Consider the following 48,796-nt stretch of genomic DNA (forward strand, 5'->3'; position numbering starts at 1 on the left):
TCATGCGCCATTCTGGTTTCGGTTCTGGTGGCGGTAAAAGATTTGCTTCTAAAATAGCGCTAGCATAGAGATCAAAGGTTTCTACCGCTACAGCCGGTAAACCCAGTTTAAAGCGAATCATTTCGCCTTGTTCTGTCACACGTAAACCATTTTTTAGTGAACGAGGCGGTTGAGAAAGTAATGCCGCATGTGCTGGCGCACCGCCTCGACCAATCGTGCCACCACGTCCGTGGAATAAAGTGAGTTCAATGCCAAGTTTTTCCGTTAAATTCACTAAGGCTTCTTGTGCACGGTATTGCGCCCAAGAGGCCGCCATCATTCCCGCATCTTTTGCCGAATCTGAATAGCCAATCATCACCATTTGACGATTATTGATAACGCCACGATACCAACCCACATTGAAAAGTTGAGTCATCACTTTTTCGGCTGCATCTAAATCGTCTAAGGTTTCAAATAGCGGCACAACAGGAATATGATATGGCACGCCAGCTTCTTTTAAGAGTAAATGAACGGCTAAAACATCAGAGGCACTGCGCGCCATTGAAATAACATAACACGCAATGACACCTTGTTTTTGTTGAGCAATGACTTTACAAGTATCTAAAATTTCTTTGGTTTCAGGCGATGGTGTCCAGTTTTGCGGAATCAATGGACGACGTGAGCTTAATTCACGAATTAAGAAAGCCTGTTTATCGTCTTCTGTCCATTGAGAGTAATCGCCTAAACCAATATAGCGCGTGATTTCAGCAATGGCATCGGTATGACGTGTGCTTTCTTGGCGAATATCCATTTGAGAAAGTGTCACGCCAAAACAACTAATACGGTGCAAAATATTCAACAATGAACCATTTGCAATAATGCGCATACCGCATTGAATTAAAGATTGATAACAATCATAAAGCGGCTCCCAAAGTTGATTATCTTCTAAAATAATCTCGCTTTCGGATACGCGAGGTGTGCGATCTGATAGGCGATCATCAAAATAAGCTAATGTTGCCGTAAGCTGATTGCGTAAATTTTTCACCACAAAGCGATAGGGTTCTAAATGCTCGCCGTATTTAGCACGAAATTCATCGCTACATTTCACCATTGAAAGTTCATCGGCTAATTTGCTAATGTCTTGTAAGAATAAATCCGCCGCTTTCCAACGGGCAAAATAAAGTACTTTTCTGGTGATTTGTGCGGTGACAAATGGGTTTCCATCACGGTCGCCGCCCATCCAAGAGGAAATGTGTACGGGTTTTAATCCTACTGGCAAATTGTAACCTAAAAATTCACGGGCAGTTTCGTTGAGTTGGCGTAAAAATTCTGGCACAGCTTGCCATAAGCTGTTTTCCAACATCGCAAAGCCCCATTTGGCTTCATCGAATGGTGTTGGGCGAACAGTACGAATTTCGTTGGTATGCCATGCTTCAGCGATTAAGCGAAGTAATAGACGCTCAATAATATTGCGTTCTTTTTCCGTTAAATCATGATGCTCTAATTTGCTTAAACATTTATTGATTTCAATATGTTTATGAATGAGTGAGCGACGGGTTGTTTCTGTTGGATGTGCGGTCAGAACAAGCTCAATTAATAATTTTTCAACGGTTTTATGCACCTCTTCCACTGAGGCCTTTTGTTCTTTTAAGCGTTTGAAAAGTTCGCTTAAGGATTGAGAAGAACTTTGTGCAAGAGAATGTTCACGCGAAATTGTTTGATATTGTTCAGCTATGTTAGTGAGGTTTAAAAATTGGCTGAAAGCACGCGCGACAGGAATAATATTTTCATTAGAAATACTACCGAGCGTGTCGAGCAATTCTTGTCTTGCTTTATCATCACCAGCACGAGAATTACGAGAAAGTTTACGAATATTTTCGATTAATTCGAGAATATCGGCACCTTGGGCATCGTTGATGGTTTCTCCGAGAAAACGCCCTAACATACTAATGTTATTGCGTAGAGTGCGGTACTCTTGTGTCATAGGAACTCCTAAAAGTAAAAAATAAAATTCGTAAGTTGGCGATAGATATAGCTAAAAACGGAAGATTGGGCAAATGCTATTCATAGAAACATTGAAGATAATCAAGAAAAGCTAAAAAATAGATAAAAAAGAACCGCACTTTTTATAGATTATTTAAAAAGTGCGGTTTATTTTTAATAAGTTTTATAAAATTGATTTAACAGATTTTCGAATAATAAGTTCGGGGCCAATGTCAATACGGCTATATTGCTGAACGCCTTGATCTTTTTGACTGATTCGTTCTAATAAAATATTCACCGCCTGTCTGCCTAATCGCAGCTTCGATTGGTGAATGGTGGTTAATGGTGGCGCATAGAAACGTGAAGCATGGATATCATCATAGCCGATAATTGACATATCATCTGGCACGTGTAACCCTTTTTCTGTTAGTGCAGAAATTGCACCTAACGCCATCACATCGTTACAACAGAATAGGGCGGTTGGTAATTCCTCTTGAGCCAGTAAACGATTCATACATTCATAACCGTCTTCAGGCTCAAATGCACCTTCGAAAATCCAAGGTTTATGCACTTCAAGATTCGCATCTGCCATCGCTTTTAAAAAGCCTTCATAACGAGTTTTTGCAGTGGTTTTATTGAGTTCACCGCAGATAATCCCGATTTTTTTATGACCGCACTCAATGAGGTGTTTGGTTGCTAAATATCCGCCATCAAAACTATGATCATCAATCACATCGGTATTAGCATTTGGGCCCCAATCCATTACAACCATTGGAATACTGGAAAATGACGAAAGCAAATCCAATGAATCTTGAGTATATTCAGAACACATCACCAGCAAACCATCTACCCGTTTTTTCGCTAACATTTCTAAATGGTTTTTGACTTTTTCTGGTTCATTTTGTGTATTACATAAGAACAAAGAATAACCTTGTCGATAGCAATGTTCTTCAACAGAATGAATGATTTCGGCAAAATACGGCGCTTCACTGGTCGTCACAATCATCCCAATGGATTTTGTGGTATTGACTTTTAAACTGCGCGCCACGGCACTGGGTGAATAGTTAAGTTGCTTAATCGCTAATAACACCGCTTCTTCCGTATCTTTTGCAACAAAGCGGGTTTTATTAATAACATGAGATACGGTTGTGGTGGACACGCCAGCCATTTTTGCGACATCTTTAATTGTTGCCATATTTCGATCCCCAAAAAATTTTGCCTATTATAAAGGTTTGTAAAAAATTTCGTTACTTTTATTGAAATTTTTTTGTAAAAGAGATGATTTTCTTAAAACAATCTTGTTACAATGTGGCCTCATTTTTAGTGAGGAGAAAAACATGAGTGATTTTGGTTATGCAATGATTGCAGTTGTATTGAGTATGTCAGTCGTTTGTGGTTTAGCGCTTTCAATTTTTTAATCAATTATGTTTTAGGATCACCGCAGTTTGTTTTAATACAAAGTGCGGTGATTTTTTTAGGCGTTTTTGCGCAGCAAGCGAAAATATGATAAAACAGATTCCATCTTATTCACACAAAACATAGGAAATACAATGTCAAACTTACAAGCAATTATTGAAGCTGCATTTGAGAAACGTGCAGAAATTACACCGAAAACCGTTGATGCAGAAACGCGTGCAGCGATTGAAGAAGTGATCGAAGGATTAGATTCTGGTAAATACCGTGTTGCAGAAAAAATTGATGGCGAATGGGTAACACATCAATGGTTAAAAAAAGCGGTTTTACTTTCATTCCGTATTAATGACAACCAAATCATTGACGGTGCAGAAACAAAATATTACGACAAAGTAGCATTAAAATTTGCGGATTACACCGAAGAACGTTTTGCTCAAGAAGGTTTCCGTGTTGTGCCTTCTGCAACGGTGCGTAAAGGTGCATACATTTCTAAAAACTGCGTATTAATGCCATCTTATGTAAATATTGGTGCTTACGTTGGCGAAGGCACCATGGTAGATACTTGGGCAACGGTAGGTTCATGTGCACAAATTGGTAAAAACGTTCACTTATCTGGTGGTGTAGGCATCGGCGGCGTATTAGAACCATTACAAGCTAACCCAACTATTATCGGCGATAACTGCTTTATCGGTGCACGTTCAGAAGTGGTAGAAGGCGTTATTGTAGAAGATGGCTGTGTTATTTCAATGGGCGTATTCATCGGTCAATCAACCAAAATTTATGATCGTGAAACCGGTGAAATTCACTACGGCCGTGTACCAGCAGGTTCTGTAGTGGTATCTGGTAGCCTTCCGTCAAAATGTGGAAAATACAGCCTATATTGCGCCGTAATCGTGAAAAAAGTGGATGCAAAAACTTTAGGTAAAGTCGGCATCAACGAATTATTACGTTCTATTGAAGAATAGTAAAAAAATCATAAAAAAGACCGCACTTTTAAAGTGCGGTCTGAAAATCAAAAGAAATTAAGCTGCGAGCGGATCACGTAAAATCATGGTTTCTACACGATCAGGACCTGTTGAAAGAATATCAATTGGTACGCCAGTTACTTCTTCAATACGTTTAATATAGTTAATGCAGTTTTGTGGCAATTTATTTACATCTGTGACGCGGAAAGTATTTTCTTTCCAACCCGGTAATGTTTCATAAATTGGTTCTACCCCTTCCCAATCTTTCGCTGCTAATGGTGCATATTCAACGATTTCACCATTTCGCATTTTGTATGCAACACAGATTTTTACTTCATCAAAACCATCTAATACGTCCAGTTTGGTCATGCAGAAGCCAGAAATAGAGTTAAGTTGGATTGCACGACGAATGGCGACGGCATCGAACCAACCACAACGACGTGGACGGCCTGTTACTGCGCCAAATTCGTTACCTTTTCTCGCAATTTCAGCACCCACATCATCAAATAATTCAGTTGTGAATGGACCTCCACCTACACGAGTACAGTAAGCTTTGATGATACCAAGTACATAGTCTAAGTTACGCGGGCCAAAACCAGAACCTGTTGCAACACCACCAGCTGTTGTGTTTGAGCTGGTTACATACGGATAAGTACCGTGGTCGATATCCAACATGGTACCTTGCGCACCTTCAAATAAAATGTGCTCACCATTTTTGCGTGCTGTATCAAGAATTGTAGTGATGTCTGCCACCATACCAGTGATTACATCGGCAATTGCCATTACATCATCTAAGGTTTTTTGATAATCGACAGGTTCAACTTTGTAGTAGTTCACCAATTGGAAATTATAGTATTCAAGGATGTTTTTGAGTTTTTCGGCAAAGGCTTCTTTATCAAATAAATCGCCTACGCGTAAACCACGACGAGCCACTTTATCTTCATAAGCTGGGCCAATACCACGACCCGTTGTGCCGATAGCGTTTTTGCCGAGTGCTGCTTCACGAGCGTGATCCATAGCCACATGATAAGGCAAGATTAAAGGGCAAGCTTCAGAAATTAACAAACGTTCACGAACTTTAATACCACGGCTTTCAAGTTCGCCCATTTCTTTCATTAATGCTTCAGGTGAAACCACAACGCCATTACCAATTAAGCAAGTTACATTTGGATGTAACATACCAGATGGAATTAAACGTAATACGGTTTTTTCTCCATTGATGATAAGTGTGTGCCCTGCGTTGTGACCGCCTTGGTAACGAACTACATATTTTACGCGATCCGTCAGAAGATCGACGATTTTCCCTTTACCTTCATCGCCCCATTGAGCGCCTAAGATAACAACACTTTTTCCCATAATTTCCGCCTTTTATTCGGTTAAATTAGTCAAATGAACATCGGTTTACTTTACTCTTTTTCGGCTTTAATCTCAATGATATAAAAGAAAAAGTGCGGTGATTTTTCACCGCACTTTAGGCTTTCTACTTTATTCAAATAAAGATTTGTGTAATGAACGAACGACTTCGTCAGCATGTTCACTTTGCACGAGCATACAAATATTGTTGGTGCTTGCGCCATAACTAATCATGCGCACGTTGTAAGATTGAAGCGTATCAAAAATACGTTTTGCGACACCAGAAGCGATATGTAAGTCGTTACCGATTAATGCAACTAATGACAATCCAGTATCGACTTTTACTGAACAATATTGACGGAGTTCATCTAATAATTCAGCTGAAAGTAATTCCGCCCCTGAAGATGCAGAGCCAGTTTTATCTAATGTCAATGCAACGCTCACTTCTGATGTGGTGATAGTATCTACTGAAATTTTGTGTTTAGCCAAAATGTTAAATACATTCGCTAAGAAGCCTTGCGCATGCAGCATACTTAAGCTTGAAAGAGTGAGTAAAGTTTGATCTCGGCGTAGTGCGATAGCACGGAAAGTTGGACGAGGCTGAGGATCGCGAGTAACCCAAGTTCCGCCTGCTTCTGGAGCTTTACTTGAGCCCACATAAACAGGGATATTGCTGCGTACCGCAGGGAGTAATGTGGCTGGGTGTAGCACTTTTGCGCCAAAGGTTGCCATTTCAGCTGCTTCAGCAAAGCTCATTGTGTCAATGCGTTGGGCTGTTGGAACAATGCGTGGATCGGTTGTGTAAATACCCGCGACATCAGTCCAAATTAAAACATCTTTTGCATTTAATACTTCGGCTAACAAAGCAGCAGAGTAGTCGCTACCGCCACGGCCTAATGTGGTTGTTTTACCGCTTGGTTCACGTCCAATAAAACCCTGAGTAATGACTAATTCGCCACGGTCTATTAATGGTTTTAAAATGCTATCGCTGTTTGATTGAGTTTGTTCATCATTCGGTGCGGCTTTACCAAAATGGTTATTGGTTGCAACAATTGTACGTACATCAACCCAAGTACCCGATGCGTTTTGTTCACGTAAAATCTCAATAAAGATTTGAGTTGACATCATTTCACCGTGGCTGATGAGTTCATCGGTTAATGCGGGAGAGGTTGCAAGACTAGCTGCTTCAGAAAGTGCGGTAATATTTTCCAGATATTTTTCAATAATTGGACGGACACGGCTGTCGTCTTTTAATTCATCCAAAATATTCTCTTGAATTTGACGGATTTCACCAATTAATTTTTTACGTTCTGTCGTTTCTACACCATTTGCTAACGCGACTAATAAATTCGTCACACCAGCTGATGCAGAAAGCACGACTACGCGCGTATTGGGATCAGCAATCACAATTTTTGCACAAGCAGTCATTGCTGCATGGTTTGCTACAGATGTTCCGCCAAATTTGGCGACTGAGAGATGGGACATAAGATACTCCATTGATGTTGTGTGTTTTTTATATAATTAGCTATACAAATAACGAGTTAGCTTTTTATTGTCAAATATATTTTTGTTTAAAATTTAAAGAGTGTTTATTTTTTAAACGTAACTATATCTAGCCATGATATTTGTCATAAATCTGATGTATGACAAGAGAGAAAAATTAAAGCGTAAAACTAATAATCTCGTTGGGAATTCAGACTATAAATGCGTAAAAAATAATTGATGTGTTTTATTAATAATCAAATGAAAGGGAAAATCCAAATATTTTAAAAAAAGTATTTGACGAGTATCACCAAAATCAGCATAATACGCCCCGCAAAGCCGATATGGTTAGGCAAATTAAGGTAATGGCTACATAGCTCAGTTGGTTAGAGCACAACACTCATAATGTTGGGGTCGCAAGTTCGAATCTCGCTGTAGCCACCAAATTTGCGGGACTGGCGAAATTGGTAGACGCACCAGATTTAGGTTCTGGCGCCGAGAGGTGTGTGGGTTCAAGTCCCTCGTCCCGCACCATTTATCGCTTTGTAAGTCAAATAGTAGTTGGGGTATCGCCAAGCGGTAAGGCACCGGGTTTTGATCTCGGCATCCCTAGGTTCGAATCCTAGTACCCCAGCCATACTATCAAATAAAATCTTCTTTATATCTAATCAAAGATTTCTCTGTTGGGGTATCGCCAAGCGGTAAGGCACCGGGTTTTGATCTCGGCATCCCTAGGTTCGAATCCTAGTACCCCAGCCATATTTTTTAAATTCTCATAGTTCTAACAAAAGCTAGTTTTTTGCCTTATCTAAGATTGTTTTTGCGATCCAGATCTCAAATACGTTTATTTGTAATATAAAGTAATATTCTATTAATGCTATCTTGTTTTCCTGTTCATTTAGGAGAGCAATATGGAATTTTCTTTACAATATATCATTATTTTCATTTTTGTTATTTTATTTCTAATTGGCTTATTTTCATCTAAATCGAGATCAACTCGTCGTAATGTGAAGAAGAGTCGTCTTTATCTTTCGACAGAAAACAAAATTAATATTGTGAATAAAAATGATTATCTTGATGTCGTTATATTGAGTAAGTATAAAAGAAAAGCCTTGATGAATAAGAGTGAATATCAACTTTTTCTTCGTTTAGAAAAATTGTTATCTAAAGGTTATCAAGAGTTCCGTTTATTTACTCAGGTTTCAATGGGAGAGTTTTTAGAATCAATAGATAAAGAGGCCCATTTTGCGATAAATAGTAAACGAGTAGATTTTTTGATTGTAGATAAGAAAGGTTATGCCGTAATAGTAATTGAATATCAAGGGCAGGGACATTATCAGGATAATGCGGCGAAGCGTGATGCAGTAAAACGGGAGGCTTGTCGAAAGGCTGGGGTGATTTTTTTAGAATTTCAGCCAAACTATGGAAAAGCAGAATTAGAATTTGTTGGTGAAAACTTAAAACGTTATTTGATAAAAAATTAAAGTTTAGGTATTTATTGAGAAATAATTAAAATACTCAGAACAAAAAAGCTAAGACTGATATCTTAGCTTTTTTACTTTGTTCAAACTTGTGAATTATGCGCGTTTGAAGTCAATGTGAACCAATTTTGGTTTGAATGGGTGACGTTGCATCGCTTGTACTTTAACTGCAACTTCTTTACCATCGATCACTAAAGTGATCACTTCAGAATAGAAAGATTCATGTGCTTGCGCGTTGTTTAATTCATCGTGGTTTAAGATGATTGAAACTGGCTCTTCGCTGCCACCATAAACGATTGCAGGGATTTGACCATTGTGACGCAGGCGGCGGCTCGCACCCTTACCTTGCGCTGTACGAACTTCAGCGTTAAATTTAAATGCCATTTTAATGTTCTCTTTAAATTAATGTTAAAAGAAAGAAAATTGCAGGCGACCCAGCAATTTTCCAAATATTGCTCTCAAAGACAAGCACAGAGCGATGCTTTGAGACGGCGAATTATAGAATATCCCTCTTTTCAAAGCAAACTTTTTCTAGGTTTTTTACCCTGAAAAGATTAGAATGTTTAGCAATTTTTTACGATATTCATTAAAAAATAAAGTAGGAAGATTATGGAATTTCTAATTGGATTTTTTACTGAGTACGGCTATTGGGCTGTTCTTTTTGTTTTAATTATTTGTGGATTTGGTGTGCCGATTCCGGAAGATATCACGTTAGTTTCTGGTGGTGTGATTGCGGGGCTTTATCCAGAAAGCGTTAATTCACATTTAATGTTGCTCGTCAGTATGATTGGTGTACTTGCTGGCGACTCCACCATGTATTGGCTTGGTCGTATTTATGGCACAAAAATTTTACGTTTTCGCCCAATGCGTAAAATCGTGACATTACAACGTTTAAGAATGGTGCGTGAAAAATTCAGCCAATATGGCAACCGTGTGTTATTTGTCGCACGTTTTTTACCCGGCTTGCGTGCCCCAATTTATATGGTCTCTGGCATTACTCGCCGTGTAAGTTACATACGTTTTGTCTTGATTGATTTCTGTGCTGCTATTATTTCTGTGCCAATTTGGGTTTATTTAGGCGAACTTGGGGCAAAAAATTTAGACTGGTTACATGCGCAAATCCAAAAAGGTCAAATGGTGATTTATGTGCTTATCGCTTTACTTGCCCTATTCCTGTTCTGGAAATGGAAAAAATCGAAAAAATAAGCGAAGTCATCAAACAAAAGAGCGGTTAAAAAATCCTGTGTTTTTTAGCCGCTCTTTTATTTCAATAGACTATAAATTTCTCGCTTTTAGATAATTTTCCACGGTATCCACAATGGCTTGGGTCTGTGGATCAATTTCTATATTCACAATATCGCCCACTTTACGTTGTCCCATTAAGGTTCGTTGCAAAGTTTCTGGAATTAAATTTACGCAGAATTGCGTGCCTTTTACTTCGCCAATAGTCAGACTGATGCCATCTACGGCAACAAATCCTTTCGTTAAAATATATTTCATTACATCTGCGCTTGGCAGCTCAAACCAAATTTGTCGATTATTTTCACTGGCGATAATATTTGAAATGCTTGCGGTGCAATACACATGACCAGATAACAAATGCCCGCCAATTTCTGTTCCCATTTGCATGGCTCGTTCAATATTCACATGATCGCCTACTTTCAACAAACCAAGATTTGTAATTCTTAAGGTTTCTTGCATGAGATCAAAGCTAACGAGATCGCCGTTAATTTCAGTCACAGTTAAACATACACCGTTATTTGCCACCGATGCGCCAATTTCTAGGTCTTTACGCATTTCAGGTGGTAATTTTACCACTTGTGTTCTAAAATTAGCCTTTTCTGTTATTGAATGAATAGGCGCAGTGCCTTGTACAATTCCGGTAAACATATTTTCTCCTTTTCTAAAAATTTTTCTTAGTATATCAAATTTATGAATTTTCGTCTTTTATCCCAATATCACGCTGATATTAAAAAATTAATTAAAATCTCTTTACCCATTTTGTTAGCTCAAATCGCACAAAACTCAATGGGATTAGCGGATACCATTATGGCTGGTCGAGTGAGTTCCACCGATATGGCGGCAATTTCTGTTGGCGCGTCTATTTGGATGCCGTTGGTGCTTTTCGGTCAAGGATTATTATTGGCGCTTCCTCCGACAATTTCTTACCTAAACGGTTCAGGCCAACGCCATCGCATTGCTCATCAAGTTCGCCAAGGCATTTGGCTTGTGTTAGGCGTGAGTCTTCCTTTAGGCTTGCTGATTTATTTCTGTGAAATTCCGCTGCAATATATGCAAATGGAAAGCAAAATGTCAGATTTAGCACGCGATTATTTACATGCTATGTTGTGGGGATTACCTGCTTATTTGATGCTGATTAATTTTCGTTGTTTAAATGATGGGATTGCCAAAACCAAGCCAGCAATGGTTATTACCTTTTTAGGTTTACTGCTGAATATTCCGCTTAATTACATTTTTATTTATGGAAAATTTGGTATGCCTGCTTTTGGTGCGGTGGGCTGTGGTATTGCGACAGCTATTGTGAACTGGGCAATGTGCTTAATGATGATGTTCTATTCCTACACGAATGCTCAAGAACGTTCGCTAAAAGTATTTAGCCAATTAATTGAAATACCGAATCCCAAAACGCTTAAAAAGCTACTACGTTTAGGCTTGCCCATTGCGATTGCACTTTGTTGTGAAGTGGCGTTATTTGCTCTCACTTCGTTAATGCTTTCTCCGCTAGGCTCAACCATTGTAGCGAGCCATCAAATTACATTGAATACCAGCTCTTTCATTTTTATGTTCCCTCTGTCAATTGGTATGGCAACAACGATTTTAGTCGGACAAGCATTGGGGGCAGGTTCTCCACAAAATGCGAAAAAAATGAGCTATGCCGCATTATTATTAGGGCTGACTATCACAATCATTACCTCATTAATTACGATTTTCTTCCGTTATGAAATTGCCTCTATTTTCGTAACTGATGAAATTGTCATCGCCATGGCGGCAAATTTATTATTATTTGCCGCACTTTATCAATTTTCAGATACCGTCCAAATGGTGGTTGGCGGCATTTTACGGGGCTATAAAGATACTAAAGTCATTTTATATATTACCCTTTTCTCTTATTGGGTAATTGGTGTGCCACTGGGTTATACGCTCGGTCGTACAGATTGGCTTGTGCCACACATTGATGCGAAAGGTTTCTGGATTGCCTTTGTGGTCTCACTCACTTTCGCGGCGATCTTACTTTCTTTGAGAATGAAAAAAATGCAAGCCATGAGCGATAACGCCATTTTACAACGTTTAGAAAAACTCAAATAAGGAACTTTATGCAACTTCCAGCTTTACAATCGGCGACATTAATTCGTCGTTATAAACGCTTTCTTGCGGATATTGAATTACCAACAGGTGATGTTATGACAATTCATTGCGCCAATACAGGTGCAATGACTGGCTGCGGTGAAAAAGGCGACACAATTTGGTATTCACATTCCGATAGTCAAACCCGCAAATATCCTCATTCTTGGGAGCTTACTCAACTCGCAAATGGACAGCTTTGCTGTATCAATACGCATCGTTCTAATCAATTAGTCTTTGAAGCAGTACAAAATAAGCAAATCAAAGAATTGGCAATGTATAACGAAATTTATCCAGAAGTGAAATACGGCGAAGAAAATAGCCGAATTGATTTCCTACTGAAAGGTGAAGGCTTACCCGATTGTTATGTGGAAGTGAAATCCATCACCTTAGTGAAAGGAAATTTAGGTATGTTCCCCGATGCAGTGACTACGCGTGGACAAAAACATGTCCGTGAATTACTCGCAATGAAAAAACAAGGTCATCGTGCAGTAGTATTATTTGCTGGCTTACATAATGGTTTTGATCGTTTCAAGATCGCAGAATATATCGATCCCGAATACGATCGCTTATTAAAAGAAGCAATGGAACAAGGTGTTGAAGCCTATGCTTATGCGGGACAATTTGAAATTTCTAATGGAATTCCTACCGCACTTTCCTTAACAGAATCGGTGCCTTATATAAAATAATATTTTTTTGAGAATTATTTTCATTTACCTATTGACAAGGTTATTGATAACAATTATCATCTAACCATTCCAACAACAATATTAGATAATCACTCCAACATTCCCGCCTATTTCCCCACAAATAGGCGTTTTTTTTATTCACAAATCGCCAAGAATCCCTATAATAAAACCTTTCAAAAAACATAATTAGGAAATAATAATGACTGACATTAATACCGTTCTCGCGGAACTAAAGCGCGGTACTGATGAAATCCTTTCAGAAGCGGATTTAATCGAAAAACTGAAAGAAAATCGCCCATTAAAAGTAAAATTAGGCGCCGATCCAACCGCACCAGATATTCATTTAGGACATACCGTTGTATTAAACAAACTACGTCAATTTCAACAACTCGGTCATGAAGTCTATTTCTTAATTGGTGATTTCACTGGAATGGTGGGGGATCCATCGGGCAAAAACGCCACGCGTCCTCCACTCAGCCGTGAAGACGTATTGCGTAATGCTGAAACCTATAAAGAGCAAATTTATAAAATTCTCGATCCACAAAAAACCAAAATCGTCTTCAACTCTGAATGGTTAAGTAAACTTGGTACAGAAGGTATGATTCGTCTTGCAAGCAACTACACGGTTGCGCGTATGCTTGAACGTGACGACTTCAAAAAACGCTTTGGCAACAATCAACCCATTGCCATCCATGAATTTATTTATCCATTACTGCAAGGCTACGATTCTGTTGCATTAGATGCAGATGTAGAACTAGGCGGTACAGACCAAAAATTCAACTTACTTGTTGGTCGTGAATTACAAAAATCAGCAGGCAAAAAACCACAGGTTGCGATTACACTCCCATTACTCGTTGGCTTAGACGGCGAGAAAAAAATGTCCAAATCACTTGGTAACTATATCGGTGTAACAGAAGCACCAAGCGATATGTTCGGTAAAGTGATGTCAATTTCTGATGAACTCATGTGGGATTGGTATAACCTTCTTTCATTCCGTCCATTAAGCGAAATTGCACAATTAAAATCGGAAGTAGAAAACGGCAAAAATCCACGTGATGTAAAAATCTTATTAGCAAAAGAATTAATAGCCCGTTTCCACAACGAAGAGGCAGCAAACGCCGCAGAACAAGAATTCATTAATCGCTTCCAAAAAGGCGCAATGCCTGATGAAATGCCTGAATTTACGTTCTCTGGCGAAATGGGTTTAGCCACTTTATTAAAAGAAGCAGGTCTTGTTCCTTCCACTTCTGAAGCGATTCGCTCTGCTCAACAAGGCGGCGTGAAAATCAACGGCGAAAAAGTCGATAACGTAAAAGACAATGCACCGAAAGGTACAAATGTTTACCAAGTGGGTAAACGAAAATTTGCGCGTGTAACGGTTGAATAAAGTAGATACAGCTAAATAAAGTAAATAAAAAAATACCGCACTTTGGCAATAAAAGTGCGGTATTTTTTATCGAAGTTTTAATTTAGTTAAACATCGCAGAAATAGATTCTTCGTTGCTAATGCGACGAATAGCTTCTGCCAGCATGGAAGAAAGTGTTAATACACAAACTACCCAGAGCATCTTAAAATTCATTAAATATCAATATTTTAACTTCTTATCTTTACCTCCCATCTTTAGTGCAAATTTTAAACGGTCGCGAGGGAGTATACTCCCTCTTGTTCTCTCTTTACAGAGAGAACAAAACACCTTGGAGAAGAAATTTTTTCTCCAAAGTGCCTATATCTGGGATACTAAAGTTTATGTATTCATTAGAGGTAGGAAATAGTTGGTCGTAAGCCACAAAATATATTGTAGCTTGTGAAGTTTATTTTTAACTTAGAGGAGGATATTCTCATGAATAAACAATATACGTGTAGATACTTATTGGCAAAAGTGATACGGAGTAACGCTTATGAAAAGAAAAGCAAAAAATCGTTCTACACGTAAAGTAGAAAAATCAAAAACTGCATTTTCTAAAGAAAATGGTTCATTCGTTCTATGTGGCTTTAATGGTTTCTTCTTCTACCACAGAAAAGGAAAATCATTCCCTCTAGTTCTTTATTATGTCATTAAATATGCAGTCGGTTTTATAGGTTTTATTGGTGCAGCGAAAATTCTAGATTTATATCAAGTTTTCAGCTTATGCCCAATATAGCAAGAGAACCTAAGGAGTAAATAATCATATATTGCAATTATTTTAATTTTATCAAAAATGCAAAACGATCCTTGAGCCTGTATTTAGACACCTTTTCTAACTATTTAAGCCTGCGTTTTGTATCTAACGAAGCTGAAATTACTCACACTTAGACTAATTCTTTAACAAATTAGGAATGGTCTTAGCGACCGTAATTTCAGCTTTTTTACACTTAAATATCTTTATTAAATTAATCCAACATTACGCAGGCAACCTAAATGAACAAAATTTTTAAAACTAGATACAATTATCTCACTAAAAATTCTGTCGTGACATCAGAATTAGCGAAAAACAGAGGCAAATCTGGTTTGGTGAAAACCGCCTTAGCGATTGCAGCGTTGTCAACTTCCCATCTGGCAACCGCTGTAGACGATGATCAAATCAGTGGCGATTTGCATAAAAATGCAGATGGTACATTAATTTATTCAAAAAAAGGTGAAGAGATGTACACTTCTTATCATTTTGAAAAATTAGCTATTACAGCAGTTAATCCAAATACTACAGCATTGGCATTAGATTTAGATACAATTGGATTCACGGGTTCTTTTGGTTCAGTTATCTATACGGGTGATACTGCCGAACTTATTCCGATATATGGTTTTCGTCTTATATTAGACGAAGACAGTTCCATTAAAGCCACAGGTGAAAATGGCACAGCAATAAAAGTGTTGGATGAATTTAGAAATGATAGACATGACCCCGCATTTTTAGCCTTGTCCGATGAAGAGAAAGCCGAAAAAATTAAGGAACTTTATCAAAAGCTCTATGCCTTTATTAAGGTAACCAATTACGGTGCAATATCTTCCGAAAACGGCGATGCTATTGATTTCTCTGCCTTTAATCGTAAAGATTTATTTGGTAAAGCGATTGAAAATCTTAAACGCAACTCCACTACTGGAGTAAGCTCATATCTAGATATTTACGGTGTGATTTCTGCTCCAGAATATAAGGCAGCATTTATTGGTTCAGATCATTCAGATGGTTTTTTTTTGAATCCAGGTAGTAAAATTGAAGGCAATATTTACTTAGGTAAAGGTGATGATCAACTTTATTTATCGGGTAGTGATATATCTAAAGTAAAAGTATTAGAGGGCTCTTATAAAAATAACCCTGATGCTTTAGATAATGCGGAGAATAATGTTATTCAACTTCACCAAGAATTAACGGGAAGCAGTGAAAGCGTAGGCACATACGAAGATAAAGCAATTCGTAATTTTGGAAAAATTAGAATTAGGGAGAGAGGTATTTTAAATTTAACCGGAAATATGACAAGTAATTCTGGTAAAGTTGGTGATATTCAGATTGATGAAGATGCAGAGTTAAATATTGCCCCTAAAAATACCTCTTCAAATATTCGACTTGATTACGATATTTTAAATGGAGGCATCATTGATTTATCTAAAAATAATCTTCCAAGTGATACTTTAACAATTAGTGGTGATTATCGTGAACGTTATAGTTATGGAGAAAACACTGGCGAACTTCGCGTTAACACCTTCTGGCAAAACCCCGATATCCAACAAACCGATAAACTGATTATTGAAGGCAATCACGAAGGCACCAGCATCGTTAAAGCCTACTACCAAGGCAACGAGAGCATTTTCGGTGATGTAACCCGTTCGGATGTAGAGAAAAACGGTGGCTTATTAACCCCTGTGGTGGAAATTAAAGGCGAAGAAAAGGGCAAATTTAAAGGCACTGCCCCAACTACCAACGCAGGCGAAGCCCAATTAGTGCGACATGGCAATAAGTATTATTGGACGTTAACAGCATTAGAACAACCTGCACCGCAACCTGAGCCTGTGCAGCCTACTCCGCAACCAGAACCTGTGCAACCAGCACCACAGCCAGAACCAGTGCAACCAGTGCCGCAACCACAACCTGTTCAGCCAGCACCACAACCAGCGGTGCCAGCTAATAACGGTCCGATGATTTATGCGGAACAGATTGCTGGCTATGTACAAACTCAACGCATTGCTAGGGAGGCGTTATTGCAAGAAAACGGTAAATTGCAAACCCGAATGGGCAGCTTGCAAGCACCGTTAACACCGCAAACTTGGGCACGTGTGGGCGGTGGCTATACCCAAGAACAGGGCAAAGATCGTTTAGCTTATAAATCGAAAGCGAAATTTGTGCAAATTGGCTCAGATTTATTCGTGAACAGCAATGAAAATGGCGTTCGCCGTGGCGGTGTGATGGCATCGTTCAACCGTGCGGATAACAAATTCTACGACAAATACCACGCCCAAAATGGCTATATTGTGGCGGATAAATTGGTGGGTAAAGGCAAGTTAGAAACCACAACACTAGGCTTATATTCCACTTGGTATGGCAATAACGGCTTGTATTTAGATACCACCGCAAATGTGGGCTGGATTGGGGCGAAATACACCACACAAAACGGCAACAAAGCGAAAAATCACGGCTTCAGCTTTATGGCAAATACCGAAGTGGGCAAAGAAATTGCGATTTCTGCAGATGGCAGATGGAATTTTGTACCACAAGCACAACTCACCTTGCTTGAGACCAAAATGGGCGGATTTAATGACGGCATTCGTGATATAAAATCTACCCATCAAACCGTATTACGCGGACGTGTTGGGGCAGGTGTGAGCTTTAATGCCGAAAAAGGCAAAAACGCCAATAGCTTCTTTGCTTCACTGAATTTGGTGCACGATTTTATGGGCGCAAAAACCGAATTAGAGGTAGGGCGTGACCGTATTACCGAGCATTATGCCCCAACCTTTGGTGAAGTGAGCATCGGCGGCGTTTTACCATTGGGTAAACAGTTATCGGCACAGGCATATCTGAATTACACTCGTGCATTAAGCAAAACCAACACCTTGTTTAGCGGCAGAGGTAAGGAAGCTTATCAAGGATATGTTGGTTTGAAATATATTTGGTAATTGTCGTCGGCATATTTTCCAAAATGGAGGACGACAAGGTTAAAACAAGCGGTCAGAAAATTCTGACCGCTTTGTAAAATTAAGGGCTAAGTTCTGGCGAGCTTAGCCTTTTCTTTTCCTTTTTCTTCCCCCTAGGCTTTTCTTTGTCCTCTTCGATTTTATTCTAGAATAACGCCCAATTATCGAAAACGTTTATGCGAATGTTATGGAGTTTATTCCAATTTTAAAGCTAACATCAAATGGTACTACTGTGACGCCAACAGGTTCGGCAGGTGTAAAAGGGCATTTGGCGAGAGCGTATCGCACTTTTATCTGTCTTACGATCTGCCTGCTGCAATTGTTCGCTTTATTGATTTTGTACAACCTAAATTAATGATCGTGATTGAAACTAAACGTTTCCCATATAATCATCAGACATAATCCAAGATCAAGGATGTTTATACTGGCTGGAGTGTACATGGTTTATCTAAAGTATGAGCCATCAGGGAAATTGTTATGATAGTTCAGCTATTGAAAGTTTTCTGGGAAAAATACAGTCATTGATTTTTAATTATCTCTAAATTAGAGAAGGCATTACGTATAACGAGAAGCAGATAAAAGCAAGTTTAAAGAATTTGAGCTCTGCATTATACAGAGCTCAATATTTGAAGTAATTTATGAACAACCCACTTTATGGGAGCAGTTCAAAGTGCGGTATTTTTTATTGAAATTTTAATTTAGTTAAACATCGCAGAAATAGATTCTTCGTTGCTAATACGACGAATGGCTTCAGCTAGCATGGAAGAAAGTGTAAGCACGCGAACTTTACCGATAGCTTTCATTTCTTCTGATAGTGGAATGGTGTCAGTAACAACAATCTCATCAATGGCATCGCTGGCTAAGTTTTTGGCTGCTGCACCAGAGAAAACGGCGTGAGTTGCATAAGCAAAAACGCGTTTTGCACCACGTTCTTTTAATGCTTCAGCCGCTTTACAAAGCGTACCGCCAGTATCAATCATATCATCTACCAAAATACAATCACGATCTGCAACATCACCGATAATATGCATTACTTGTGCTACGTTTGCACGAGGGCGACGTTTGTCAATAATAGCCATATCGGTATCGTTTAATAATTTAGCTACCGCACGAGCACGTACAACACCACCAATATCTGGAGATACAACAATTGGATTTTCAAGATCAGATTTTTTCAAAATATCGTGAATTAAAACTGGAGAACCAAATACGTTGTCTACTGGAATATCAAAGAAACCTTGGATTTGTTCTGCGTGTAGGTCGCAGGTTAAGACACGGTCGATACCAACAGTTGAAAGTAAATCTGCCACAACTTTAGCGGTAATTGGTACACGAGCCGAACGAACACGACGATCTTGGCGAGCATAGCCGAAATAAGGAATCACGGCAGTAATACGACCAGCAGATGCTCGACGTAATGCATCTACCATCACAATCAATTCCATCAAGTTATCATTGGTTGGCGCACAAGTTGATTGGATGATAAATACATCCGCACCACGCACATTTTCATTGATTTGAACTTGGATTTCACCATCGCTGAAACGTGCGACCGTCGCATCGCCTAGCGAAATATATAAACGTTCAGAAATACGTTTTGCAAGTTCAGGTGTTGCATTACCCGCGAAGAGTTTAATGTCAGGCATTTTATAAAACCTCAGGTTTAGATTGTCGATGAGTATAAGTTGATGATAGCTGCTTCAACATTGCGTGCAAGGGAGAAACATTGAGTCCTTTCGCAACAAAGCCAAAAAATGCTTCTGGTTTTTGTCTAAATACCGCTTGCGCTTCTGCTTCATTATCAAATTCAGCAAAAACACATGCTCCCGTTCCTGTTAATCTTGCCGGCGCATATTGTAGCAACCAGTTTAACGCTTTTTCAACGTTTGAATAATGATTTACCACAACTTTTTCGCAATCGTTTACATAAGATTCACTCAAAAGTTGTTCAAGGGATTTTTTCGGTGTATTACGTGGTAAATTTGGATCTTGAAATATCACAGCCGTCGATATTGAATCATCAGGTTTCAATACAACAAACCATTTTTCTGGTGGTTCACAATAGGTGATTTTTTCCCCGACACCTTCAGCAAAAGCAGCATGCCCATGTACAAATATTGGTACATCCGCGCCTAGTGTTAATCCTAATTTTGCCAGTTCATCAATGGATAAATTGGCTTGCCATAAATAATTTAAAGCGACCAATGCGGTTGCTGCATTGGATGAACCACCACCGACACCGCCACCCATTGGAAGAATTTTGTCTAAATGAATATTTGCACCCAATTGAATATTGGCTTTTTCTTGTAAAAGTTTTGCTGCTCGATAAATTAGATTATCTTCCGTTTTTAGATTTGGAATTTCTGGCGTTAAAACAATTTGATTGTCTTCTTCACGAATACTCATTTCTAACCAATCGCCGAAATCTAAAAATTGGAAAAGTGTTTGTAATTCATGATAGCCGTTTGGCAATTTTCCGTTGATATAAAGAAATAAATTAAGTTTGGCTGGGCTAGGGAAGCGCAATGGTTTCCCATTTGATTGTGTTGTATTTTGACAAAGTGCGGTAGAAAATTGATGTGATTTCATTAATGTATTCATTAGTAAATCCACTCATCTACACGAATTTTTAGAGTTTGTTTCGTGCTATCATTTTTTAGCAGAATATTTTCAGGCATCGAATTATTAGAATGATAAGTGAGATAATCTGCAGTCCATTGAGAACCATCTACATGATAAGTAAATGCGCCAAGTAAATGATTGGTACCGACTTGATAATCTGCATTTATTGCCGGTTGACCTTTCAGCCAATAAGCTAAGTGTTCTAATGGCACATCCATGCCAATGATCTCTTGTAATAATAGTTTAGCATTGGCTGCAGATTGTTGATTGCCGTTGTTATCGGAAATTGTCATCCCACTTTGATGCATTTGAATCCAAAGGGTAGATTTACTGATTAAAGAATAGAGTTTAAGTGTATAAGATTTTGGATTTTGGTATTTCCATTCAAAGCGGCTAGAAAAACGTTCTGTAGGACTGATATAACCAATTTGTCCTTTAGCTTGATAGGATTGAATTTTTTGAATCTTTTGTAGATGCTGTTGCCATGTGGTATCCGTTTTATCGATGTATTGCACGTTAACTGGACGTTCAGCATCCATCGTACAGGCTGTAAGTATGCTGGCTACAAAAAGTGCGGTGAGGAATTTAAACGTTTTCATATTATTCATCAAGTTAATAAGCTCGCGTATTTTAAGGATTTAGTTGAATTGAGTAAAGTTACTTTTATTTGTTAATTTTTTGGTAATTAGCTTTTATTTGTTTAACTGCTAAGATTCTTCGTTTCGTCAATTCATTTCTGATTTCTTGTTTCTCAAATCCATCTGCAATAACTTGCTGTACATCTACTTCATTTGCCGAGTGTAATAATTGATTAATGTAATCTATTTGTGGATAGTCTTTATTTTCAAAACCAGTTCTACCTCGAGTATCAGCTAGACATACTTGTAGAAATTCTTGAAAGCGTTGTGGTTTTCTCCACACATCAAAACGATTAAACAGCGTTATGACTGTTTCAGCTCGAAGCTCAAAGGCTTTGTGAATATGCGTGTGAAATTCACAAGTCAGTTCTGCAAGTTCTTGAAAATAACTTGGAACCTTCAAGCGTTTGCACAATGATCTAGTCGGTTTTATACCGGCTTGTTCATGCCCATAATGATGAGGAAGAATATTTTTAGGTGTAAGAGCTTTGCCAAGATCATGACAAATTGTGGCAAAACAGACCGCACTTTTATTTAGGATAGGGTTATTTTCAGTCAAATTAACCGCTTGTTTTAATACCAACATGGTATGAATAAAACTATCCACTTCTGGATGATGTTTTACTGGATTGGGCACACCATAAAGGGCATCGATTTCAGGAAATAGAACTCTTAATGCGCCTGTTTTATGTAAGGTTTCAAAATAAATTTCAGGATTTTTTTCGTTTAAGGCTTTTTCTGTTTCTAGCCAAACGCGTTCCGTCGTGAGATGTTGTAATTCTCCCGATTGTGCAAGTTCTGCCATTAGGGATAGCGTTTCCGATGCGATTTTAAAACCGAGAGAATGATAACGGGCTGCAAAGCGTGCTACGCGTAATACTCGTAAAGGGTCTTCTGAAAAAGCGGGAGAAATATGGCGTAAAATTCGATTGTCTAAATCTTGTTTTCCGCCATAAGGATCGATAATTTCACCGTCTTCGCTTTGAGCCATGGCGTTAATAGTGAGATCTCGTCGAATTAAATCTTGTTCTAATGTAATTGTTGGGGAGAAATCACAAATAAAGCCAGTGTAACCTGCGCTAGATTTTCGTTCTGTTCGGGCAAGCGCATATTCTTCTTTTGTTTTAGGATTGAGAAAAACCGGAAAATCTTTGCCTACTTGTTGATAACCGAGAGATAGTAGCGTAGCGGGGGTTGCGCCTACTACAATCCAATCACGATCTTTGACTGGTAACCCCAATAATTGATCGCGAACAGCCCCACCAACCAAATAAACTTTCATTCGTGATTATGCCCAACCATCACGACGGCGACGTTTTGGTAACACATAAGGAATGAGCAAGCCGAAGAGTAAGCCTACGCCCAATACTGAACCGCCATAAATAAACCATTGGATCGCAATTTCTCGTTTACCTGCATCAAGCATCGCTTCTAAATCACGATTTTTATTTTTAGTCATTTCAAGTTCGCGTTTCAGTTGAGAATTTTGTTCTAAAAGATCCGCACTTTGTTGCTCAGCTTGTTTGGTTCGACGTTGCATTTCGACAGTACGTTGTTGCCAATCGCCATCTAAACGACTAAGTTTTAAGGTTAATTCTTGAACTTGAGCTTTTAATTTTGGATTTTCTTCTTTACTACTTGGCGTGTTGCTTAAGTCTGAATTTAAAATCCAAGCTTCACGATTTTTATTGTCGCGAATGAGTGTGTATTTGCCTTGACGATCTAATACATTCACCGCTTCTCCAGCTTGAATTGAACCTGCAATTTTAAATTGTTCACCGGCACCGCGGCGTAAGAATGTACTGAGATTTTCAGTAACATATTGCGTTTCTGCATGAGCAGTTGCAATACTTGTACCAAGTAAGGCGCAAGATAAAAGTGTATTGTAAATTTTTTTCATGCTTTCTCCTTAAAAATAAAAACAACAAAAGTGCGGCTGAATAAACCGCACTTTTTGTTGCAATAAATTAATTAAACACCGCACGCAGTAAATAGAAGATAATAATTGCGAAGAAGGCGCCGGCTGGTAAAGTGATTATCCAAGAACTAATGATGTTTCGGATAACCGTTAAATTGAGTGCCGCGATACCGCGAGCAAAACCGATACCTAAAATTGCCCCAACAAGTGTTTGTGTTGTTGAGATTGGCAAACCTGTACCCGATGCAACTACAACGGTCATCGCGGTGGCAAATTGAGCGGCAAAGCCACGGCTTGGCGTTAAATCGGTGATCCCAGATCCAACTGTCGCCATTACTTTTTGTCCCATAGTAATTAAGCCCACAGCAATACCTAATGCACCTAGTGGTAAAATCCACCAAGTTAAGGCTCCACCTGAAACAATTTTACCGCCTTCATTTACAATAGAGACCACTGCAGAAAGAGGGCCAATAGCATTGGCTACATCATTTGAACCATGAGCGAAAGCCATCGCACAAGCGGTTAATAACATTAAAATGCTGAAGACTTTTTCTACTGCACCAAAAGTACCTTTGCTTGCAGATTGAGTGAATGTTTTGCTTTTAAAATAGAAATGGAAAAACAGCATGCCTACAAGGCTAATGATAAGTGAAATGACCAAAGTTTCTTTATTGGAAAGATTTAAACCAACATGTTTTAAACCTTTTGTCATTGTTACGATACACAGTACAAATACGGTTATCCCCATGTAATAAGGACCATATTTTTGTGCATTTTTCAGTGGATGTTCGGTATCAAAAATAAGCTTTTGCGTACTTGCAAAGATTGCATAGGCGAGAATACCTGCAATGACAGGCGTGATGAACCAGCTACCAACGATGCTACCAATATTTGACCAATCTACTGCGCCAGGGCCAATCGTAATGCACGCAAACCCAATAATTGCACCGATAATAGTGTGAGTACCAGAAACTGGCCAGCCCATTTTCGTTGCGATAAATAACCAAGCACCAGAGGCAAATAAAGCAGAAAGCATACCCAGTGCTAAAATATCGGGCGTATCCACAAATTGCATTGGATCGATTACGCCACTTTTAATGGTTTCTGTTACTTCACCACCAGCTAGATATGCGCCAGCAGATTCAAAAATTAACGCAATAATAATTGCTTGTTTGGCTGTTACAGTACCGGATCCTACGGATGTACCCATTGAGTTTGAAACATCATTGGCTCCAATACCGAAAGCCATGAAAAAGCCGAAGGCTGCTGTAATCCACACCAACCATGAACCATATTGACTAATAACTTCCATAGTTAATTTCCTATGTTTTGTTGATTATGAACGCGCCAGCATTAATTCAATGCGTGAGCCAACACGTTGTGCTTGGTCAGCCAGCACACCAACCCATTCAATAATTTTATATAAGAACATCACATCAATTGGGTTATAACGGCTTTCGATGGTGTAAAGCATTTTACGCAATTTGATCTGCATTTGGTCGGTATCATCTTCAATTGCATCGAGTTCTTGAATCATATCGTTAACTAATTTTAGTTCACGGCCTTTAAAACCGGTTTCTAAAAGTTGATCCATTTCTTCGATTACTCGATGAGCTTGATGAATGGCATCTAAACTACGTTTGACGTAATGTAAGAATTCTTCCTGCATTTCTTCAGGAATACCAAATTGACGACCAATCATACGGCCTGCAATATCTTTAGCAAAATTTGCTAATTTATCTTGTTGCGTGACTAATTCTAAGAGATCAGTACGATCGATAGGTAAGAATAAACCACGTGGCAATTTCAAACGAATCTCACGTTTCAAGCTATCCGCTTCACGTTCACGCTGAGAGATTTCTAAGCGTTTTTCTTCCGCTTTTTCCCAATCCTTTGAGAAGGTGGTTTCAAAAAAAGGAATTAAAAGATCGCTACATTCAGTGACTTTTTCCGAATGCTTTTGCAATGGTTTTAAAGGCGAATGGGCAAATAATCCGAGAATATTATTCATTGCCATAAGTGATTTACTCCATAAGGGGTTAAAAATTCGTGCGCATATTACCCGATTTTTATTAATAATTAAATGTATTTTAGGGGGCGATCCCTTCACTGAAAAGGAAAAGCCGAATTTTTCATCTTTTCAATGTATCATTAATATTTTTTACAACGCGATGAGCCGTATTTACTACCGCCAGGCAAGCATTCACAGGCTTCACCATCGCGATCTCGATCCAAATGATAAGCATGGTGGTTTTCATAATAGCGTTGTGCTTCTTCTTGTGTATTAAAATCTGAACAACGAACGCCAGCATTTATAGGTAATGTGATGCTTAGAAGCATAGAAAATAGAAACAATTTTCTCATAGAGATCCTTAATTAATTGGTTATTTAAAATTAAGTCAAATTATAGCTCTTTATATCTATTTTTCGACGTTTAAATTTAAGGAATATAAATCTATAAAACGCTTGATTTATCTATTTTTATCTGTATATTTGAACAGTTTTAAGTTGAAGGGAGTATAATTTTTTATGAGTAATGAAATTGAAATTAAATTAGCGGTATCTGACCAAGCGTTTAATGAATTACAAGAACATTTAAAAAACTTTACTTGTTTAGTGCATAAAAAACAGTTTCTGAGCAATACTTATTATGATTACCCTGATCATTTCCTTGCTAAACAAAAGATGGGATTACGTATTCGTCAAGAAGATCAAGAACTTACATTAACGCTTAAAACTAACGGCGAAGTTATTGGTGGATTGCATAGCCGCCCAGAATATAATTTACCATTAACCGAAAAAGAAACGCCAACTAATGCGCAATTAAGAGAGCTTTATCCTTTTGAACAATTACCTAGTTCTACGCTACAACCTATTTTCTCCACAGATTTTAACCGCACTTTTTGGTTAGTTGAATTTCAACAATCCAAAATTGAAGTGGCGTTCGATCAAGGCAAAATTATAGCAGGCGAATCTGAGCAGCCTATTTGTGAAATTGAGTTTGAATTGAAATCTGGCAATGTGCAGGATCTTTTTGATTTTGTGGAAACTTTGCCTTTCGAAAGAGATATTTATTTTAGTAGCGCAAGTAAAGCGAAGCGGGGTTATTTGTTAGGTTCAAAACAATTTTTGACGGATTGGCTAAATAAATGGCGTGATTTTTTAAAAGAAGAACGAGAAGAAAGTGCGGTAGATTTTTCTGCGAAATTTAATGCGGTGCTGAAAATGGAACAGAAACTTTTGGAAGAAACCCTATCATTTTCTTCCGCACTTTTTAGCCAAGATTTTATGAAAACAGTGGAGCGAGTGGGGGCATTTTTTAATCTTTATCATTATTATGATGAAAATGGAAAAATCCTAGAAACGGTGGCAACAGAAAAACAAAAAGAAACGCTCTTACCTGCTTTGTTAGAAAGCAATCAGAAAATTTTTGCTGAAATCCGTGATTTGATTCGTTTTCATAGTGAAACGAAAGACAATGAAAAAACTATTGAAAAATTGACCGCACTTTTGAAAAGTCGAGTTTATTTTGAGCGAATGATCAAATTAATGAGATTTTCAGCGTAATGCGAATCAACCGTGCAAATGGGTAAGCTATACTTCTAGGCATTATGTACGCTTGCCCTGAACAATATAATGATATTTAGCCGTAGGTATATGAATACTCGGTTAAAGGATGAGAAGGATAAAAAATGGCTAAAGCCCCGAAAACAGCTTATGTATGTAATGATTGTGGTGCGGAGTTTTCTCGTTGGCAAGGGCAATGTTCAGCTTGTAAAGCGTGGAATACAATCACGGAAGTGCGGTTAATTTCCACAGCAAAATCAAAAAATGATCGTTTTAGTGGCTACGCGGGTGAAACTCAGGCAAAAATTCAAACACTCTCTGAAATTAGTTTGCAAGAAACACCACGTTTTTCCAGTGGCTTTAATGAATTAGATCGCGTACTGGGTGGCGGAATCGTACCGGGCAGTGCGATTTTAATTGGTGGGCATCCTGGTGCAGGGAAAAGTACCTTGTTATTACAAGTCATGTGTGGTTTAGCGAAAAATATGACCGCACTTTATGTGACGGGAGAGGAATCGTTACAACAGGTTGCGATGCGTGCAAGTCGATTGGGATTGCCAAACGATCAATTAAAAATGTTGTCAGAAACCTCTGTGGAACAGATTTGTAATTTGGCGGATCAGTTAAAACCGCAAATTATAGTGGTGGACTCGATCCAAGTAATGCATTTGGCAGATATTCAATCATCGCCAGGCAGTGTGGCACAAGTGCGTGAATGTGCTTCTTTCCTCACTCGTTATGCGAAAACCCGCCAAGTCGCCATTATTATGGTGGGGCATGTAACGAAAGACGGTACGCTTGCAGGGCCGAAAGTGTTAGAGCACGCCATTGACTGTTCATTACTATTAGAAGGCGAAGCCGATTCTCGCTATCGTACTTTGCGTAGCCATAAAAACCGTTTTGGTGCGGTGAATGAATTAGGCGTATTTGGTATGACCGAGCAAGGTTTGCGAGAAGTAAAAAATCCATCTGCGATCTTTTTAAGTCGAGGGGATGAGATTACATCAGGCAGTTCCGTTATGGTACTTTGGGAAGGCACTCGCCCTCTTTTAGTTGAAATTCAAGCCTTAGTGGATCATTCAATGCTAGCGAATCCTCGCCGTGTTGCGGTGGGTTTAGAGCAAAATCGCTTAGCGCTATTATTGGCGGTGTTACACCGACATGGTGGCTTGCAAATGGCCGATCAAGATGTCTTTGTAAATGTCGTTGGTGGTGTAAAAGTCAGTGAAACAAGTGCGGATTTGGCTTTGTTGCTTGCGTTAATTTCTAGTTTCCGTAATCGCCCCTTGCCACAAGATTTAGTGATTTTTGGCGAGGTGGGATTAGCGGGCGAAATTCGTCCAGTACCAAGTGGGCAAGAGCGTATTAGTGAAGCGGCAAAGCATGGTTTTAAACGTGCGATTGTTCCTTTTGGTAACAAGCCGAAAAGTGCGGTTGAAAATATGCAAGTTTTTACGGTAAAGAAACTTTCCGATGCGTTAGCCGTGTTGGATAATTTCTAAATACTTCCATTAGAGATAATTAATAGCCTCAATGGAAATAAATTATCTAATTCCGTTGTAGTGAAAAAATTAGCAAAATTTGTTAAAATAAACATACTTTTTATTCAAAGAAAAATAAGAAAATGGAAAAAAAACTGAATAAAGCGCTGGATGCGATTGATATAAAAATTCTTAATGAATTACAACGCAACGGTAAAATTTCTAATATTGATTTGTCGAAAAAAGTAGGGCTTTCACCCACTCCTTGTTTAGAACGTGTTAAACGTCTAGAAAAACAAGGTGTAATTATGGGATATCGTGCATTGTTGAATCCTGAATTATTGGAAGCACCTTTGCTTGTGATCGTGGAAATTACGTTAGTTCGTGGAAAACCTGATATATTTGAGGAATTTAATGCTGCGATTCAAGAGTTGGAAGAAATTCAAGAATGCCATTTGGTATCGGGCGATTTTGACTATTTATTAAAAACTCGTGTTGCCGACATGGCCGAATACCGAAAATTGCTGGGGACGACATTATTGCGTTTACCTGGTGTAAATGACACTCGCACTTATGTTGTGATGGAAGAAGTAAAACAAACTAATTTCCTTGTATTAAAATAATATGATTAAACAAATAACAGAACGATTTACACCCAGACAGTATTTAGCTGAACTTTTGCTTGGATTGACCGCACTTTTCGGGCTTTATTTAATTATTGCTTGGTCAAGTTATACTCCGCTTGATAATTCTTGGGCAACGGCTGGTGCGCATGGTGAAACAATTAATAAAGTTGGTGCATTTGGTGCATGGATTATCGATCTTTCTTTTGTTTTCTTAGGCTATGTCGCCCATGTTATTCCTTTTACAGTTTTTTTGGTACCTGCTTATCTATTGAAAACAAAAGCAGTTAAAAACCTTTCCTGTACTCGAATTATTTTACGTAGTTTTGGTTTTATAATGCTGATTATTGGACTTTGCGTAATGACCATGTTGCTTTTGAAAAGCAATACCTTTTATTTAAGTGGTGGAGTTGTAGGTGGTTCACTTGTTGTAAATTGGCTTTATCCAGCATTAGGTAAATTCGGATCGGTTTTAATTGGTTTTACATTTGCTTTAATCGGTTTTATTTTCTGCTCTGGCGCCTCATTAATTCGATTGATTGTGGCCTTTTATCATTGGTTGACAATGAAAAATGAGCAGGAAGAACGTGTTGAGCAAGAAAAATCAACGGAAGAATTAGAGCAAATCGTGATTGTAAAATCAGATAGTTCAGAAACAGAAAATCTAGATCAAAATAATCTTAATGTGGAACAAAATAGTGAGATTGAAACTCAAAAATCATCTTTAGAGGTAGAAGACAACTCTGTTGAGCATCCTTCGCATTTAATTAATATTCATGGTTTAAACCCAGAGGTCTCGATTAAATCAGAATATGAAGTTTCTCCTGAAGAGAGTGTAAAACCTCAGTTTTCTCTTGAGTTTGAATCTGAAGCATTACCTAGCGTGAATTTATCGAGTGATTCACATGGACAAACAGTAAGTAAAAATGATTTTGTGCCAGTGTGGAATAAACCGATAAAGTCAGCCGTTCAGGATGATGTCTCAATGAATCAAAGTGAGGATGATTTTACTAAGGTGTCCTTGCTTACAAATGATGAAATGCCAAAGGTTTCATTAAAACCAATTAACGAATCCTTGAATACGGAAATGGCGGATAATAATTTTGATGTTCAAGCTGATGAAAAAGTCCGTTTGGGTGATGATGAACTAAAATTTAACGTATCCTTAGAGGATGGTATGGGGAATGTTCAATTAGACAAAAATCAAGAAGAATCACCTAACTATAAAGGTTATAGTGGCAGCTTGATTCATCCTGCATTCCAACAGCAAACAACTAAACGTGAAAAGCCTAGTACGCCCTTACCAAGTTTGGAGTTATTATCAAAACATCCCGCAGTGGAACAAAATATTACGCAAGAAGAAGTTTTTGAAACGTCTCAACGTATTGAGCAACAATTACGTAACTTTAATGTGAAAGCTACTGTAAAAGATGTGCTTGTTGGCCCTGTTGTGACTCGCTATGAATTAGAATTACAACCTGGGGTGAAAGCCTCAAAAGTAACGAGTATTGATACCGATTTGGCGCGTGCATTAATGTTCCGCTCGATTCGTGTGGCAGAGGCTATTCCTGGTAAGCCTTATATTGGTATTGAAACACCTAATCTTCACCGTCAAATGGTGCCATTACGCGACGTGTTAGATAGCAGCGAATTCCGTGATACTCATGCCACTTTGCCAATGGCTTTAGGTAAAGATATTAGCGGAAAAGCTGTGATTGTTGATTTAGCAAAAATGCCACATTTGTTGGTAGCAGGCTCAACAGGATCAGGTAAGTCTGTTGGCGTGAATACGATGATCTTAAGTTTGCTTTATCGTGTTCAAGCAGAAGATGTGAAATTCATCATGATCGATCCTAAAGTCGTCGAACTTTCTGTTTATAATGATATTCCGCACTTGTTAACGCCTGTTGTAACAGATATGAAAAAAGCCGCTAATGCGTTGCGTTGGTGTGTAGATGAAATGGAACGCCGTTATCAGCTGCTTTCTGCTCTCCGTGTACGCAATATTGAAGGCTTTAACGAAAAAATCGATGAATACGAAGCAATGGGAATGCCTATTCCAAATCCAATTTGGCGACCTGGTGATACAATGGATGCAATGCCACCTGCATTGAAAAAATTGAGTTATATTGTGGTTATTGTCGATGAGTTTGCTGATTTAATGATGGTCGCGGGTAAGCAAATTGAAGAACTTATTGCTCGATTGGCACAAAAAGCGCGAGCTATTGGTATCCATTTAATTTTGGCGACACAACGTCCTTCTGTAGATGTGATTACAGGTTTAATTAAAGCGAATATCCCAAGTCGTATTGCCTTTACTGTTGCAAGTAAAATTGACTCACGTACTATTCTTGATCAAGGTGGGGCGGAGGCGCTTTTAGGTCGTGGTGATATGCTTTATTCGGGGCAAGGCTCATCGGATTTGATACGTGTTCATGGTGCTTTTATGAGTGATGATGAAGTTATTCGTATTGTAGATGATTGGCGAGCACGCGGTAAACCTGATTATATTGATGGTATTTTAGAAAGTGCTGACGATGAGGAAGGTACAGAAAAAGGGATATCAAGCGGTGGAGAGTTAGATCCACTTTTTGATGAAGTAATGGATTTTGTTATTAATACCGGTACAACCTCAGTATCTTCTATTCAACGTAAATTCAGCGTAGGTTTTAACCGAGCAGCGCGTATTATGGATCAAATGGAAGAACAAGGGATTGTCAGCCCAATGCAAAATGGTAAGCGTGAGATTTTATCGCGTCGTCCGGAATACTAATTTAAAAGGAAAGTAAAATGAAAAAAACAACGTTAAAATTTGCTGCACTTGCCTTACTTGGTTTGAGTAATTTGGCATTGGCTGATGCGGCAAGTGAATTACAAATGCGTTTAGCTAAAGTCGATGTATTAAGTGCAGAATTTGTGCAAACAGTGACTTCTGGAAGTGGCAAAAATGTTCAACAAGGAAGTGGCAAACTTCAAATTAAACGTCCAAATTTATTCCGTATGGATACTAAAACCCCTCAAGAAACCCAGATTATTTCTGATGGTAAAACCTTATGGTTCTACGATCCATTTGTGCAACAAGTAACAGCGCAATGGGTTAAAGATGCGGTAAATAATACACCTTTCGTCTTACTTACAAGTAACGATAAAAGCCATTGGGATCAATATTCGGTCATGCAACAAGTGGATACTTTCGTATTGAAACCTAAATCTTCAAAAAGTAATATCAAGCAATTTGATATTCGTGTCGATGCCAATGGAGTACTAAGAAATTTCAGTACGACCGAGAAAGATGGGCAAACCAATCTTTATGTTTTACGTAATATTACTAATCAAACTTTGTCTGATAGCTTGTTCCAATTCAAGCCAGAAAAAGGCGTTGAAGTGGATGACCAACGTAAAAAATAACAAATGATTATTTGAAATAAGGGCGTAGAAATACGCCCTTCAATTTTGTGAGAAATAAACATGTCGAACCTCAACTTTGATTTTGCCGAAAATGATTTTCGTCCACTGGCAGCCAAGATGCGTCCAACGAGTCTAGAGAAGTATTTTGGGCAAACTCATCTTATTGGTGAAGGTAAGCCGCTGCGTAAAGCTATTCAAGCAGGGCATATTCATTCTATGATTTTTTGGGGGCCTCCAGGTACTGGAAAAACAACGCTCGCAGAAATTATTGCGCAACGTATTAATGCAGAAGTTGAGCGAATTTCTGCTGTGACGAGTGGGATAAAAGAAATTCGAGAAGCGATTGAGCGAGCAAAACAAAATCGTCTTGCAGATCGTAAAACTATCTTATTTGTGGATGAAGTCCATCGTTTTAATAAAAGCCAGCAAGATGCATTTTTACCACACATTGAAGACGGAACCGTTATTTTCATTGGGGCGACAACAGAAAATCCCTCTTTTGAGCTAAATAATGCGTTGCTCTCTCGTGCTCGAGTTTATGTGCTGAAATCGCTCACAACGGCTGAAATTGAACAAGTTTTGCAGCAAGCTGTAGAAGATCCTGAATGTGGATTGGGTAAAGAGCGGTTAATTTTAGAAGATAATTTAGTGAAAGTACTTGCCGAATATGTTAATGGGGATGCACGATTAGCTTTGAATTGCCTCGAATTAATGGTGGATATGGCAGATGAAACGGAAAATGGAAAGAAAATTGACCGCACTTTATTAAAAGAAGTCTTAGGCGAACGTCAAGCGAGATTTGATAAACAAGGTGATCGTTTCTATGATTTAATTTCTGCGCTACATAAATCTGTTCGAGGTTCTGCTCCTGACGCTGCATTGTATTGGTATGCACGAATTTTGACAGCGGGTGGAGACCCTTTATATGTCGCTCGCCGATTACTTGCTATTGCTTCAGAAGATGTGGGAAATGCGGATCCTCGCGCCATGCAAGTTGCATTGGCTGCTTGGGATTGCTTTACTCGCGTGGGGGTTTATGAAGGGGAGCGAGCCATTGCTCAAGCCATTATCTATCTTTCGGTAGCGCCAAAAAGTAATGCCGTTTATACCGCATTTAACACTGCGAAACAGCAAGCGAAAGATTTGCCAGATTACGATGTTCCACCACATTTACGCAATGCACCGACTAATTTAATGAAAGAGCTTGGCTATGGTGCTGAATATCGTTATGCTCACGATGAACCTAACGCTTATGCGGCAGGTGAAAATTATTTCCCACCTGAATTAAAAGACACTCAATATTATTTTCCGACAAATAGAGGTATGGAAATTCAGATTAAGGAAAAACTAGAACGATTACGCGAGCAAGATAAAAGTGCGGTGAAAAAACGGTATAAATAATTACTAGTAAGTATTTATCAAATAGTAGTACAATAGTAAAGCTTTTATTGCATAAAAATGTAAAAAATAAAAGCAAGTTAGATTTATATTTTACTTCAATATAAAGACAGGAGATCTTTTATGAAAAAATTAACTTTTGTTGCTAGCCTGGTGTTTAGCGCAAGTATAATAATGAATGCATCAGCGTATGATGGTGTTGTAAGTTTTACTGGAAAAGTTGTTGATCAAACTTGTACAGTTAAAACTGAAAGTAAAGACTTAAAAGTTAAGTTGCCAACAGTTTCTAAAAAACAATTAGATACAGTTGGTAACACTGTGGGTAAAACTGCTTTTAATATAAAAGTAGAAAATTGTTCTGCAGCATCACCTGAGGCATCTAAGGTTGCGGCTTATTTTTTACCTAATGCTGAATATATTGATGAAAATACGCATAATTTAAAAAATACCGCGACTTCTTCTAAGGCAGATAATGTGCAAGTTAGATTGCTTGACAATAATTTCCAACCTATTCAAGTTGGGGAAAATATTGATACTCAATATCCAGCAAGCTCAAATAGTTTTTCTACAATCAATGGTAACGCAGCATCTGTTAGATATTATGCTGAATATATTGCAACTGGTAGTGCAACACCGGGTAATGTGACAGCCAAAGTTGAATACGATATTGTTTATAAATAAAAATGAAGAAACAGGCTATTGAATTAAGTTTTTCATTAGCCTGTTTTTAGGAATATAAAATAGGTTAAGAAAATAATGTTAAAAAAATCTCTTTTATTTTTAGCCGTTTTACCATTATGTTCTTATGCTAATGTGGTGATTACCGGCACTCGAATTATTTACCCTTCTGAGCAAAAAAGTATTAGTGTACAGTTAACCAATGTAGGAGATTCTCCATCCTTGGTGCAATCTTGGCTAGATAGGGGAGATTTCCGTAGTAATCCAAATACGGAATCGGTTCCTTTCATTATTGCACCGCCAATTACTCGTGTAGAAGCTAAAGCTGGTCAAACTTTACGTGTCAACTTTACTAATACTGAATCTTTAGCTAAAGATAGAGAATCTCTTTTCTATTTTAATTTGCTTGATATTCCGCCAAAACCAAGCGATAGCGACTTACAAAACAACCCAAATTATTTACAACTTGCTATTAGAAGTCGTTTAAAATTTTTTTACCGTCCAAGTGGATTGAAAATTACGCCATCTGACGCTTATAAACAGGTTAAGTGGAAAATTCAATCTAATGGGATAAATATTGATAATCAAAGCCCATACTATATTACTTATAATCATTTTCAAATAGGTGGGCAAACAGTTCATCCGAAAGAGATGATTCCTCCTTTCTCTCAGCATTTGTTTGAGGCTAAAGGCATAAAACCAGGTTTAACAGTGAAATGGAGTGTAGTGAATGATTATGGCGGCGATGAAACTGGCGAATCTCCATTACAATAAAATAAATAATTATAAATGCATGGTAAATTATGCGTTGCAAAAATATGTTTTTTAGACGAACTCTATTGTCTCTTCTTATTGGCTATTTCAGTTTACAGCAAGTAATAGCAAAAGATGAATTTGACAGCGATTTTCTACGGCATAGTGAAGATGATAAAAACATTGATATTAGTCGTTTTAATCATAAAAATGGTGTATTAGCAGGAAAATACCCAGCTGATGTCTATGTCAATGGTAAAAATAAAGGAAATTTATCCCTCACTTTTGCTGAGCAAAATAAACAAGTTGTTCTTTGTCTTACACCTGATTTGGTCAATTTATTAGATTTAAAAAAAGATGCCTATACTCAGCCACTTGAAGGTGATTGCGTAGCAGCTGAAAAAACACTCAAAGGCAATTTTTCTTTTGATACTAGTTTACTTAAATTAGAGGTTAATTTACCTCAAGCATTAACTATACAGCACCCAAGGGATTATATTCCATCAACACTATGGGAAGACGGTGTTGCAGCAGCATTTGTAAATTATGATGTCGATAATTATCACTATCAATCTCAAGGTAGTCGATTTGAGCAAACTTATTTAGGTATTCGTGCTGGTGCTAATCTAGGTAGTTTGGCATTACGTCATCGTGGCTCACAATATTTTTTTAAAGAAAAAGATAGTCAGGGAAAATTAAGTTCTGAGAAGAGTCACTATAGCAGTAGTGAAACCTATCTGCAGAAAGATTTTGCAACTATTCGTGGTTTAGTTACTTTAGGTGATTTTTTTACTACAAGCCCAATTAATGAAAATATGGCATTGCGCGGTATCCAGGTTGCTTCAGATGATAGAATGTTACCGGCTTCGCAAAGAGGATATGCCCCTGTCATCCAGGGAGTTGCGAATACTAATGCTAGTGTGGCAATACGCCAAAATGGCGTAGTCATTTATCAAACTACAGTACCAGCTGGTGCTTTCGTTATCTCTGATTTATATCCTAGCGGTTCAAGTGGTGATTTATCTGTTGAAATTATGGAAGCAAATGGTCAAAAACGTATGTTTATCGTTCCTTATGCTTCTGTTGCTCCATTAATTCGATTTGGACAATTCCGTTATCATATGTCGGCTGGCCGTTATCGTTATGGCAAGGATATTTACCCGGATAGAGTAGCTCAATTCTCTTTACAATATGGTTTATTAAATAACTTAACTCTTAATAGTGGTTTGGTTTTACATAAAAATTACCAATCTGCTTTGGTGGGGGCTGGCTTTAATACTCCAATAGGTGCATTTTCAACTGATGCAACCTTTGCAAAAACCACGTTTTCAAACTCAAACCAAACGAAACGAGGATATAGTTTACACGCTAACTACAGCGTTAATTTGCTTTCGACCAATACTAATTTAACTTTGGCTGCTTATCGTTATTCTTCTAAAGATTTTTATACATTAAGGGATACTATTTGGGCAAATCATAGTGATTTTATTGATGATGAGAGCATTCAATATATTGAAAATTTCCGCCCTAAAAATCAGTATCAAATATCAATTAATCAGAGTTTAGGGGAAACTTTAGGATCGCTTTATCTGATAGGTTCTACTTATCGTTATTGGAATAAGACTGGTGCAAGAAATGAATATCAGCTTGCCTATAACAATAATTATAAGAGTGTCAGTTACCAATTCGGTTTTTCTCAATCAATTGATCTTGATACTAAGAATCGAGAAAACAGTGTGTATTTAAGCTTATCGATACCGTTTGGAGAGAGTAATTCAAGTCTGTCAACTAGCTTGACACATAGCAAAGAGCAAAATAGCGTACAAACTACCTTTAGTGATGCAATTGGGGAATATAACCAATTTAACTATAGCCTATCAGCTAGTACCAATGATCGTCGCGAACGTACTCTTTCAGCTAATGCTTATTATCGTAATAATTTTGCTGAATATCGCAGTACAATTAGTCAAGATCAGGATAAAAATCTTCAATATTCATTAGGTTTGAGTGGTTCAATTGTCGCACATCCTCATGGCATCACATTAGGTAATTCTGTGAGTGATAGTTTTATGATTATTCATGCTAAAGACGCGGCTGGTGCATTAGTTACCAACACAGGTCAAGGGCAAACTTTAGATTATTTTGGTAATGCAATCGTGCCTTATTCTACTCCTTATAGCATAAACTATGCTGGTATTGATCCTACAAATTTGCCAATTAATGTGGAATTTTCAGCGACAGAGAAACAGGTGATTCCAAGGGCCAATAGCATTAGTGTTGTCAATTTTGATTCTCGTATAAATACCATGGTGTTATTTAAATTACGAGATCAAGATGGTCTAATACTTCCAATGAGTGCAGAGGCTAAAGACGACGTTGGTAATATTGTAGGTTATATCGCACAAGGCGGGATTTTATTTGCCAATAATCTCAGCAAGGAGAAAGGAAAAATTACTGTTATGTGGGGAATGGACAGTAAGGCACAATGTCATTTTGACTATGTAGTGAAGTTGGATAAAAAATCGACAGAAATGAAACAGATTGATGCAATCTGTCATCGATAAAAAAGGATAAAAAATGAAAATGAAATCCATTGCATGGCTACTAGGATTTATCAGTTTAGATGCCATAGCAGGCATATGTTCATTAGAGAGCTATGGTTCGCATGATTATTTTGCACATTGCGGGATTAATCCCAATATAAATCTTATTGCTAATAATCCTAGTGCTATAGGTTTTTTTGCAAGAGATCATTTACCATTTCCATTAGTGAATTATAAACGTACCTTAACAGGTAGTCCGGTGGGGATTTTAGACCAGCGCTTAGCTCGACGAGGCGTTTGTTTTGCACTTGTGGTAAAAGGTTTTTCAAATCGTTTAAAGCAAGATGTCCTTATTAACGAAGAAGGAAAAATGAAACGAGTTTATCGTATTGATAACTCAAATGTTGGGGTTATTATTGAGGTGGGGGATGGTAAAGATTTTACTGCGATCGATCGAATTAATAATAAGGATACTTATGCCACAAATAGTTTTTGCACAAGAGATGGTATAAATATTCAAGCAAGGCTTACCCCCGTACTTTTATCAACTCAACCAATAGCAGTAGAAAAAACTATACATAATATTAGTAATGCGGCTGTAATAGAGGTGGTTAGAGCACCTTATGCTAGACCTGGTTTTGAAAGAGATTTCTCTAATTTCAGAGGCTTTAAAGGTAATACTAGAATAAATATTTCATTAACTGGTTTTTCTTTTCAGTTACAACCTCAAACTTGTAAAATAACTAGTCCGAATAATATTAATCTTAATTTACCAACAGTAGCAGCAAAAGATATTAAAGCGGGAAAACGTTATGGCGGGAAGTTTAATATTCGTATGGAATGTCCTAGAGATGTTAACGAGAAATATATTTCCACCTATATTACTTTCACAGATGCGACTAATCCTAGTAACAGAGGAAATATTCTAAGTTTAACCAAAGATTCAAGTGCTAAAGGAGTGGGAATTCAACTTTATCAAGGGGATAATCCAATCCCAATTAGTTATGGCGCGGATAGTTCAAAACGTAATAATCTAAATCAAATATTGCTAGGTAAGGATATAGATACACGCACACCACATAGCACATTTTATGCATATTATGCTCACAGCGGTGGTGTAATTACGCCTGGTACGGTAAAAGCAATTGCAACTTATACTCTTTCTTATCAATAAAAAATGGAGTAATAGTTTATCATCAATTACATTCTATGGTTCAACATTGTTCAATCTTATTAAGTCTGTATTAATTGATTTAAATAATCTATGTTTGGGTTGATTATATTTTGAGATTTTATATGTAATGGATATTAATTTGGGGGCTAATTAATTCAGTCCCTAACAAAATAAGTGCGGTTAATTTTGAAAACTTTTTTGAAATTTACCGCACTTTTTTAATTTAATCTCTTAAGCAAATTTTCTCAAATTCACTAAAGAATGTTGGAAAGGTTTTGGCAGTACATTTGGGATCTAAAATTGTCACTGGTGTATTGGACAGAGCGATTAGAGAAAAACACATCGCCATGCGGTGATCGTTATAAGTTTCAATATCAGCATGTTTAAACTGATTGAGTGCAAGCGGTTGAATACGAATAAAATCTTCACCTTCTTCGACTTCTGCACTGACTTTACGTAATTCGGTTGCCATTGCCGTTAAACGATCTGTTTCTTTCACGCGCCAGTTATAAATATTTCGGATGACGGTTTCGCCATTAGCAAAAAGTGCTGTGGTTGCTATCGTCATTGCGGCATCTGGAATGTGATTCATATCCATATCAATGCCATGCAATTCAGAACGTTCGGCTTGAATAAAATCCTCTCCCCAAGTAATTTTTGCTCCCATTTTTTCTAAGACATCAGCAAATAAACGATCGCCTTGAATAGAGTCTTTGCCAATTCCCGTTACTTTCACTTTTCCTTTAATGGCGCCAGCTGCGAGAAAGTAAGATGCCGATGAGGCATCGCCTTCTACCAAATATTTTCCAGGTGAAATGTAGGATTGATTTCCCTTAACTTGAAATTTTTGGTAGTGATGGTTTTCAACGTGAACACCAAAATCTCGCATCATTGCAAGGGTGATGTCAATATAGGGTTTAGAGACTAGTTCACCGATAATTTCGATTTCTGTGTCATTTTCTGCAAGTGGCGCAGACATTAAAAGTGCGGTCAAAAATTGGGATGAAATAGAGCCGTCAATTTTGACATTTCCACCTTTTATTCCTTTGTTGCGAATTGCGAGTGGAGGATAACCTTCATTTTCTAAGTAGCGAATATCTGCACCAGCTTGTCGTAAAGCATCGACTAAATGGAGTATTGGACGCTCTTTCATACGAGGCTCACCCGTTAAGATGATTTCAACTTCGGAGGTACCTTTTAAGCAAAGCGCAGCGGTTAGAGGACGCATTGCCGTCCCCGCATTGCCAAGAAAGAGTGAAAGATTGTTCTGTATATTGAATGCTCCACCCAATCCCTCTATTTCACAAATAGTTTTGTCATCAGAAAGTTGGTAGCGCACGCCTAATGCTTTGAGGGCGTTAAGCATATGTCGAATATCATCGCTATCTAATAAATTGGTTACTTTTGTTGTGCCTTTGGCTAAGGCGGCTAAAAGTAATGCGCGATTCGATAAACTTTTAGAACCCGGTAAATTAATTGTTCCTTCAACCGCACTTATTGGCGCAAGGGTGATTTTTTCCACTACAACACCACCGTTTTATTTTTATAAACAAAAATTCTATCGTGTAAAGCAAGATCAAGGGCGCGACTTAACACTGTTTTTTCCACATCACGACCAGCACGCATCATCGATTCAGCATTATAAGTATGATCAACATTAATGACATTTTGCATAATGATCGGACCTTGATCCAATTCATTATTAATGAAATGCGCTGTTGCGCCGATAATTTTTACACCTCGTTCATAGGCTTGTTGATAAGGCTTGGCACCAATAAAAGCAGGTAAGAATGAATGATGGATATTAATCACTCGATTTGGATAACGAGCAACAAATTCAGGATTTAGCACACGCATATATTTAGCGAGAACAATATAATCTGGCGTATATTCATCAATTTTTTCAGCTAATAATTTGTCGTGCTTAATACGAGTTAAGCCTTCATGGCTAACTAAATGAAATGGAATATTGAAGCGCTCAACGAGCTCGCGTAAATTATCATGGTTGCCGATTACTGCTGCAATTTCTACATCAAGCGCTCCATAATAATTTTTCATTAAAATATCGCCGAGGCAGTGAGCTTCCTTTGTGACTAAAATAACAATTCGTTTACGTTTTGCACTAATTAATCGACAATGTGTTCCTTCGGGTAAGCTATATTTTAGATCTTCTAATAAGGTAGCTTCGTTAAAAATACCTTCCAATTCTGTACGCATAAAGAAATGCTTGGTTTCAAAATCTACAAATTCATTATTATGCAGAATGTTTAGTTGATGTTTGTAACAGATATTGGTTATTTTAGCTATTAGGCCTTTATCATCGGGACAATCGGTGAGTAATATTTTTTTTTCGATCATAATGTTGTGTGCTACGTTTAGATAAAAAAATAGAACCCATAAAAATGGGTTCTAGTTTCAAATAGAAAAATTAAATTTCGAAATCAGATAATGATTTACCAGAATTCAATGCATTTTGAATTGGGCGTGGTGTGCGACCTTGGCCAGTCCATGTTTTACGCTCGCCATTTTCATCAATAAATGCATATTTTGCTGGGCGAGGTGGACGTTTTGCTCTAGCAGATGTTGCTGCTGTACCAAAGATCTCTTGTAATTCTTCAGGTGTAATACCTTCTTTTTCCATTAATTCTTTATATTTAGCTAAGCGTTCTTTTCGCTCTGTTTCTGCTTTAATTAATTCTGCTTCATTAGCACGTTTCTCTTCAACAGCAGTTTGTAATTTTTCAAGAGCACTTTCCGCTTGTTCTAAAGTTAATTCGCGCACTGCCGCACGTAAACTACGAAGATTTGTCAAACCTTTTGCTAATTCGCTCATAATAAACCTCGATAAAATAATCTTGTATGTGGAAAAACTTATTTAATAATAGGGAAAATAATATTTATTGTAAATATCTATTTTAAATAAATGGTCGGAGCAGGTATATATCTTTAAATTTCTTTTTGTTTATTTTTTATATTTTTAATTCAATCTAATAAAATTTTTTATAAAACTTGTTGGCATTTGGATTTTTTTACGGTAATCTCTTGAATCACTACAAAAGTAGAGGTGCAATCATTATAAGTATTTTTTCAGAGTGGATAACGATGAAGAAAAAAGAAAGGAATGATTGCCGAAATCAAACAAAAGTCGTTTTGTTTGGTTGGTGGCGTACTTGAAAGGGGCGACACTGTCATAGTTTTTTGATTAACTATGGAGCGCTACGGTTGTTCTGGTCTTATTCTGTCCTTTGCTTTCCGTTCTCTCCATTAATTGTAGGTATCTCTTAATGGAACTTATCGATTTTTCATCCTCAGTTTGGTCAATCATTCCAGCTTTATTGGCGATTGTCTTGGCCATTGCAACTCGTCGTGTATTGGTGTCTCTCAGTGCAGGGATTATTGTTGGTGCGTTAATGTTAGGTGGCTGGAATATTGGCTCATCTTTCAGTTATCTATCAAGCAACGTGATTTCACTTGTTTATGCTGATGGCGCAATTAACTCTAATATGAACATTGTCTTGTTCTTATTATTGCTTGGTGTTTTAACCGCACTTTTAACTGTATCAGGTAGTAATCGTGCGTTTGCTGAGTGGGCACAAAACCGTATTAAAGGTCGTCGTGGGGCTAAATTATTAGCTGCATCATTAGTTTTTGTTACTTTTATTGACGATTATTTCCACAGTCTTGCTGTAGGCGCAATTGCTCGTCCAGTGACAGACCGTTTTAAAGTTTCTCGTGCGAAACTTGCTTATATTTTGGATTCAACGGCTGCGCCGATGTGTGTAATGATGCCAGTTTCAAGTTGGGGCGCATACATTATTACCTTAGTAGGCGGTTTATTAGCGACTTATTCGATTACTGAGTACACACCAATTGGTGCATTCGTGGCAATGAGCTCAATGAACTTCTATGCAATTTTCTCAATTATCATGGTGTTCTTTGTGGCATATTTTTCTTTCGATATTGCTTCAATGGCACGTCATGAAAAATTAGCTTTGGAAGATTCTGAAGATGAATTAGAAGAAGAAACGGGCGCAAAAGGTCACGTACGTAATCTTGTATTACCTATCTTAGTTTTAATTTTTTCAACGGTTACAATGATGATTTACACCGGTGCATCAGCATTAGCAGCCGATGGTAAAGAATTTAGCATTTTAGGTGCATTTGAAAATACTGTTGTTGGAACTTCTTTAGTTGTGGGTGGTGCTTGCTCAATTCTAGTTTCTACTTTATTGATTATTCTTGATCGTCAAGTCAGTGTTCCAGAATATGCACGCTCTTGGATTGCAGGTATTAAATCAATGGCTGGTGCAATCGCAATTTTATTCTTTGCGTGGACCATTAATAAAGTCGTTGGGGATATGCAAACTGGTAAATATTTATCTTCTCTTGTTTCTGGTAATATCCCAATGCAATTCTTACCAGTAATTTTATTTATTCTTGGTTCTGCAATGGCATTCTCAACCGGTACTAGCTGGGGGACATTTGGTATTATGTTACCAATTGCAGCGGCTATGGCTGCAAATGCGGCACCAGAATTATTACTCCCTTGTTTATCAGCAGTAATGGCGGGAGCTGTATGTGGTGACCACTGTTCGCCGGTATCGGATACAACTATTTTGTCTTCAACTGGTGCAAAATGTAACCATATGGATCATGTGACTACTCAGCTTCCTTATGCAGCGACAGTTGCAGCCGCAACGGCTATTGGTTACATCGTGGTAGGCTTCACTTATTCAGGTTTATCTGGTTTTGTGGCGACAGCGGTTGCATTATTTTTAATCGTATTTGCAGTGAAAAAACGTTAAAAATGTGATCTTGCTCAAAAATCTAAATAAAATATAAAATTTTGATAAATTTATAAAATGCGACATAAGGTCGCATTTTTTTGTTTTTTAGTTTTATTTTTTTTATAAAAATCTAATTTTGTGTAATTATTTGATTTTTTATTCTGTTTTGTTGGTGTTTTTATCCGTTATATAGACTAGACAAAAACTTTTTGCTTAGTATTATGTAAATCATTGATACAAAGCATGGGCACTTTTGAAAGTGCGGTTCGTTTTAGGAGTAAAAAATGAAGAAATTATCTGGCGCAGAGATGGTGGTTCAATCTTTACGCGATGAGGGCGTAGAGTATTTATTTGGTTATCCAGGTGGGGCAGTATTAGATATTTATGATGCAATCCATACACTGGGTGGTATTGAACATATTTTAGTCCGCCATGAACAAGCAGCTGTGCACATGGCGGATGGTTATGCTCGTTCAACAGGTAAAGTTGGATGTGTGCTAGTGACTTCTGGGCCAGGAGCAACAAATGCAATCACAGGGATTTTAACGGCTTATACAGATTCCGTTCCAATGGTCATTATTTCTGGTCAGGTAATGAGTAATTTAATTGGCCGAGATGCGTTCCAAGAATGTGATATGGTGGGAATTTCTCGTCCAGTTGTGAAGCATAGCTTTATTGTCAAAAAAGCGGAAGATATTCCATCTATTTTGAAAAAAGCTTTTTATATCGCCTCAACTGGTCGTCCAGGGCCTGTTGTTGTAGATATTCCAAAAGATACTGTAAATCCGAATTTTAAATATCCTTATGAATACCCAGAATCTGTAGAGTTACGCTCTTATAATCCAACAGTAAATGGGCACAAAGGCCAAATTAAAAAAGCATTAAAAGCACTTTTAGTAGCGAAGAAACCGATACTTTTCGTCGGTGGTGGCGTGATTGCTGCTGAATGTAGTAAACAATTAATTCAGTTTGCACAACGTTTAAATTTGCCAGTTACTTCATCATTAATGGGATTAGGTGCTTATCCAAGTACAGATAAACAATTCCTAGGCATGTTAGGGATGCACGGTACTTTCGAAGCTAATACGGCAATGCACGAAAGTGATCTTATTTTGGGGATTGGTGTTCGTTTTGATGATCGCACAACAAATAATTTAGAAAAATATTGCCCAAATGCCAAAGTGATTCATATTGATATTGATCCAACCTCGATTTCTAAAAATGTTCCAGCAGCGATTCCAATTGTCGGAAATTCGAAAAATGTATTGGAAGAATTTTTGAGTTTATTGAATGAAGAGGGATTGAAATCTCAAACGGATCTTGAAAGTTGGTGGCAAGAAATCAACCAATGGAAAGCAAAAAAATGTTTGGAATTTGACCGCACTTCTGGCGTGATTAAACCGCAACAAGTCATGGAAGCGGTATATCGTCTTACTAAAGGACAGGCGTATGTGGCTTCTGATGTAGGGCAACATCAAATGTTTGCTGCGTTACATTATCCATTTGATGAGCCTCGTCATTGGATTAACTCTGGTGGCGCGGGTACTATGGGATTTGGTTTACCCGCTGCATTAGGCGTGAAATTGGCTCATCCGGAAGGAACAGTTGTTTGTGTGACTGGTGATGGAAGTATTCAAATGAATATTCAAGAGCTTTCTACCGCAACCCAATATGGCATTCCTGTTGTCATTATTTGTTTGAACAATCATTTTTTGGGAATGGTAAAACAATGGCAAGATTTGATTTATTCAGGTCGCCATTCGCAAACCTATATGAATTCCTTGCCTGATTTTGTGAAATTGGCAGAATCTTACGGTCATGTTGGTATAAAAATTGCTACGCCAGATGAACTCGAAAGCAAATTGCAAGAAGCATTTAGTATTAAAAATAAATTAGTATTTGTTGATATTAATGTAGATGAATCTGAGCATGTGTATCCAATGCAAATTCGTGGTGGCGCAATGAATGAAATGATTTTAAGTAAACCTCAAGAGGAGACAAACTAATGCGTAGAATTTTATCTGTTTTACTCGAAAATGAGTCTGGTGCTTTATCGCGTGTTGTTGGTTTATTCTCCCAACGTGCTTTTAATATTGAAAGTTTGACGGTAGCGCCAACGGACGATCCAACGCTTTCTCGAATGACTATTGAAGCGGTGGGCGATGCTCAAGTATTGGAACAAATTGAGAAACAACTCCATAAATTAGTGGATGTGTTTAAAGTGATTAACTTGAGTGAACAAGAGCATATAGTCCGTGAAATTGTTTTAGCGAAGGTGAGAGCAGTGGGTTCATCTCGCGATGAGATTAAACGTTTAGCCGATATTTTCCGTGGTCAAATTGTAGATGTCACACCAAAATCTTATACAATCCAATTAAGCGGTACTAAAGATAAAATTGATGCATTTATTTCTGCGTTGAAGGAGGAAACCACATTGTTGGAAATTGTTCGTTCTGGATTGATTAGTGTGTCTCGTGGAGAAAAGAATATTCTCTAAAGTTGAGGAGTAAAGTGCGGGGATATTTTCGTGAAATTTCAACCGTACTTTATTAAAAATATATTTGTTTTTAGCTTTTTTATAAAAAAATCGTGACCAAGTTCACAAATCTAAAAATATGTATTTGCATAACTGATCGGATTTCTTTATCCTGAAACCACTAAAAACAAGTGCTATCTCAAATAGCCGACATCTATTTTGCTTTCCGAGTAGTGCCCCATTGGGGCACTTTTTTTATGCTTATTTACAGAATAAAAAATCCCTTTCGTAAGAAAGGGATTTTAATTATCTAAATTACATTTTTTCTACGGTTTTAATACCGAGTAACTCTAAACCTTGTTTTAAGGTTTTTTCCGTTAATAATGCCAATTTCAAACGGCTTAATTTTACGGACTCATCTTCAGCATTTAAAATTGGGCAATGTTCGTAGAATGACGAGAATATGCCTGCTAGTTCGTATAAATAAGCACAAAGCACGTGTGGTGTGCCTTCTTTTCCGACAGTTTGCACCGCTTCCTCAAATTGTAGAAGTTTAATTGCAAGCGCTCTTTCTTTATCATCTTTAAGCGTTAAAGGTGCAGCCAAAAGTGCGGTCAAATTTATATCTGTTTTATTAAAGATCGAACGAATTCGGGTATATGCATATTGCATATAAGGCGCAGTGTTGCCTTCAAAGCTTAACATATTATCCCAATCAAAAACGTAATCCGTAGTACGGTTTTTGGATAGATCTGCATATTTCACCGCACCAATACCGACAGCCTCAATCACGGCTTCTTTTTCATCATTAGATAAATTTGTATTTTTTTCATTAATTAATACAGTAGCGCGTTCAATTGCTTCATCTAATAGATCGGCTAATTTCACCGTGCCACCGGTACGGGTTTTAAATGGTTTGCCATCTTTACCAAGCATCATCCCAAAGTTTTTATGCTCCAAAGAGAAACTGTCTGGTACATAACCTGCTTTACGAGTAATTAACCAAGCTTGTTGCATATGTTGGCTTTGGCGAGTATCTGAAAAAACAAGTGCGCGATCAGCTTTTAATGTTTCATAACGATATTTTGCTGCAGCAATATCGGTTGTAGTGTAAAGGAACCCACCGTCTTTTTTCTGAACGATCACGCCCATTGGGTCACCTTCTTTATTTTTGAATTCATCTAAATAAACAACCAATGCACCATCATCTTCTACAGCTAAGCCCTGTTTTTTAAGATCTTCTACGATGCTTGGTAACATAGGATTATAAAGACTTTCACCCATCACATCTTTTTCGGTTAAAGTCACATTCAAGCGATCATAGTTGTGTTGATTTTGTTGCATCGTGATGTCAACTAAACGTTTCCACATCGCTCGACAATATTCATCACCGCCTTGTAATTTCACGACATAATTACGCGCTTTTTCTGCGAAAACTTCATCTTCATCGTAATGTTTTTTGGCTTCGCGATAAAAGGCTTCAAGATCTTGCAATTCCATTTCACTCGCATGCTCGTTTTGCATTTTTTCAAGATAAGCAATAAGCATTCCGAATTGTGTTCCCCAGTCACCAACATGGTTTGCTCGAATGACATTGTGACCTAAAAATTCTAGGGTTCTCACAACCGCATCACCGATGATAGTGGAGCGCAAGTGACCAACATGCATTTCTTTTGCTACGTTTGGTGATGAATAATCAATTACAACAGTTTGTTTATCCGTAGCTTGAATGCCTAAATTCTTTTGGGAAAGCGCAGTTGAAACCTCTTTTGTTAGCCAAGCTGGATTTAAGAAAATATTAATAAAGCCCGGACCTGCGATTTCTAATTTTTCTGCAATATCAGATAGTTGAGCATTATCTAAAACTTTTTGAGCAAATTCTCGTGGATTTAAACCTAATTTTTTTGCCGCAGCCATAATGCCATTGGCTTGATAATCGCCAAATTGTGGTTTTCCTGATTGACGAACAAGCGCATCGCAAGATTGATCTGCTCCAGCAAGAATCATAGCTTGTTTGATTTTGTCGGATAAAATAGATTGAATATTCACGTTTTTTCCTATGTTCAAATTGAATAATGAAAATAATCGGCTATGATACCGTTCTTTATGAGTTTCTCAAAGGGACAAAATGACAAATTTACAGGAAAAATCACCCGCACTTTTTTCTGATTTGGCGGAATTTGAAAAAAAAATTCAACAATTAGCTCAAATGATGTCAATCGATTTTTCAAATTATGAGATCGATCACCTTGCCGTGCGTGTAAATAATGAACAAAATGCAAAAAACTGGCTGACACTTTTATTGAAATACGGTAGAATTTTATCCGATAACATTGTCAACGGACGTAAGATTTATCTAATTCAGTTAGAAAAAGCAGTGAAGTTCGCTAATCAGTTCGTTGATGTTATTGAACTACCGTTCCCTAAAAATAAGCAGTATCCTGTAGAAGGTTGGGAGCATATTGAGGTTGTAATGCCATTTTTACCGAATGAATCGATAAATGAATGGGTACAGCGTATTAATATGCGTTTTTTATGGGGCGAATTAACTCAATTAACCATTAAAGTGAGCGAGCCTAAAGTGGATGGCGAGAGATTGCCTAATCCATCTATTGCAGTAAGTTTTGTTGATAAGACATCAAATCATACTTGTATTAAGGTTCATCCTTATTCTATAAAGAAAATACTCGAGGTTTAGCAAAATGAAAAAATTATCTCTTGCATTAGCGGTTTTAGCAGCTGTAGGTTTAAGTGCTTGTTCTTCTTTCCAAAAAGATGAAAATGCTTATAAAGGTCAAATCGTTTTTAGCCAAATGGAAGGTGAAAATCTTAAATTAACCATCCGTAAAAATGATTGTTCAGGTCGTCAACAAGATGGTGAGCAAGTTGTGCTTACTCACAAATATGATTCAACCTT

General features: G+C 37.8%; 41 protein-coding genes, 4 tRNA genes, 1 pseudogene and 1 riboswitch. Of the genes and pseudogenes, 28 read left to right on the forward strand and 18 right to left on the reverse strand.

Features of this window, described 5'->3' with window-relative positions; translation table 11 throughout:
• Positions 1 to 1,963 (reverse strand): phosphoenolpyruvate carboxylase (locus tag AAX15_RS03530; protein ID WP_046939164.1); only part of this gene is annotated, 1,963 nt, incomplete at its 3' end.
• Positions 1,964 to 2,146: 183 nt separating this feature from the next.
• Positions 2,147 to 3,157 carry an HTH-type transcriptional repressor PurR gene (purR, locus tag AAX15_RS03535; RefSeq protein ID WP_046939165.1) on the reverse strand — a complete coding sequence of 337 codons (1,011 nt, stop codon included), beginning with the start codon at positions 3,155 to 3,157 and terminating at the stop codon, positions 2,147 to 2,149.
• A 355-nt stretch (positions 3,158 to 3,512) separates the two neighbouring features.
• On the opposite strand from purR, the gene dapD reads away from it, so the two are divergent.
• Positions 3,513 to 4,340: a 2,3,4,5-tetrahydropyridine-2,6-dicarboxylate N-succinyltransferase gene (gene dapD / locus AAX15_RS03540; RefSeq protein WP_005635801.1), complete on the forward strand. Its 828-nt coding sequence runs from the start codon at positions 3,513 to 3,515 to the stop codon at positions 4,338 to 4,340.
• Positions 4,341 to 4,397: 57 nt separating this feature from the next.
• Here the strand turns inward: dapD and purA are convergent, their stop codons facing one another.
• Both purA and lysC read right to left on the reverse strand, forming a co-directional pair.
• Complete coding sequence (gene purA, locus AAX15_RS03545; protein WP_046939166.1) at positions 4,398 to 5,696, reverse strand: adenylosuccinate synthase; 1,299 nt, start codon at positions 5,694 to 5,696, stop codon at positions 4,398 to 4,400.
• A gap of 129 nt (positions 5,697 to 5,825) precedes the next feature.
• Complete coding sequence (gene lysC / locus AAX15_RS03550) at positions 5,826 to 7,178, reverse strand: lysine-sensitive aspartokinase 3 (RefSeq protein ID WP_046939167.1); 1,353 nt, start codon at positions 7,176 to 7,178, stop codon at positions 5,826 to 5,828.
• 364 nt (positions 7,179 to 7,542) lie between these two features.
• On the opposite strand from lysC, the gene AAX15_RS03555 reads away from it, so the two are divergent.
• The 5 genes from AAX15_RS03555 to AAX15_RS03575 all read left to right on the forward strand — a co-directional run bounded on the left by AAX15_RS03555 (position 7,543) and on the right by AAX15_RS03575 (position 8,659).
• Positions 7,543 to 7,619, forward strand: a tRNA-Met gene (locus AAX15_RS03555).
• A gap of 5 nt (positions 7,620 to 7,624) precedes the next feature.
• Positions 7,625 to 7,709: transfer RNA gene (locus AAX15_RS03560), tRNA-Leu, on the forward strand.
• Positions 7,710 to 7,737: 28 nt separating this feature from the next.
• Positions 7,738 to 7,812, forward strand: a tRNA-Gln gene (locus AAX15_RS03565).
• 47 nt (positions 7,813 to 7,859) lie between these two features.
• Positions 7,860 to 7,934, forward strand: a tRNA-Gln gene (locus AAX15_RS03570).
• Between the two features lie 152 nt (positions 7,935 to 8,086).
• Complete coding sequence (locus AAX15_RS03575) at positions 8,087 to 8,659, forward strand: DUF2726 domain-containing protein (protein WP_046939168.1); 573 nt, start codon at positions 8,087 to 8,089, stop codon at positions 8,657 to 8,659.
• Between the two features lie 93 nt (positions 8,660 to 8,752).
• On the opposite strand, the gene rplY is transcribed toward AAX15_RS03575, so the two are convergent.
• Complete coding sequence (gene rplY / locus AAX15_RS03580) at positions 8,753 to 9,040, reverse strand: 50S ribosomal protein L25 (protein ID WP_046939169.1); 288 nt, start codon at positions 9,038 to 9,040, stop codon at positions 8,753 to 8,755.
• A 225-nt stretch (positions 9,041 to 9,265) separates the two neighbouring features.
• Here rplY and AAX15_RS03585 point away from each other — a divergent pair, with 225 nt between their 5' ends.
• Entirely contained in the window at positions 9,266 to 9,862 is a 597-nt protein-coding gene (locus tag AAX15_RS03585) for a DedA family protein (protein WP_046939170.1), read from the forward strand.
• A gap of 69 nt (positions 9,863 to 9,931) precedes the next feature.
• Here AAX15_RS03585 and ribE read toward each other — a convergent pair whose 3' ends face one another.
• On the reverse strand, positions 9,932 to 10,546 hold the full coding sequence (gene ribE / locus AAX15_RS03590; protein ID WP_046939171.1) for a riboflavin synthase: 615 nt from the start codon (positions 10,544 to 10,546) through the stop codon (positions 9,932 to 9,934).
• Between the two features lie 42 nt (positions 10,547 to 10,588).
• On the opposite strand from ribE, the gene hmrM reads away from it, so the two are divergent.
• From hmrM to AAX15_RS09600, 6 genes and pseudogenes are all read left to right on the forward strand, one after another.
• Entirely contained in the window at positions 10,589 to 11,983 is a 1,395-nt protein-coding gene (gene hmrM, locus AAX15_RS03595) for a sodium-coupled multidrug efflux MATE transporter HmrM (protein WP_046939172.1), read from the forward strand.
• A gap of 8 nt (positions 11,984 to 11,991) precedes the next feature.
• On the forward strand, positions 11,992 to 12,708 hold the full coding sequence (gene sfsA / locus AAX15_RS03600; RefSeq protein WP_046939173.1) for a DNA/RNA nuclease SfsA: 717 nt from the start codon (positions 11,992 to 11,994) through the stop codon (positions 12,706 to 12,708).
• A 199-nt stretch (positions 12,709 to 12,907) separates the two neighbouring features.
• Complete coding sequence (tyrS, locus tag AAX15_RS03605) at positions 12,908 to 14,095, forward strand: tyrosine--tRNA ligase (RefSeq protein ID WP_005668340.1); 1,188 nt, start codon at positions 12,908 to 12,910, stop codon at positions 14,093 to 14,095.
• A 512-nt stretch (positions 14,096 to 14,607) separates the two neighbouring features.
• Positions 14,608 to 14,850 (forward strand): hypothetical protein, encoded by a 243-nt coding sequence (locus AAX15_RS03610; RefSeq protein ID WP_046939174.1) that lies wholly within the window; start codon positions 14,608 to 14,610, stop codon positions 14,848 to 14,850.
• A 257-nt stretch (positions 14,851 to 15,107) separates the two neighbouring features.
• The gene (locus AAX15_RS03615) at positions 15,108 to 17,795 is read left to right on the forward strand and encodes an autotransporter outer membrane beta-barrel domain-containing protein (RefSeq protein ID WP_046939175.1); all 2,688 of its coding nucleotides are present in this window, start codon (positions 15,108 to 15,110) and stop codon (positions 17,793 to 17,795) included.
• A 244-nt stretch (positions 17,796 to 18,039) separates the two neighbouring features.
• Positions 18,040 to 18,197, forward strand: a pseudogene (locus tag AAX15_RS09600) (glycosyltransferase N-terminal domain-containing protein); the annotation flags it as partial.
• A 314-nt stretch (positions 18,198 to 18,511) separates the two neighbouring features.
• On the opposite strand, the gene AAX15_RS03620 reads toward AAX15_RS09600, so the two are convergent.
• The 8 genes from AAX15_RS03620 to AAX15_RS03655 form a co-directional block, all read right to left on the reverse strand.
• The gene (locus AAX15_RS03620) at positions 18,512 to 19,459 is read right to left on the reverse strand and encodes a ribose-phosphate pyrophosphokinase (RefSeq protein WP_046939176.1); all 948 of its coding nucleotides are present in this window, start codon (positions 19,457 to 19,459) and stop codon (positions 18,512 to 18,514) included.
• Between the two features lies 1 nt (position 19,460).
• Complete coding sequence (ispE, locus tag AAX15_RS03625; RefSeq protein WP_046939194.1) at positions 19,461 to 20,402, reverse strand: 4-(cytidine 5'-diphospho)-2-C-methyl-D-erythritol kinase; 942 nt, start codon at positions 20,400 to 20,402, stop codon at positions 19,461 to 19,463.
• Positions 20,403 to 20,413: 11 nt separating this feature from the next.
• Positions 20,414 to 21,034: a lipoprotein insertase outer membrane protein LolB gene (lolB, locus tag AAX15_RS03630; RefSeq protein ID WP_046939177.1), complete on the reverse strand. Its 621-nt coding sequence runs from the start codon at positions 21,032 to 21,034 to the stop codon at positions 20,414 to 20,416.
• Positions 21,035 to 21,098: 64 nt separating this feature from the next.
• A complete protein-coding gene (locus AAX15_RS03635) occupies positions 21,099 to 22,355 on the reverse strand; it encodes a multifunctional CCA addition/repair protein (RefSeq protein ID WP_046939178.1) in 1,257 nt (418 codons plus the stop codon).
• 6 nt (positions 22,356 to 22,361) lie between these two features.
• A complete protein-coding gene (locus AAX15_RS03640; protein WP_046939179.1) occupies positions 22,362 to 22,973 on the reverse strand; it encodes a TIGR04211 family SH3 domain-containing protein in 612 nt (203 codons plus the stop codon).
• Positions 22,974 to 23,040: 67 nt separating this feature from the next.
• Positions 23,041 to 24,303: an inorganic phosphate transporter gene (locus tag AAX15_RS03645; RefSeq protein WP_046939180.1), complete on the reverse strand. Its 1,263-nt coding sequence runs from the start codon at positions 24,301 to 24,303 to the stop codon at positions 23,041 to 23,043.
• Positions 24,304 to 24,327: 24 nt separating this feature from the next.
• A complete protein-coding gene (locus AAX15_RS03650) occupies positions 24,328 to 25,008 on the reverse strand; it encodes a TIGR00153 family protein (protein WP_005638079.1) in 681 nt (226 codons plus the stop codon).
• A 134-nt stretch (positions 25,009 to 25,142) separates the two neighbouring features.
• Positions 25,143 to 25,355, reverse strand: coding sequence for an excalibur calcium-binding domain-containing protein (locus AAX15_RS03655; protein WP_005644891.1), 213 nt, complete (start codon positions 25,353 to 25,355; stop codon positions 25,143 to 25,145).
• 165 nt (positions 25,356 to 25,520) lie between these two features.
• Here AAX15_RS03655 and AAX15_RS03660 point away from each other — a divergent pair, with 165 nt between their 5' ends.
• From AAX15_RS03660 to AAX15_RS09160, 10 genes are all read left to right on the forward strand, one after another.
• Positions 25,521 to 26,558, forward strand: coding sequence for a CYTH domain-containing protein (locus AAX15_RS03660; protein ID WP_046939181.1), 1,038 nt, complete (start codon positions 25,521 to 25,523; stop codon positions 26,556 to 26,558).
• Between the two features lie 125 nt (positions 26,559 to 26,683).
• Positions 26,684 to 28,060 carry a DNA repair protein RadA gene (gene radA / locus AAX15_RS03665; protein ID WP_005644699.1) on the forward strand — a complete coding sequence of 459 codons (1,377 nt, stop codon included), beginning with the start codon at positions 26,684 to 26,686 and terminating at the stop codon, positions 28,058 to 28,060.
• Between the two features lie 122 nt (positions 28,061 to 28,182).
• Positions 28,183 to 28,662 (forward strand): leucine-responsive transcriptional regulator Lrp, encoded by a 480-nt coding sequence (gene lrp, locus AAX15_RS03670; protein WP_005632464.1) that lies wholly within the window; start codon positions 28,183 to 28,185, stop codon positions 28,660 to 28,662.
• Between the two features lies 1 nt (position 28,663).
• On the forward strand, positions 28,664 to 31,435 hold the full coding sequence (locus AAX15_RS03675) for a DNA translocase FtsK (RefSeq protein ID WP_046939182.1): 2,772 nt from the start codon (positions 28,664 to 28,666) through the stop codon (positions 31,433 to 31,435).
• A 17-nt stretch (positions 31,436 to 31,452) separates the two neighbouring features.
• Positions 31,453 to 32,070, forward strand: coding sequence for an outer membrane lipoprotein chaperone LolA (gene lolA, locus AAX15_RS03680; RefSeq protein ID WP_005633722.1), 618 nt, complete (start codon positions 31,453 to 31,455; stop codon positions 32,068 to 32,070).
• Between the two features lie 60 nt (positions 32,071 to 32,130).
• Positions 32,131 to 33,471 carry a replication-associated recombination protein A gene (locus AAX15_RS03685; protein ID WP_046939183.1) on the forward strand — a complete coding sequence of 447 codons (1,341 nt, stop codon included), beginning with the start codon at positions 32,131 to 32,133 and terminating at the stop codon, positions 33,469 to 33,471.
• Between the two features lie 120 nt (positions 33,472 to 33,591).
• Positions 33,592 to 34,149: a fimbrial protein gene (locus AAX15_RS03690; RefSeq protein WP_046939184.1), complete on the forward strand. Its 558-nt coding sequence runs from the start codon at positions 33,592 to 33,594 to the stop codon at positions 34,147 to 34,149.
• Positions 34,150 to 34,224: 75 nt separating this feature from the next.
• Positions 34,225 to 34,920: a fimbrial biogenesis chaperone gene (locus AAX15_RS03695; RefSeq protein WP_046939185.1), complete on the forward strand. Its 696-nt coding sequence runs from the start codon at positions 34,225 to 34,227 to the stop codon at positions 34,918 to 34,920.
• A 65-nt stretch (positions 34,921 to 34,985) separates the two neighbouring features.
• Positions 34,986 to 37,463 carry a fimbria/pilus outer membrane usher protein gene (locus AAX15_RS03700; protein WP_230599589.1) on the forward strand — a complete coding sequence of 826 codons (2,478 nt, stop codon included), beginning with the start codon at positions 34,986 to 34,988 and terminating at the stop codon, positions 37,461 to 37,463.
• Positions 37,464 to 37,476: 13 nt separating this feature from the next.
• On the forward strand, positions 37,477 to 38,616 hold the full coding sequence (locus tag AAX15_RS09160) for a fimbrial protein (RefSeq protein WP_052748878.1): 1,140 nt from the start codon (positions 37,477 to 37,479) through the stop codon (positions 38,614 to 38,616).
• A gap of 223 nt (positions 38,617 to 38,839) precedes the next feature.
• Here the strand turns inward: AAX15_RS09160 and aroA are convergent, their stop codons facing one another.
• The 3 genes from aroA to AAX15_RS03720 all read right to left on the reverse strand — a co-directional run bounded on the left by aroA (position 38,840) and on the right by AAX15_RS03720 (position 41,449).
• Positions 38,840 to 40,138, reverse strand: a complete 1,299-nt coding sequence (gene aroA, locus AAX15_RS03710; RefSeq protein ID WP_046939187.1) for a 3-phosphoshikimate 1-carboxyvinyltransferase — start codon at positions 40,136 to 40,138, stop codon at positions 38,840 to 38,842.
• Positions 40,138 to 40,974 (reverse strand): formyltetrahydrofolate deformylase, encoded by an 837-nt coding sequence (gene purU / locus AAX15_RS03715; protein WP_046939188.1) that lies wholly within the window; start codon positions 40,972 to 40,974, stop codon positions 40,138 to 40,140. The genes aroA and purU overlap by 1 nt, the downstream gene beginning before the upstream one ends.
• Before the next feature lie 70 nt (positions 40,975 to 41,044).
• The gene (locus tag AAX15_RS03720; RefSeq protein WP_005632458.1) at positions 41,045 to 41,449 is read right to left on the reverse strand and encodes an H-NS histone family protein; all 405 of its coding nucleotides are present in this window, start codon (positions 41,447 to 41,449) and stop codon (positions 41,045 to 41,047) included.
• A gap of 218 nt (positions 41,450 to 41,667) precedes the next feature.
• A riboswitch (Lysine riboswitch) is annotated at positions 41,668 to 41,843 on the forward strand.
• A gap of 57 nt (positions 41,844 to 41,900) precedes the next feature.
• Between AAX15_RS03720 and AAX15_RS03725 the strand changes: the two genes are divergently transcribed.
• The 3 genes from AAX15_RS03725 to ilvN all read left to right on the forward strand — a co-directional run bounded on the left by AAX15_RS03725 (position 41,901) and on the right by ilvN (position 45,900).
• Positions 41,901 to 43,421, forward strand: coding sequence for a Na+/H+ antiporter NhaC family protein (locus tag AAX15_RS03725; RefSeq protein ID WP_046939189.1), 1,521 nt, complete (start codon positions 41,901 to 41,903; stop codon positions 43,419 to 43,421).
• A gap of 266 nt (positions 43,422 to 43,687) precedes the next feature.
• Positions 43,688 to 45,409 (forward strand): acetolactate synthase 3 large subunit, encoded by a 1,722-nt coding sequence (locus AAX15_RS03730; protein ID WP_046939190.1) that lies wholly within the window; start codon positions 43,688 to 43,690, stop codon positions 45,407 to 45,409.
• Positions 45,409 to 45,900 carry an acetolactate synthase small subunit gene (ilvN, locus tag AAX15_RS03735; RefSeq protein ID WP_005626246.1) on the forward strand — a complete coding sequence of 164 codons (492 nt, stop codon included), beginning with the start codon at positions 45,409 to 45,411 and terminating at the stop codon, positions 45,898 to 45,900. Before AAX15_RS03730 ends, ilvN begins: the two co-directional genes overlap by 1 nt.
• Positions 45,901 to 46,194: 294 nt before the next feature.
• On the opposite strand, the gene argS is transcribed toward ilvN, so the two are convergent.
• Positions 46,195 to 47,928, reverse strand: coding sequence for an arginine--tRNA ligase (gene argS / locus AAX15_RS03740; RefSeq protein ID WP_046939191.1), 1,734 nt, complete (start codon positions 47,926 to 47,928; stop codon positions 46,195 to 46,197).
• A gap of 79 nt (positions 47,929 to 48,007) precedes the next feature.
• On the opposite strand from argS, the gene AAX15_RS03745 reads away from it, so the two are divergent.
• Both AAX15_RS03745 and AAX15_RS03750 read left to right on the forward strand, forming a co-directional pair.
• A complete protein-coding gene (locus tag AAX15_RS03745) occupies positions 48,008 to 48,577 on the forward strand; it encodes a VOC family protein (protein ID WP_046939192.1) in 570 nt (189 codons plus the stop codon).
• A gap of 4 nt (positions 48,578 to 48,581) precedes the next feature.
• Positions 48,582 to 48,796 (forward strand): hypothetical protein (locus tag AAX15_RS03750; protein WP_046939193.1); only part of this gene is annotated, 215 nt, incomplete at its 3' end.

Source organism: Haemophilus haemolyticus (assembly GCF_001008275.1).
Classification (GTDB): Bacteria; Pseudomonadota; Gammaproteobacteria; order Enterobacterales; family Pasteurellaceae; genus Haemophilus; species Haemophilus haemolyticus_P.

Coding starts and splice junctions, on each gene's coding strand:
- tyrS (WP_005668340.1), top strand. CDS start 12,908: ATGACTGACATTAATACCGTTCTCGCGGAACTAAAGCGCGGTACTGAT.
- AAX15_RS03675 (WP_046939182.1), top strand. CDS start 28,664: ATGATTAAACAAATAACAGAACGATTTACACCCAGACAGTATTTAGCT.
- AAX15_RS03730 (WP_046939190.1), top strand. CDS start 43,688: ATGAAGAAATTATCTGGCGCAGAGATGGTGGTTCAATCTTTACGCGAT.
- AAX15_RS03745 (WP_046939192.1), top strand. CDS start 48,008: ATGACAAATTTACAGGAAAAATCACCCGCACTTTTTTCTGATTTGGCG.
- AAX15_RS03720 (WP_005632458.1), bottom strand. CDS start 41,449: ATGAGCGAATTAGCAAAAGGTTTGACAAATCTTCGTAGTTTACGTGCG.
- hmrM (WP_046939172.1), top strand. CDS start 10,589: ATGAATTTTCGTCTTTTATCCCAATATCACGCTGATATTAAAAAATTA.
- dapD (WP_005635801.1), top strand. CDS start 3,513: ATGTCAAACTTACAAGCAATTATTGAAGCTGCATTTGAGAAACGTGCA.
- AAX15_RS03660 (WP_046939181.1), top strand. CDS start 25,521: ATGAGTAATGAAATTGAAATTAAATTAGCGGTATCTGACCAAGCGTTT.
- lysC (WP_046939167.1), bottom strand. CDS start 7,178: ATGTCCCATCTCTCAGTCGCCAAATTTGGCGGAACATCTGTAGCAAAC.
- AAX15_RS03695 (WP_046939185.1), top strand. CDS start 34,225: ATGTTAAAAAAATCTCTTTTATTTTTAGCCGTTTTACCATTATGTTCT.
- AAX15_RS03575 (WP_046939168.1), top strand. CDS start 8,087: ATGGAATTTTCTTTACAATATATCATTATTTTCATTTTTGTTATTTTA.
- AAX15_RS03690 (WP_046939184.1), top strand. CDS start 33,592: ATGAAAAAATTAACTTTTGTTGCTAGCCTGGTGTTTAGCGCAAGTATA.
- AAX15_RS03640 (WP_046939179.1), bottom strand. CDS start 22,973: ATGAAAAAAATTTACAATACACTTTTATCTTGCGCCTTACTTGGTACA.
- rplY (WP_046939169.1), bottom strand. CDS start 9,040: ATGGCATTTAAATTTAACGCTGAAGTTCGTACAGCGCAAGGTAAGGGT.
- ilvN (WP_005626246.1), top strand. CDS start 45,409: ATGCGTAGAATTTTATCTGTTTTACTCGAAAATGAGTCTGGTGCTTTA.
- radA (WP_005644699.1), top strand. CDS start 26,684: ATGGCTAAAGCCCCGAAAACAGCTTATGTATGTAATGATTGTGGTGCG.
- lolB (WP_046939177.1), bottom strand. CDS start 21,034: ATGAAAACGTTTAAATTCCTCACCGCACTTTTTGTAGCCAGCATACTT.
- AAX15_RS03725 (WP_046939189.1), top strand. CDS start 41,901: ATGGAACTTATCGATTTTTCATCCTCAGTTTGGTCAATCATTCCAGCT.
- AAX15_RS03615 (WP_046939175.1), top strand. CDS start 15,108: ATGAACAAAATTTTTAAAACTAGATACAATTATCTCACTAAAAATTCT.
- purA (WP_046939166.1), bottom strand. CDS start 5,696: ATGGGAAAAAGTGTTGTTATCTTAGGCGCTCAATGGGGCGATGAAGGT.
- lolA (WP_005633722.1), top strand. CDS start 31,453: ATGAAAAAAACAACGTTAAAATTTGCTGCACTTGCCTTACTTGGTTTG.
- ispE (WP_046939194.1), bottom strand. CDS start 20,402: ATGAAATCACATCAATTTTCTACCGCACTTTGTCAAAATACAACACAA.
- AAX15_RS03620 (WP_046939176.1), bottom strand. CDS start 19,459: ATGCCTGACATTAAACTCTTCGCGGGTAATGCAACACCTGAACTTGCA.
- AAX15_RS03655 (WP_005644891.1), bottom strand. CDS start 25,355: ATGAGAAAATTGTTTCTATTTTCTATGCTTCTAAGCATCACATTACCT.
- AAX15_RS03645 (WP_046939180.1), bottom strand. CDS start 24,303: ATGGAAGTTATTAGTCAATATGGTTCATGGTTGGTGTGGATTACAGCA.
- purR (WP_046939165.1), bottom strand. CDS start 3,157: ATGGCAACAATTAAAGATGTCGCAAAAATGGCTGGCGTGTCCACCACA.
- purU (WP_046939188.1), bottom strand. CDS start 40,974: ATGATCGAAAAAAAAATATTACTCACCGATTGTCCCGATGATAAAGGC.
- lrp (WP_005632464.1), top strand. CDS start 28,183: ATGGAAAAAAAACTGAATAAAGCGCTGGATGCGATTGATATAAAAATT.
- AAX15_RS03650 (WP_005638079.1), bottom strand. CDS start 25,008: ATGGCAATGAATAATATTCTCGGATTATTTGCCCATTCGCCTTTAAAA.
- AAX15_RS03635 (WP_046939178.1), bottom strand. CDS start 22,355: ATGAAAGTTTATTTGGTTGGTGGGGCTGTTCGCGATCAATTATTGGGG.
- sfsA (WP_046939173.1), top strand. CDS start 11,992: ATGCAACTTCCAGCTTTACAATCGGCGACATTAATTCGTCGTTATAAA.
- AAX15_RS09160 (WP_052748878.1), top strand. CDS start 37,477: ATGAAAATGAAATCCATTGCATGGCTACTAGGATTTATCAGTTTAGAT.
- AAX15_RS03685 (WP_046939183.1), top strand. CDS start 32,131: ATGTCGAACCTCAACTTTGATTTTGCCGAAAATGATTTTCGTCCACTG.
- ribE (WP_046939171.1), bottom strand. CDS start 10,546: ATGTTTACCGGAATTGTACAAGGCACTGCGCCTATTCATTCAATAACA.
- AAX15_RS03585 (WP_046939170.1), top strand. CDS start 9,266: ATGGAATTTCTAATTGGATTTTTTACTGAGTACGGCTATTGGGCTGTT.
- AAX15_RS03610 (WP_046939174.1), top strand. CDS start 14,608: ATGAAAAGAAAAGCAAAAAATCGTTCTACACGTAAAGTAGAAAAATCA.